General features: G+C 60.5%; 52 protein-coding genes and 2 tRNA genes (2 of these 54 only partly in view). 18 read left to right on the top strand and 36 right to left on the bottom strand.

The features are described 5' to 3' along the window. Positions 1 to 531, bottom strand: partial view of a LysR family transcriptional regulator gene (locus M5G20_RS24510; protein ID WP_075946790.1) — the 5' portion only. 396 nt of this gene lie to the left of the window's left edge; 531 of the gene's 927 nt are visible here — the first part of the coding sequence; the start codon lies at positions 529 to 531; the stop codon falls past the left edge of the window. A 133-nt stretch (positions 532 to 664) separates the two neighbouring features. On the opposite strand from M5G20_RS24510, the gene fpr reads away from it, so the two are divergent. Further along, positions 665 to 1444, top strand: coding sequence for a ferredoxin-NADP reductase (fpr, locus tag M5G20_RS24505; RefSeq protein WP_008054100.1), 780 nt, complete (start codon positions 665 to 667; stop codon positions 1442 to 1444). Positions 1445 to 1535: 91 nt separating this feature from the next. Here the strand turns inward: fpr and tsaA are convergent, their stop codons facing one another. From tsaA to rimO, 6 genes are all read right to left on the bottom strand, one after another. Next, positions 1536 to 2234: a tRNA (N6-threonylcarbamoyladenosine(37)-N6)-methyltransferase TrmO gene (tsaA, locus tag M5G20_RS24500; protein WP_273921273.1), complete on the bottom strand. Its 699-nt coding sequence runs from the start codon at positions 2232 to 2234 to the stop codon at positions 1536 to 1538. Positions 2235 to 2325: 91 nt separating this feature from the next. Further along, on the bottom strand, positions 2326 to 3096 hold the full coding sequence (locus M5G20_RS24495) for an SDR family oxidoreductase (protein ID WP_273921272.1): 771 nt from the start codon (positions 3094 to 3096) through the stop codon (positions 2326 to 2328). A gap of 207 nt (positions 3097 to 3303) precedes the next feature. Then, on the bottom strand, positions 3304 to 3774 hold the full coding sequence (locus M5G20_RS24490; RefSeq protein ID WP_273921271.1) for a DUF1456 family protein: 471 nt from the start codon (positions 3772 to 3774) through the stop codon (positions 3304 to 3306). A 76-nt stretch (positions 3775 to 3850) separates the two neighbouring features. Beyond that, positions 3851 to 4561 (bottom strand): rRNA pseudouridine synthase, encoded by a 711-nt coding sequence (locus M5G20_RS24485; RefSeq protein WP_034146799.1) that lies wholly within the window; start codon positions 4559 to 4561, stop codon positions 3851 to 3853. Between the two features lie 189 nt (positions 4562 to 4750). After that, entirely contained in the window at positions 4751 to 5224 is a 474-nt protein-coding gene (locus M5G20_RS24480) for a GNAT family N-acetyltransferase (RefSeq protein ID WP_273921270.1), read from the bottom strand. A 123-nt stretch (positions 5225 to 5347) separates the two neighbouring features. Beyond that, a complete protein-coding gene (gene rimO / locus M5G20_RS24475) occupies positions 5348 to 6685 on the bottom strand; it encodes a 30S ribosomal protein S12 methylthiotransferase RimO (protein ID WP_024011887.1) in 1338 nt (445 codons plus the stop codon). A 291-nt stretch (positions 6686 to 6976) separates the two neighbouring features. On the opposite strand from rimO, the gene M5G20_RS24470 reads away from it, so the two are divergent. Beyond that, positions 6977 to 8878 carry a potassium transporter Kup gene (locus M5G20_RS24470; protein ID WP_273921268.1) on the top strand — a complete coding sequence of 634 codons (1902 nt, stop codon included), beginning with the start codon at positions 6977 to 6979 and terminating at the stop codon, positions 8876 to 8878. Between the two features lie 222 nt (positions 8879 to 9100). Here the strand turns inward: M5G20_RS24470 and M5G20_RS24465 are convergent, their stop codons facing one another. From M5G20_RS24465 to M5G20_RS24450, 4 genes are all read right to left on the bottom strand, one after another. Next, on the bottom strand, positions 9101 to 10399 hold the full coding sequence (locus tag M5G20_RS24465; RefSeq protein ID WP_273921267.1) for a virulence factor family protein: 1299 nt from the start codon (positions 10397 to 10399) through the stop codon (positions 9101 to 9103). After that, a complete protein-coding gene (gene mprF, locus M5G20_RS24460; RefSeq protein ID WP_273921266.1) occupies positions 10399 to 13041 on the bottom strand; it encodes a bifunctional lysylphosphatidylglycerol flippase/synthetase MprF in 2643 nt (880 codons plus the stop codon). Before mprF ends, M5G20_RS24465 begins: the two co-directional genes overlap by 1 nt. 277 nt (positions 13042 to 13318) lie before the next feature. Beyond that, a tRNA-Met gene (locus M5G20_RS24455) sits at positions 13319 to 13395 on the bottom strand. A 230-nt stretch (positions 13396 to 13625) separates the two neighbouring features. Then, positions 13626 to 13702, bottom strand: a tRNA-Met gene (locus M5G20_RS24450). A gap of 300 nt (positions 13703 to 14002) precedes the next feature. Between M5G20_RS24450 and dinB the strand changes: the two genes are divergently transcribed. Then, on the top strand, positions 14003 to 15064 hold the full coding sequence (gene dinB, locus M5G20_RS24445) for a DNA polymerase IV (RefSeq protein WP_273921265.1): 1062 nt from the start codon (positions 14003 to 14005) through the stop codon (positions 15062 to 15064). A gap of 116 nt (positions 15065 to 15180) precedes the next feature. Here the strand turns inward: dinB and M5G20_RS24440 are convergent, their stop codons facing one another. The 4 genes from M5G20_RS24440 to M5G20_RS24425 form a co-directional block, all read right to left on the bottom strand. Beyond that, positions 15181 to 16134, bottom strand: coding sequence for a hypothetical protein (locus tag M5G20_RS24440; RefSeq protein ID WP_273921264.1), 954 nt, complete (start codon positions 16132 to 16134; stop codon positions 15181 to 15183). A 17-nt stretch (positions 16135 to 16151) separates the two neighbouring features. Further along, positions 16152 to 17867, bottom strand: coding sequence for a proline--tRNA ligase (locus M5G20_RS24435; RefSeq protein ID WP_273921263.1), 1716 nt, complete (start codon positions 17865 to 17867; stop codon positions 16152 to 16154). A gap of 143 nt (positions 17868 to 18010) precedes the next feature. Next, on the bottom strand, positions 18011 to 19570 hold the full coding sequence (locus tag M5G20_RS24430; protein WP_150732132.1) for an AmpG family muropeptide MFS transporter: 1560 nt from the start codon (positions 19568 to 19570) through the stop codon (positions 18011 to 18013). Positions 19571 to 19614: 44 nt separating this feature from the next. Then, positions 19615 to 19989, bottom strand: a complete 375-nt coding sequence (locus tag M5G20_RS24425) for an MGMT family protein (protein ID WP_443218326.1) — start codon at positions 19987 to 19989, stop codon at positions 19615 to 19617. 141 nt (positions 19990 to 20130) lie between these two features. On the opposite strand from M5G20_RS24425, the gene M5G20_RS24420 reads away from it, so the two are divergent. After that, the gene (locus tag M5G20_RS24420; RefSeq protein ID WP_273921262.1) at positions 20131 to 21138 is read left to right on the top strand and encodes a DUF481 domain-containing protein; all 1008 of its coding nucleotides are present in this window, start codon (positions 20131 to 20133) and stop codon (positions 21136 to 21138) included. 153 nt (positions 21139 to 21291) lie between these two features. Here M5G20_RS24420 and M5G20_RS24415 read toward each other — a convergent pair whose 3' ends face one another. Further along, the gene (locus M5G20_RS24415) at positions 21292 to 21501 is read right to left on the bottom strand and encodes a cold-shock protein (protein ID WP_002554837.1); all 210 of its coding nucleotides are present in this window, start codon (positions 21499 to 21501) and stop codon (positions 21292 to 21294) included. Between the two features lie 354 nt (positions 21502 to 21855). On the opposite strand from M5G20_RS24415, the gene dcd reads away from it, so the two are divergent. Then, positions 21856 to 22422, top strand: coding sequence for a dCTP deaminase (dcd, locus tag M5G20_RS24410; protein ID WP_007940589.1), 567 nt, complete (start codon positions 21856 to 21858; stop codon positions 22420 to 22422). Positions 22423 to 22529: 107 nt separating this feature from the next. Continuing rightward, positions 22530 to 22739, top strand: a complete 210-nt coding sequence (locus M5G20_RS24405; RefSeq protein ID WP_056856149.1) for a hypothetical protein — start codon at positions 22530 to 22532, stop codon at positions 22737 to 22739. 46 nt (positions 22740 to 22785) lie between these two features. Here M5G20_RS24405 and pdeM read toward each other — a convergent pair whose 3' ends face one another. From pdeM to M5G20_RS24355, 10 genes are all read right to left on the bottom strand, one after another. Further along, positions 22786 to 23445 (bottom strand): ligase-associated DNA damage response endonuclease PdeM, encoded by a 660-nt coding sequence (pdeM, locus tag M5G20_RS24400; RefSeq protein ID WP_273921259.1) that lies wholly within the window; start codon positions 23443 to 23445, stop codon positions 22786 to 22788. Further along, positions 23442 to 25931 (bottom strand): ligase-associated DNA damage response DEXH box helicase, encoded by a 2490-nt coding sequence (locus M5G20_RS24395; RefSeq protein ID WP_273921258.1) that lies wholly within the window; start codon positions 25929 to 25931, stop codon positions 23442 to 23444. Before M5G20_RS24395 ends, pdeM begins: the two co-directional genes overlap by 4 nt. Positions 25932 to 26106: 175 nt before the next feature. Beyond that, positions 26107 to 26871 carry an ABC transporter ATP-binding protein gene (locus M5G20_RS24390; RefSeq protein ID WP_273921257.1) on the bottom strand — a complete coding sequence of 255 codons (765 nt, stop codon included), beginning with the start codon at positions 26869 to 26871 and terminating at the stop codon, positions 26107 to 26109. A gap of 13 nt (positions 26872 to 26884) precedes the next feature. Further along, on the bottom strand, positions 26885 to 28003 hold the full coding sequence (locus M5G20_RS24385) for a succinylglutamate desuccinylase/aspartoacylase family protein (protein ID WP_273921256.1): 1119 nt from the start codon (positions 28001 to 28003) through the stop codon (positions 26885 to 26887). Between the two features lie 11 nt (positions 28004 to 28014). Continuing rightward, entirely contained in the window at positions 28015 to 28725 is a 711-nt protein-coding gene (locus tag M5G20_RS24380; protein ID WP_150732139.1) for an ABC transporter permease, read from the bottom strand. Beyond that, positions 28722 to 29450, bottom strand: coding sequence for an ABC transporter permease (locus M5G20_RS24375; RefSeq protein ID WP_075946811.1), 729 nt, complete (start codon positions 29448 to 29450; stop codon positions 28722 to 28724). Before M5G20_RS24375 ends, M5G20_RS24380 begins: the two co-directional genes overlap by 4 nt. Positions 29451 to 29506: 56 nt before the next feature. Further along, positions 29507 to 30289, bottom strand: a complete 783-nt coding sequence (locus tag M5G20_RS24370) for a transporter substrate-binding domain-containing protein (protein WP_273921255.1) — start codon at positions 30287 to 30289, stop codon at positions 29507 to 29509. 263 nt (positions 30290 to 30552) lie between these two features. Further along, positions 30553 to 32241, bottom strand: a complete 1689-nt coding sequence (locus M5G20_RS24365) for an ATP-dependent DNA ligase (protein ID WP_273921254.1) — start codon at positions 32239 to 32241, stop codon at positions 30553 to 30555. Continuing rightward, positions 32238 to 33272 carry a ligase-associated DNA damage response exonuclease gene (locus M5G20_RS24360; RefSeq protein ID WP_273921253.1) on the bottom strand — a complete coding sequence of 345 codons (1035 nt, stop codon included), beginning with the start codon at positions 33270 to 33272 and terminating at the stop codon, positions 32238 to 32240. The genes M5G20_RS24365 and M5G20_RS24360 overlap by 4 nt, the downstream gene beginning before the upstream one ends. A 136-nt stretch (positions 33273 to 33408) precedes the next feature. Next, on the bottom strand, positions 33409 to 35859 hold the full coding sequence (locus tag M5G20_RS24355) for a penicillin acylase family protein (RefSeq protein ID WP_273921252.1): 2451 nt from the start codon (positions 35857 to 35859) through the stop codon (positions 33409 to 33411). Between the two features lie 138 nt (positions 35860 to 35997). Here M5G20_RS24355 and M5G20_RS24350 point away from each other — a divergent pair, with 138 nt between their 5' ends. After that, on the top strand, positions 35998 to 36555 hold the full coding sequence (locus M5G20_RS24350) for a cysteine hydrolase family protein (RefSeq protein WP_273921251.1): 558 nt from the start codon (positions 35998 to 36000) through the stop codon (positions 36553 to 36555). 102 nt (positions 36556 to 36657) lie between these two features. On the opposite strand, the gene M5G20_RS24345 is transcribed toward M5G20_RS24350, so the two are convergent. From M5G20_RS24345 to M5G20_RS24330, 4 genes are all read right to left on the bottom strand, one after another. Further along, entirely contained in the window at positions 36658 to 36858 is a 201-nt protein-coding gene (locus tag M5G20_RS24345; RefSeq protein WP_034146774.1) for an SEC-C metal-binding domain-containing protein, read from the bottom strand. Between the two features lie 5 nt (positions 36859 to 36863). After that, positions 36864 to 37349: an LEA type 2 family protein gene (locus M5G20_RS24340; RefSeq protein WP_273921250.1), complete on the bottom strand. Its 486-nt coding sequence runs from the start codon at positions 37347 to 37349 to the stop codon at positions 36864 to 36866. Between the two features lie 119 nt (positions 37350 to 37468). Next, positions 37469 to 37945, bottom strand: coding sequence for a YchJ family protein (locus M5G20_RS24335; protein ID WP_273921249.1), 477 nt, complete (start codon positions 37943 to 37945; stop codon positions 37469 to 37471). 4 nt (positions 37946 to 37949) lie between these two features. Next, complete coding sequence (locus M5G20_RS24330; RefSeq protein WP_273921248.1) at positions 37950 to 38447, bottom strand: DUF6231 family protein; 498 nt, start codon at positions 38445 to 38447, stop codon at positions 37950 to 37952. A gap of 190 nt (positions 38448 to 38637) precedes the next feature. On the opposite strand from M5G20_RS24330, the gene M5G20_RS24325 reads away from it, so the two are divergent. The 4 genes from M5G20_RS24325 (at position 38638) to M5G20_RS24310 (ending at position 41314) form a co-directional block, all read left to right on the top strand. After that, entirely contained in the window at positions 38638 to 39333 is a 696-nt protein-coding gene (locus M5G20_RS24325) for an OmpA family protein (RefSeq protein ID WP_273921247.1), read from the top strand. 90 nt (positions 39334 to 39423) lie between these two features. Beyond that, the gene (locus M5G20_RS24320) at positions 39424 to 40137 is read left to right on the top strand and encodes an OmpA family protein (RefSeq protein ID WP_273921246.1); all 714 of its coding nucleotides are present in this window, start codon (positions 39424 to 39426) and stop codon (positions 40135 to 40137) included. A gap of 147 nt (positions 40138 to 40284) precedes the next feature. Next, the gene (locus M5G20_RS24315; RefSeq protein ID WP_273921245.1) at positions 40285 to 40563 is read left to right on the top strand and encodes a DUF1145 domain-containing protein; all 279 of its coding nucleotides are present in this window, start codon (positions 40285 to 40287) and stop codon (positions 40561 to 40563) included. Next, on the top strand, positions 40556 to 41314 hold the full coding sequence (locus M5G20_RS24310) for a collagen-like triple helix repeat-containing protein (protein ID WP_273921243.1): 759 nt from the start codon (positions 40556 to 40558) through the stop codon (positions 41312 to 41314). The genes M5G20_RS24315 and M5G20_RS24310 overlap by 8 nt, the downstream gene beginning before the upstream one ends. Positions 41315 to 41375: 61 nt before the next feature. Here the strand turns inward: M5G20_RS24310 and M5G20_RS24305 are convergent, their stop codons facing one another. After that, positions 41376 to 41840, bottom strand: coding sequence for a CopD family protein (locus M5G20_RS24305; protein ID WP_273921242.1), 465 nt, complete (start codon positions 41838 to 41840; stop codon positions 41376 to 41378). A gap of 99 nt (positions 41841 to 41939) precedes the next feature. Between M5G20_RS24305 and dinG the strand changes: the two genes are divergently transcribed. The 5 genes from dinG to pdxH all read left to right on the top strand — a co-directional run bounded on the left by dinG (position 41940) and on the right by pdxH (position 49815). Next, positions 41940 to 44084 carry an ATP-dependent DNA helicase DinG gene (dinG, locus tag M5G20_RS24300; protein WP_212625589.1) on the top strand — a complete coding sequence of 715 codons (2145 nt, stop codon included), beginning with the start codon at positions 41940 to 41942 and terminating at the stop codon, positions 44082 to 44084. Positions 44085 to 44180: 96 nt separating this feature from the next. After that, positions 44181 to 46682 carry a beta-galactosidase gene (locus M5G20_RS24295; RefSeq protein WP_273921241.1) on the top strand — a complete coding sequence of 834 codons (2502 nt, stop codon included), beginning with the start codon at positions 44181 to 44183 and terminating at the stop codon, positions 46680 to 46682. 120 nt (positions 46683 to 46802) lie between these two features. After that, a complete protein-coding gene (locus M5G20_RS24290) occupies positions 46803 to 47948 on the top strand; it encodes a serine hydrolase domain-containing protein (protein WP_273921239.1) in 1146 nt (381 codons plus the stop codon). Positions 47949 to 48063: 115 nt separating this feature from the next. After that, positions 48064 to 49143, top strand: coding sequence for an OmpA family protein (locus M5G20_RS24285; RefSeq protein ID WP_273921238.1), 1080 nt, complete (start codon positions 48064 to 48066; stop codon positions 49141 to 49143). 24 nt (positions 49144 to 49167) lie between these two features. Beyond that, entirely contained in the window at positions 49168 to 49815 is a 648-nt protein-coding gene (gene pdxH / locus M5G20_RS24280; RefSeq protein ID WP_273921237.1) for a pyridoxamine 5'-phosphate oxidase, read from the top strand. A gap of 5 nt (positions 49816 to 49820) precedes the next feature. Here the strand turns inward: pdxH and M5G20_RS24275 are convergent, their stop codons facing one another. Further along, positions 49821 to 50057 (bottom strand): hypothetical protein, encoded by a 237-nt coding sequence (locus tag M5G20_RS24275; RefSeq protein WP_273921236.1) that lies wholly within the window; start codon positions 50055 to 50057, stop codon positions 49821 to 49823. A gap of 166 nt (positions 50058 to 50223) precedes the next feature. On the opposite strand from M5G20_RS24275, the gene M5G20_RS24270 reads away from it, so the two are divergent. Continuing rightward, entirely contained in the window at positions 50224 to 50688 is a 465-nt protein-coding gene (locus M5G20_RS24270) for a glycine zipper 2TM domain-containing protein (protein WP_075946830.1), read from the top strand. Between the two features lie 67 nt (positions 50689 to 50755). Here M5G20_RS24270 and M5G20_RS24265 read toward each other — a convergent pair whose 3' ends face one another. The 3 genes from M5G20_RS24265 to nhaA all read right to left on the bottom strand — a co-directional run bounded on the left by M5G20_RS24265 (position 50756) and on the right by nhaA (position 53533). After that, positions 50756 to 51028 carry a pyocin S6 family toxin immunity protein gene (locus tag M5G20_RS24265; protein ID WP_337994303.1) on the bottom strand — a complete coding sequence of 91 codons (273 nt, stop codon included), beginning with the start codon at positions 51026 to 51028 and terminating at the stop codon, positions 50756 to 50758. Continuing rightward, entirely contained in the window at positions 51025 to 52224 is a 1200-nt protein-coding gene (locus tag M5G20_RS24260; protein ID WP_273921372.1) for a colicin E3/pyocin S6 family cytotoxin, read from the bottom strand. Before M5G20_RS24260 ends, M5G20_RS24265 begins: the two co-directional genes overlap by 4 nt. A 121-nt stretch (positions 52225 to 52345) precedes the next feature. Next, positions 52346 to 53533, bottom strand: a complete 1188-nt coding sequence (nhaA, locus tag M5G20_RS24255; RefSeq protein WP_273921235.1) for a Na+/H+ antiporter NhaA — start codon at positions 53531 to 53533, stop codon at positions 52346 to 52348. Between the two features lie 240 nt (positions 53534 to 53773). Here nhaA and M5G20_RS24250 point away from each other — a divergent pair, with 240 nt between their 5' ends. Then, complete coding sequence (locus M5G20_RS24250) at positions 53774 to 54868, top strand: PLP-dependent cysteine synthase family protein (protein ID WP_273921234.1); 1095 nt, start codon at positions 53774 to 53776, stop codon at positions 54866 to 54868. 134 nt (positions 54869 to 55002) lie between these two features. On the opposite strand, the gene M5G20_RS24245 is transcribed toward M5G20_RS24250, so the two are convergent. Continuing rightward, on the bottom strand, positions 55003 to 55743 hold the final stretch of the coding sequence (locus tag M5G20_RS24245; RefSeq protein ID WP_273921233.1) for an NAD(P)/FAD-dependent oxidoreductase. It continues 873 nt past the right edge of the window; 741 of the gene's 1614 nt are visible here — the last part of the coding sequence; the start codon falls outside the window, past its right edge — the gene reads right to left on this strand; it ends in the stop codon at positions 55003 to 55005.

The following is a 55743-nucleotide window of genomic DNA, read 5'->3' as shown; positions in this document are numbered from 1 at the left end:
CTTGGCCAAGGGGTGCTGCGGCGCGCAAAACACCACGAGTTCATCTTCCACCCAGCTCTGCACTTCGATGTCCGGGTGGCTGCAATCGCCTTCAATCAGACCCAGATCAATTTCATAGTGCGCCACTTGTTGCACGATATTGGCAGTGTTCTGCACATGCAGCTTTACCTGGCTTTCCGGGTGGCGCTGCATGAAGCTGCCGATCAGCAGGGTGGCCAGATAGTTGCCGATGGTCAGTGTCGCACCCACCGCCAGTGAGCCGAAACCGGACTTGCCGTTGAGCAGGTCTTCGATTTCCTTGGCCTGGTCAAGCAGCGCCACCGCCTGCGGCAACAGCTGTTTGCCCAAGGCGTTGAGGCTCAGTCGTTTGCCGGCACGGTCGAATAACTGGCAGCTGCACTGGCGCTCCAGTTCGGTGATCGAGGTGCTTGCCGCCGATTGCGAGAGGTTGAGCAGGCCCGCAGCACGGGATACGCTTTCCTGCTGGGCGACGGCGACGAAGACTTGAAGTTGACGGAGAGTAAATCGCATATCGATATAACCGATAACCCTTATCTTAATAATCCAGTTAACAGATATTGTCGTCGCTATTAGAATGCGATGCAATTGCGCACCCCGGCTCTGCAAGAGCAAGCGCAGACCAATCTCCAGGAGTCCCACGTACATGAGCAACATGAACCACGAGCGTGTCCTCAGTGTTCATCACTGGAACGACACTCTGTTCAGCTTCAAGTGCACCCGTGATCCGGGCCTGCGCTTCGAGAACGGTCAGTTCGTGATGATCGGCCTGCAACAGCCCAACGGCCGCCCGCTTATGCGCGCTTACTCGATCGCCAGCCCGAACTGGGAAGAGCATCTCGAGTTCTTCAGCATCAAGGTGCCTGATGGTCCGCTGACTTCCCAGTTGCAGCATTTGAAGGAAGGCGACGAGATCATCATCAGCAAGAAGCCTACCGGCACGCTGGTGCTGGACGACTTGAAGCCTGGTAAGCATTTGTACCTGCTCAGCACCGGTACCGGGCTGGCGCCGTTCATGAGCGTCATCCAGGACCCGGAAACCTACGAGCGTTTCGAAAAAGTGATCCTGTGCCACGGCGTGCGTTACGTCAACGAAGTCGCTTACCGCGAGTTCATCACCGAGCACCTGCCGCAGAACGAATTCTTCGGCGACGCCTTGCGTGACAAGTTGATCTATTACCCGACCGTGACCCGCGAGCCGTTCGAGAACGAAGGTCGCCTGACCGATTTGATGCGCAGCGGCAAGCTGTTCAGCGACATCGGCCTGCCACCGATCAACCCGCAGGACGACCGCGCCATGCTGTGCGGCAGCCCGAGCATGCTCGACGAGACCAGCGAAGTGTTGAACAGCTTCGGCCTGAAAGTTTCGCCGCGGATGCGCGAGCCGGGTGATTACCTGATCGAGCGTGCGTTCGTCGAGAAGTGACCACAGGTCACCTGCAGGAGCTGGCAAGCCAGCTCCTGCAAAAAGCCCGCGCTACCTGAAAAGGTAGCGCGGGCTTTTTTGTTTCCGGCGTCTACTCGCTTGCGGGGATGACTTCCAGGACGCGAATCTGCTCTGGCGTCGGGTAGTGCCAGCGAACGTCCAGATCCCAGAATTGCGCACCGTACTCCCGTTCCGGCGCAGGCGTCTGGTAAGCCGGGCGTGGATCCTGCGCCAGGCATTGCTCGATCAGCTCGACCAAAGGCTCTGCGAGGCGCTGAGCATGGCCATGAGCCTGTTGCAACGCGGCATCCGTCCACTCCACGGCAATCAACGGCGGCGCGGCGCTGGCGATGGTATTGGAGGCATCGTCGATGATGTCGGCGTAGGGCACGTAGGGTTTGATATCGAGGATGGGCGTGCCGTCCAGCAAGTCGATGCCGGATATCCACAGGCGATCGGCTTCAACCTTGTCCAGCTTCACCACGGATTGACCAATGCCGTTGGGGCGGTGGGTTGCGCGGGTCGCAAATACGCCCATGGATTTGTTGCCGCCGAGGCGGGGAGGGCGGACCTTCAGGCGCGGCTTTTCTTCCAGCGCCTGATGGAACAGGAACAGCAGCCAGACATGGCTGACCTGTTCCAGGCCCTGCACGGCATCACCCTGATCGAACGGCGCCACCAGTTCCAGAACGCCGCGTGCGGCCGGCGCCAGTTGCGGTTGGCGCGGGATGGCGAACTTCTCCTTGAAGCAGGAGCGCACGAAGCCGATGGGGGAAACGCTGTAGGTCATGGTTTGAAATCGAGGCGCAAAAGAGGCGGGCATGATAACCCATGCGCATTCTGTGGCGAGGGAGCTTGCTCGCTCGCCACAAAAGCGGGTGTCAGAGGCTGAACCCACCATCCAGCGGAATGATATTCCCGGTCATATACGCCCCGGCGGTACTCGCCAGGCTGATCGCCAGCGCCGCCATCTCCTCCTCACGCCCCCAACGCTTCATTGGAATCAAATCTGTGTCCTTCGCCAGTGCCTGTTCATCGTTGCCGATGTGCTGAGTCATCTTGCTCGGAAAGCGTCCTGGCGCGATCACGTTGACGTTGATGTGCTGGCTGACCAGCTCCCGGGCCAGGATCCGCGACAATTGATGCAGCGCTGCTTTACTGGGGCCGTAGGCGTAAGCCTGTTCGCCGAAGGAGGAAATGCCAGCTACCGAGCCGATGTTGATGATCCGCGCCGGATTTACCTCGGAACCCGCCTTGCGCAGCAGTGGCAGGAACTGCTGGATGCAGTTGAACACCGAGGTCACGTTGAGCTGCATGACCTTTTCCCAGCCCTTGATCGGGTAGCTTTCCAGTGGCGCGCCCCAGGTGGTGCCAGCGTTGTTCACCAGAATATCGAGATGGGTGATCTGCTCGCCCAGGCGCGTAGCCAGTTGTTGCACACCTTCTTCCGTGACCAGGTTGGCGGCCACGGCGTGGCAGCGTCCGAGGGCGCCGAGTTCATCAGCCGTCTGCTGGCAGGCCTCGACGTCGCGGGCGCAGACGTACACGGTCGCGCCGGCCTCGACATAGGCCTTGGCGATCATTTTGCCGATACCGCGGGTGCCGCCGGTCACCAGGGCGGTGCGGCCTTGCAGGGAAAAGTAGTGATGCATGGCTAATCCTGAGAGCTGAAGGTCTTTACACCCTAGTCGTCAGTCGCGGGAAGCGGAGCCACTATTTTTGCGCGGAATGGGGATTCATACAGCCTGGCCTGCGACCCCCCCCTGTAGGAGCCGGCTTGCTGGCGATGGCGTCATTGAAATCGCCATCGTCGGAACAGCGTCCGCAGCAAGCCGGCTCCTACGGAGGGAAATGAACGCTTATTGCGGGCGGACGCGCAGGGTCAGGCCCTTGAGGAAGTTGCGCAGCAACTGGTCGCCGCACGGGCGGTAGTTGGTGTGGCCGAACTTGCGGAACAGCGCGCTCAGCTCAGGCTTGGACACCGGGAACTCGGCAGCCTTGAGGATCGCGTGCATATCGTCTTCCTTCAGTTCGAAGGCCACGCGCAGCTTTTTCAGAATGATGTTATTGGTCACCGGCACTTCGATCGGCAGTGGTGGACGGCTTTCATCCTTGCCGCGCTTGAAGATCACCAGACCGTCGAGGAAGTGCGCCATGACTTCGTCCGGGCAGCGTACGAAGCCTTCTTCGTCTTCTTCTTTTTTATCGAGATAGGTCAGCAAGTCAGGCAGGGTTACGTCCATGCCGCCGAGCTTGATGATCTCGATGACTTTCTTGTCGCTGATGTCGAGCATGTAGCGCACGCTGCGCAGTACGTCATTGTGAATCATGGTGTGCAGTCCTGATATTCAGCAGTGGGTGTCGCATAAAACAGCGGCACCAAAATGTGTGGCGGCGTCAGAAGTCTTAGAACTTCTCTTTGCCGGACAGATAACGCCATTGCCCCACGGGCACTTTGCCGATTGACACGCCGCCGATGCGGATGCGGCGGATGCCCACGACCTTCAGGCCGACGGCCTGGCAGAACAGGGCGATCACGCCCGGTTGCGGGTTCTTCATGGCAAAGCGCAGGCGGTTTTCGTTCTGCCAGCTGGCCTTGACTGCCGGCAATTCCTTGCCCTTGTAGGTCAGGCCGTGCTGCAAGCGGTTAAGACCGTGTTCGACCATGTCGCCTTCGACTTCGACCACGTATTCCTGCTCGATCTTGTTGGAGTCGGCCGTGAGCTTGCGCAGGATCTTCCAGTCCTGGGTGAACACCAGCAGACCGCTGGCGTTGGCTTGCAAGTCGGTGCTGGCGGTCAGGCGCTGGAAGTGGCCCTTGAGCGGACGTTTGCCGTAGCGGTGCTCTTCACTCAGCGTCTCGGCGCTGATGGTCGCCATGGCGGTGTCCGCGTCCATGCCGGCAGGCACGTTGAACAGAATGGTGACCGGTTCCGGCGCAGTGGCCTTGGCCTCTGGGTCGAGCTCGACTTTCTGGGTGCCGACCTTGAACTGCGGCTCGTCGATGACTTCGCCGTCGACGGTGACCCAGCCGCCCTCGATGAACAGCTCAGCCTCCCGACGGGAACAGCCGACGAGTTCGATGAGGCGTTTGGAGAGACGAATCGGGTCAGTCATGTCAGGGCCGTAACAAAAAAGGGGTGGGCATTGTACCTGCCTGGCGCCGGTTAAGCCCGGTCCCATTTCAATGCGCTTGCATTTCCTGTGGGAGCTGGCTCGCCAGCGATTGCATCACCTTGGCGCATCAGGATAGACCGCAGCGTCTGCATCGCTGGCAAGCCAGCTCCCACAGGGTTCAGTGTCAGGTCAGCCGTGCTGTGAAAGTTTGTGATTTTGGCGCATTCGCATATGCAACAGCGGATACGGCTGGCCCATGCCATCGACTTCCGAGCGGCCGATCACTTCGAAACCCTGTTTGAAATAAAACCCCAACGCTTGCGGGTTCTGTTCGTTGACGTCCAGTTCATCGGCGTTGAGGTTTTCCAGGGCATAGCGCAGCAATTTCTTGCCCAGTCCCTGACCACGATGTTTCGGGTCGATAAAGAGCATTTCGATTTTGCCCGCCGCAACCCCGGCGAATCCGGTGATGCGCTGGCTGGCGTCCTTGGTGCAAATCAGCATCACCGCATCCAGGTAGCGGGTCAGCACCAGGTTCTTCAGCAGATTGATGTAGCTGTCCGGCAGAAAATCATGGGTGGCGCGCACCGAGGCCTCCCAGACCCGGGTCAGTTCTTCATAGTCACTCTGTTTCGGTGTGTGGATGACCGAATGTTGGCGCATGCCCGCCTGCTCCTTATCTTTGCAACCGGCTGTAAAAGGTGAGATTCCGTTCTTCACCAAACGATAGCCGTAAAAAAGCCCCGCATCTCGTCAAGAGAGCGGGGCTTTTCATATTTTTTGCGTTTAGATCTGTTCAGCCCACAGGTCGTATTCGTCGGCGTCAGTCACTTTGCACCAGACTTTATCGCCCGGTTTCAGGTTGCTGCCGTTGTCGATGAATACGTTACCGTCGATTTCCGGGGCATCGAAGAAGCAGCGGCCGACCGCGCCTTGCTCGTCGACTTCATCGACCAGCACTTCGATTTCACGGCCAATGCGCATTTGCAGGCGCGCCGAGCTGATGGCCTGCTGGTGCGCCATGAAACGCTCCCAACGATCCTGCTTGACGTCATCCGGCACCACTTCCAGGTCCAGGTCGTTGGCCGGTGCGCCGTCGACCGGCGAGTACTGGAAGCAGCCGACACGGTCGAGCTGGGCTTCGGTCAGCCAGTTCAGCAGGTACTGGAAGTCTTCTTCGGTCTCGCCCGGGAAGCCGACGATGAAGGTCGAGCGGATGATCAGGTCCGGGCAGATTTCGCGCCAGTTCTTGATGCGCGCCAGGGTCTTGTCTTCGAACGCCGGGCGTTTCATCGACTTCAACACTTTCGGGCTGGCGTGCTGGAACGGGATGTCCAGGTACGGCAGGATTTTGCCGGCGGCCATCAGCGGGATGAGTTCGTCAACGTGCGGGTACGGGTAAACGTAGTGCAGGCGCACCCAGACACCGAGGGTGCTGAGGGCTTCGCAGAGTTCGGTCATGCGGGTTTTCACCGGCGCGCCGTTCCAGAAACCGGTGCGGTATTTCACGTCGACGCCGTAGGCGCTGGTGTCCTGAGAGATCACCAACAACTCTTTAACACCGGATTTGACCAGGCGCTGGGCTTCGTCGAGTACGTCGCCCACCGGGCGGCTGACCAGTTTGCCGCGCATCGACGGGATGATGCAGAAACTGCAGCTGTGGTTGCAGCCTTCGGAAATCTTCAGGTACGCGTAGTGGCGCGGGGTCAGTTTGATGCCTTGTGGCGGCACCAGGTCGATCAGCGGGTTGTGATCCTGACGCGGCGGCACGACTTCGTGCACGGCGTTGACCACTTGCTCGTACTGCTGCGGACCGGTCACGGCCAGCACGCTCGGGTGCACGTCGCGGATGTTGCCTTCTTCGACGCCCATGCAGCCGGTGACGATGACCTTGCCGTTTTCCTTGATCGCTTCGCCGATCACTTCCAAAGATTCTGCCTTGGCCGAATCGATGAAGCCGCAGGTGTTGACCACCACGACATCGGCGTCCTGATAGGTGGACACGACGTCATAGCCTTCCATGCGCAGCTGGGTAAGGATGCGCTCGGAGTCGACCAGTGCTTTCGGGCAACCCAGGGATACGAAGCCAACCTTTGGATTGGCCGGCGCAGGAGTGGTGGACATGTCTAACCTCGGTGTTTTGTGACGCCTCCAGCCGTGATCGGCAAGGCGACAGACGGACGCTTTATCGCGCCTCTGATCAAAAAGTGCGCAATTCTAGCGATGGTGGACGCACTTGACCAGCTTTATGCAGGGAAATACGACGAGTGCTGCGCTATGCTTCGCGCCGTTGGGCTTTACCGATTTTTTACTGTCAACAAAACGTCTGTAACGTGAAGTAAAACAGCGCATGCTGCACGGCAAAAGCATAGTGCTTCGTCAAAGAAGCCCGGGTCTGGGTACTAGGAGTGGTGGATGGGGCAGACAAGTAGTCAGGCGGCGGGGGCCGAGCATTCGGCAGCGAAGCCGATCGGCATGCTGGTCGCGGCGGTCGGAGTGGTTTACGGCGATATCGGCACTAGCCCGCTGTACACCCTCAAGGAAGTGTTTTCCGGCGACTATGGTGTGCCGGTCAATCATGACGGCGTATTGGGGATCCTGGCGCTTATCTTCTGGTCGCTGATCTGGGTCGTGTCGATCAAGTACATGATGTTTGTCCTGCGCGCCGACAACCAGGGCGAGGGCGGGATTATGGCTCTGACTGCGCTGGCGCGGCGGGCGGCGGCAGGGCACGCGAAATTGCGCTCGTTACTGGTGGTCTGCGGGTTGATCGGTGCGGCGCTGTTCTATGGCGACAGCATGATCACGCCGGCGATTTCCGTGCTCTCGGCGATTGAAGGCCTGGGGCTGGCATTCGAGGGTATCGACCACTGGGTCGTGCCGCTGTCGCTGGTGGTGTTGGTGGCGCTGTTCCTGATTCAAAGTCACGGCACCGCGCGCATTGGCATTCTGTTTGGGCCGATCATGGTCACCTGGTTTGTGGTGCTCGGTGCGTTGGGAGTCTACGGCATCCTGCAGCACCCTGAAGTGTTGCAAGCGATGAACCCGGCGTGGGGCGTGCGTTTCTTCATCGTGCACCCAGGCATGGGCGTGGCGATCCTTGGCGCGGTCGTGCTGGCGTTGACCGGCGCCGAAGCACTTTACGCCGACATGGGCCACTTCGGTCGTAAGCCGATTGCCCGTGCGTGGTTCATCCTTGTACTGCCAGCGCTGATGCTGAACTACTTTGGTCAAGGTGCGCTGCTGCTCGGCGATCCAGAAACCGCGCGCAACCCGTTCTACCTGCTGGCGCCGAGCTGGGCGTTGATTCCGCTGGTCGGCCTGGCGACGCTGGCCACGGTCATTGCCTCGCAAGCGGTGATCTCCGGTGCGTTCTCGCTGACACGTCAGGCGATCCAGCTCGGATACATTCCGCGCATGCACATTCGACACACGTCCAGCGCTGAGCAGGGCCAGATCTACATTGGTGCAGTGAACTGGGCGCTGATGGTCGGCGTGATTTTGCTGGTGCTGGGTTTCGAATCCTCGGGTGCGCTGGCGTCGGCCTACGGTGTGGCCGTGACCGGGACCATGCTGATGACCACTATTCTGGTGTCGGCGGTGATATTGCTCTTGTGGAAATGGCCTCCGCTCCTCGCCGTGCCGCTGTTGATCGGTTTCCTCCTGGTAGACAGTCTGTACTTCGCCGCCAACGTGCCGAAAATCATTCAGGGTGGGGCTTTTCCGGTCATCGCGGGGCTCGCGCTGTTCGTGCTGATGACCACCTGGAAGCGCGGCAAGCAGCTGCTGGTCGAACGTATCGACGAGGGTGGCCTGCCGCTGGATATTTTCATCAGCAGTATCGCCGTGCAACCGCCGCATCGCGTGCAGGGCACGGCCGTGTTCCTCACCGCGCGACCGGACGCCGTTCCTCACGCGTTGTTGCACAACCTGCTGCATAACCAGGTGCTGCATGAGCAAGTGGTGCTGCTGACAGTGGTGTACGAAGACATCCCGCGGGTGCCGCCGAACCGACGCTTCGAGGTCGAGTCTTACGGCGAAGGTTTCTTCCGGGTGATCCTGCATTTCGGTTTCACCGATGAACCGGACGTACCGCAGGCGCTGAAGCTGTGCCATCTCGACGAACTGGACTTCAGCCCGATGCGCACCACGTATTTCCTCAGCCGCGAAACGGTCATTGCCTCCAAGCTCGAAGGCATGTCCCGCTGGCGCGAGGCGCTGTTCGCCTTCATGTTGCAGAACGCCAACGGCAACCTGCGCTTCTTCAATCTGCCACTGAACCGGGTGATTGAGTTGGGGACGCAGGTGGAGATGTAGGCCCTTCGCGCAATCCCGGGTCCTGCGGATAATACAAGTATCTGTAGGAGCCGGCTTGCCGGCGATGGTGGTGTGTCGGGCGCGGCGATGTCGACTGGAAGGCCGCCATCGCCAGCAAGCCGGCTCCTACCGATAGAGCATGGCTTTGCGAAGTTTCGTGAAGACCAAAAAAACGCCCCGGCTCTCGCGAGTCGGGGCGTTTTTCGTGGGTGAAACTACAGATCACTCCTGAGCTTCAGTTTCCTTGGCTTGCCGCTTCTCGATCACATCCACCAACCGTTGAGCCAGCGCCGGGTAGTTTTCGTCGAAGTGGTGGCCGCCGGGCAGCTTGATGACTTCGCCTACGGCGGTCTTGTCGGTGCAGCCGCTTTCATCGACTTCTTCTTCACCGTAGATGCACACCACTTTGGCGGCGGGCAGCCTGGCCATTTCCGGGCCGGTGGCGGCTTCTTTGCCAGCATTGCCGAGCCAGCCTTCGACTTCGATTTCGAAGCTGCCGGTACGGGCGAAGGCCAGCAGGATGATCGCGTCGACGCGCTGTTGTTCTGCTGGCTCCAGACGGTTGTAGATCGCTGGCAGAACGTCGGCACCGAACGAGTAGCCGGTGAGGATGAAGCGCTTGGTGCCCCATTTCTGCCGGTAGTGCTGCATCAGTTCTGCCAGGTCCAGGGCGCTTTGCTCGGGGCTCTTGTGTTGCCAGTAGTAGCGCAGGGTATCGATGCCAACCACTGGGTAGCCGATCTTGGCCATTTCGCCTGCAACATCGCGATCCAGGTCGCGCCAGCCGCCGTCACCGGAGAGGAACAGGGTGACCGTGTCCCTGGCTTGGCCGGCCGGTACTTCAACCACCGGAATCTGCAGGCCGCCGGCGGCTTTGTCGCCGCCGACGAGTAGCTTGCGCAGCTCGTTGTTCAGCACTTGCGGCAGGTTGATGTCGTAGTCGCTGATGCTGGTTTCGGCGTTGGGTTGGTCGCGCACGAAGCCGGCGCTGGTGTCGTCCGGGTTGTCGTTCCAGGCCACCAGCCAGTGACCGTGGGCGGCGCTTTTCGGCAGCAAGTGCGTGCAGCCATCGGGTTTTTCCAGGGCCAGGCCCACCGACACGGCCTGGGCCTTGTCGTTCTTCTGTTCCGACAACCAGCGCCAGGCCAGCACGGCGCCCGGGCCGATGCCGCTGACCAGCGTGGCCGGGCCTTTCAGCTCGCGCAGGCCGGCTTGCAAGGCGCGGCTTTGCAGCAGGCAGTCCTTGGGCAGAATCACCTGGACGATTTGCGCCGAGGCGCTGCGGCTCAGGGCGGTCAGTTGCTTGTCATTGAGCTTTTGATCGTCAGTGACCGCCACCAGCACCTGGGCTTTCGGCGTGGTGCCGGGGATAACGCGGGTCATGGCTGCGCCATTGGCCGGCGTGAGCTGTTCAAAGGTCGGTTCCGGTGCCGGGCGTTTGAGGTACCAGAAACCGCCGCCGAGAATCGCGGCCAGCACAATCAGTGCGGCCAGGATGTACTTCAGGGAGCGTTGAATCATCAGCGTTTCACCAATCCAGTCAAGCCGCCCGCGATCAGGGCGGCAGTATCGGCCAGGGCAACCAGCGGATCGAGTCCGGCGGGCACGGCCATATAACGGGGTTCCCAGTCAGGCTGGAACTTGTCTTTAAAGCGGCGCAAGCCTTGGAAGTTGTAGAGCTGCTCACCACGGCGGAAAACCATCGAGCCCAGGCGCTGGGTCAGCGGTGCCCCGCGACGGGGTTGCAACCCCGACAACGGCACCATGCCCAGGCTGAAACGCGCGTATCCGTGACTCTTATAATGTTGAATCAGGCCGACCATCATGAATTCCATGGTCAGCTTCGGAGCTTGCGGGTGCGCACGCATCAGGTCGAGGCTGGCCAGGTCATGGCTGTAGGTCTCGAGCAGGTTGGCGAATGCCACCGGGCGTCCTTCGAAACGGATCACCGCAATGCGGAAATGCTTGAGGTAATCATCACTGAAACGGCCGAGGGAGAAGCCTTTCTCGCGCACGTTCTTGCCAGTCAGCCAGGCATCGGAAATCACCTTGAGCTCATCCATCGGCGCCTGGCCCGGCTCATGGATTTCCAGCGACAGGCCATCGCGGGTGCCTCGGTTCCAGGTGTAGCGCAGGTCCTTCATCTCTTTGCCCTTGGCTTCGAGATCAAAGCGCTTGAGATCGACCCGGGCTTCTTCACCGAGCTTGATCGCGGTCAGGCCGATGTCCATGTAGTACGGCAGGTTCTCCGCGCGCACTTGATAGAACACTGGACGGGCGTGGTGGATGTCGCACAGGTCACGGAACTGCCAGATCATTTCCGCGCGTTGCTGGGCTGGGCCGATCGGGTCGTACAGCGCCACGAGGCTGCGGCCACGACGGGCATACATCAGGAACGCCTCGTCGTTGGGGTGAAACAGCAGCGCCTTGTCACCGGTCAGCGCCAGGCCGCCGTCCGGTTGCGCGGATGCCATGAGGATCTTGCTGGCGCGCTCCAGTTCATCGGGCGTCGGCAGGTGAATAACCGGCCGGGCAGTGCGCAGCAGCCAGGTCAGGGACACCACCACCAGCAACACCGCGGCGCCGAGCAGCGAGCGCAAGCCACGAGGGGCATCGGCATCAAGGGTGAACTGCCACCACAATTGATGGCTGTAAGGAACGTCCTGATAGGCGAACAGCAGCAGCCACATCGACGCACCCAGTACGCACAGGCTGGCCACCAGATACAGCGGCGAGAACGGCAGTTCGGTCAAACGGCTCGGGCGATAGAACGAGCGGCGGAAAACCCCCAGCAGGCTCGCGGTCAGCACCATCAGGCTGGCTTCTTCCCAGTCGAAACCCTTGAGCAGCGAGAGCAGGGCGCCGACCAGCAACAGAACGGTGGTCAGCATCCACGCCGCCGACAGTCGTCGACGCAGGCCCTGGGCAAGCAGCAGGCACAACACGCCGATCAGGCTGGCGCCAAAGTGCGAGGCGTCGACCAGCCGATGGGGAATCAGGAAGCCGATGTGTTCCAGGCGGGTGTCGATTTCCGGAGTTGCCCCGGAAAACAACAGCACCACGCCGGACAGGAACACCAGCACAGCAAGGATCGGCGCTGCCAGGCCAGACGCGGCGCGCAGCGTCTGACGGGTCTGGAACAGGCGCTGGCCTTCGTTGATCAACAGCAACAGGCACGCCACCAACATCGGCAGCACCACGTAGATCAGGCGGTAGAGCAGCAGGGCGGCGGCCAGTGGCGCGGCGCCGAGCTTGTCGGAAAAGGCCGCCAGCAAGATTGCTTCGAACACGCCGACGCCACCCGGTACATGGCTGAGTACGCCCGCAGCCAAAGCCAGCAGATACACCAGCAGGAACGCGCCGAAGGGCGGGGCTTGCGGCAGCAGGAGGTAAAGCACGGTCGCGGCGGCGGTTACGTCCAGCGCGGTGATGAACAATTGCAGGAACGTCAGGCGGCGCCCTGGCAGGCGCAGGGTGCGACGACCGATCTTGACCAGCAGGTTATCGGCGTAAGGTTGTTCCGGCAGGCGGCGACGGTATAAGCCGATGGCGAGCACGCTGAACAACAGCAGCACGGCGGCAGCGATGGCACCAAGCAAGGTTTCGGACAGCCCCAGCGCCGCAGAGGCCGCGGGCAGGCTGCTGAGCGTCGCCAGTGCTGCCAGCGGCGGCAGGGCGCAACCGAGCGACAGGCTGGCGAACAGCGTCATGTGCGCGACTTCAGTGGCCCCGAGGCCGTGACGCGCATATAAACGGTAGCGAACCGAACCGCCCGAGAGCATCGAAAGGCCGATGGCATTGCCGATGGCGAAAGCGGTGAAGCCGCCCAGAGCCAGGGTGCGCGGTGCCAGGCTCACGCCGGCGTAGCGACTGGCTGACCATTCGTAACCGAGCAATATGATGAAGCCTGCCACGGTCGCGCCCAGTGCTCCGAGCAAGGCCGGTTTTGGTACGTCGAACATTGAGTCGCGCAGAGCGTCCAGATCAAGTTCGCTCAGCAGGTGACGACAGGCAATCAGCGCGATCGCGAACAACAGCAGCGTGACCGCAAGGCCGATGGGCTGACGGTATTTACTGGCGCGATCAAGCAAGCGCAGTCGCTCGGCCTTGATCGGTTGTGTCGCTGTGACGGTGTCTTGTGGATCAGACGAGTTGGCGCGCATCAATCACCTCTTGGATTGTGCGCGACAGGATGGAGGTATCTAGCCAAGTTACCAATCCCTGTAGAAAAAAATAATTACAAATTTTAACGCTGAGCCCTGGATGATGGGGAGCGCGCGTCATCAGCGTAGAGGGTTCAGTCTGCGATGGAGCATAGTCTGGACTCGGCGCATGGGGGACCCCGAACGGCGTGCTACACAGTGACAGATCATTGTTGCGAAAGGACTTTTTCAACAGATACAAAAAAGGCCACTCTTTCGAGTAGCCTTTTTTGATGTTTGGTTGCGGGAGCCGGATTTGAACCGACGACCTTCGGGTTATGAGCCCGACGAGCTACCAGACTGCTCCATCCCGCGTCTGTGTGGCGGCATTCTATAGAGTATCGGCGAGGTGTCAACCGTTAATCCCCGGAAGGGTCAAATAAACGTAAAAGAGCGGCAAACGGTCGCAGGTGTAGCTTAAGTCACAGAATCGCAACGATTTCTCATTTGCGTCGATTCAGGCTTCAGTATCAGTTCGATGCTCGATCCCATGAAACAGGCACGCACAAAAAAGGCCACTCTTTCGAGTAGCCTTTTTTGATGTTTGGTTGCGGGAGCCGGATTTGAACCGACGACCTTCGGGTTATGAGCCCGACGAGCTACCAGACTGCTCCATCCCGCGTCTGTGTGGCGCATTCTATAGAGAATCGTCGGGGTGTCAACCCGCAGGTTCGAGAAAATCCGTTTTGCTTCAATTGCTTAGCTATCAGACGAGTGCTTTGAAAGGCCTGAGACGCAGGCGTGGCAAGGCTTTCAGCTCTATTGGCGTGAGCTTTCCGATTGAGAAAATAAATTCATCGAGCGTTTTCCTACAGGTACGCAAGAACATTCCCCACTACTGGTGCTATATACAGGTGTCGGTGAGATACTGCGTGTCCTACACCTGATAACGCTAATTCTTCATCATGAACACCGCGTTTATATGACCCAGCGAAAAATCATCCACGTCGATTGTGACTGTTTCTACGCCGCCATCGAGATGCGAGATGACCCGCGCCTGGCCGGCAAGCCCCTGGCGGTAGGGGGCTCCGCGGATCGGCGTGGGGTCATTGCCACCTGCAATTATGAGGCGCGGGCGTATGGGGTGCGTTCGGCCATGTCTTCCGGGCATGCATTGAAGCTGTGTCCGGACCTGACCATCGTCAAGCCGCGTATGGATGCCTATAGAGAAGCATCAAAGGAAATTCATACGATTTTTCGCGATTACACTGACATCATCGAGCCGCTGTCGCTGGATGAGGCTTACCTCGACGTGTCGGACAGCGCTCATTTCGCAGGAAGCGCCACGCGGATCGCCCAGGACATCCGCCGTCGTGTTTCCAATCAGCTGCACATTACGGTGTCGGCGGGTGTGGCACCTAACAAGTTTCTCGCCAAGATCGCCAGTGACTGGAAGAAGCCTAACGGTTTGTTTGTCATCACACCGGATCTGGTCGATGAGTTTGTCAGCGGCTTGCCGGTCAGCAAGCTGCATGGGGTCGGCAAAGTCACTGCCGAGCGTTTGGGCAAGCTCGGCATCGTCGATTGCTCGCACTTGCGCGAGTGGGACAAGTTGGCGCTGGTGCGTGAGTTTGGCAGCTTTGGTGAGCGACTCTGGAGCCTGGCGCGTGGGATCGATGATCGCCAGGTGCATAACGACAGTCGTCGGCAGTCCATCAGTGTCGAAAATACCTACGACGTTGACCTGCCGGATCTGCGCAGCTGCCTCGACAAGCTGCCGGAACTGCTGGATAGCCTCAAAACCCGTATGGAACGAATCGACAGCAGCTATCGGCCGGGCAAGCCGTTCGTCAAAGTGAAGTTCCATGACTTCACCCAGACCACGCTGGAGCAGGCCGGTGCAGGGCGGGACCTGGGCAGTTTTCAGTTGTTGCTGACCCAGGCATTCAATCGCGGCGGTAAACCGGTGCGGTTGCTGGGGGTGGGGGTGCGGCTGGAGGATTTGCGGGGCGGGTTTGAGCAGATGGAGTTGTTTGAACGGTAGGGGCAGAGCGAATACCAACCAAAAGCCAGTTGAGGGCTTCCCCTCAACCATGGAATCTCCCACAGGTACCGTATCGTCCTTGTGGGAGCGGGCTTGCCCGCGATGCTTTTCAGGTGTTAATCCGGTCCAGGATCGGCCACCAACCGCCCGGCATCCTTGGTCAGCGACTTCAAGAACTCAGTCTGCAACTCAGGATCATTGCGAGTCAGTTCAATCAGGCTTTGCTCCAGCTCGCTGGCTTCTTCTTCCAGACCCAGTTCCGACAGACGCTTGACCCGGTGCACCCACTGGCTCACTTCGTCGTCTTCGAGGTCGTCGTAAATCAACCCGTGGGCTTCAAGCAGCTTGCCGCGCAAGGTATGGCTGAGGGCGAGGGACGAGTCGGTATGCACGTCGTCCTTGGCGTCCTCGACATTGATCTGCAGCTTGCTCAGATGATTGAGGTCGTGTTCGGCGAACGGGCTGTCCAACAGGTTCAGGCGCAATACGCCGTTTTTGTCGGTGCTCAGCTCGAAGGTTTCCTTGCCGGCCTTGACCTGTACCGGACGCTCGCTCCACGGCAGGCTCGAGTATTCCGTGCGCTTGTCGAGCTGGACTTCATCGATGCCGGCCAGGTTCTGCTGCGCGCGACCGTTGGATTGCACGTTCATGAACGGGTTAAGCCCGGCAAAGCCGTAGCTGAACCAGTCCTTGGTCATGCTATCCGGAAGGTTGCCGAGGGCGAAAACATTGGCCACGTTCGCGCCGACGCCGCCGACCACCGCCACCGCGCCCAACGGGATCTCGTAGACCTCCCGCCAGGGTTGGTACGGCGTGTAGCGATCGTAATGGCGCGTGACCTCGAACTCGGTGACTTCGAAGGTCTTCTGCTCGTGGATTTTCACCCGGCGTTGCGGCAGCTCAAGCACCTTGGGCTCACCAACATCAATCTGCAGGCTGTGATCGAGCAATTTGCGCTCGACACGTTCCTCGTGCTCGCTGCGTTGTGACATGTGATTGGCACAGCCGCTGACCAGCAGGGTGCCGCACAGGGCGGCACCACCGAGGCCTAAGGTGTTTCGCTTGAACATGATGTCTCTATCTGGTTTCAGCGGCGGATACGGGCCTGAAGGAAAGGCAGTACGTCGGCGACTGGCAGCGCTTGCGGCTTGGCCTCGGTACGGCTCTTGTATTCCAGGTTGCCTTCGGCAAGACCACGGTCGCTGACCACGATCCGGTGAGGAATGCCGATCAGCTCCATGTCCGCGAACTTGATGCCCGGGCTGGTTTTCTTGTCGCGGTCGTCCAACAGCACTTCGAAGCCGGCGGCAGTCAGTTCTGCATACAGCTTGTCGGTGGCTTCGCGAACCAGGTCGGTTTCATAGCGCAACGGCACCAGGGCGATCTGGAAAGGCGCGAGGGCGTCGCTCCAGATGATGCCTTTGTCGTCGTTGTTCTGTTCGATGGCCGCCGCAACCACGCGGGATACACCAATGCCGTAGCAGCCCATTTCCAGGGTCACCGGCTTGCCATTCTCGCCCAGCACTTCGCACTTCATCGCCTTGCTGTACTTGTTGCCCAGCTGGAAGATGTGCCCGACTTCGATGCCGCGCTTGATTTCCAGGGTGCCCTTGCCGTCCGGGCTTGGGTCGCCGCTGACCACGTTACGCAGGTCGGCAACGGTCGGAACCGGCAGATCGCGCTCCCAGTTCACGCCGAAGTAGTGCTTGTCGTCGATGTTGGCACCGATGCCGAAGTCGCTCATCAGTTCGACCGAGCGGTCGATGATGATTGGCAGTGGCAGGTTCAGCGGGCCGAGGGAACCTGCGCCGGCGCCAATGGCGTCACGCAGTTCGGCATCGCTGGCCATGACCAGCGGGCTGGCCACGCCTGGCTGGTTCGCAGCCTTGATTTCGTTGAGTTCGTGATCGCCGCGGATGATCAGGGCAATCAGCTTGCCTTCTTCCTCGGCATGCACGATCAGGGTCTTGATGGTCTTCTCAATCGGCAGATTGAATTTTTCCACCAGTGCGGCAATGGTCTTGGTGTCTGGAGTGTCGACCAGACGCAGCTCTTCGGTCGCTGCAGCACGCGAGGTCTCGCGAGGCACGGCTTCGGCTTTCTCGATGTTCGCCGCGTAGTCGGAACCGTTGCTGAAGACGATGTCGTCTTCGCCGGACTCGGCCAGTACGTGGAACTCGTGGGAACCGGCGCCACCGATGGAACCGTTGTCGGCTTCTACAGGGCGGAACTTCAGGCCCAGGCGGGTAAACACGTTGCAGTACGCCTGGTGCATGCGGTCGTAGGTGACCTGCAGCGAAGGCTGGTCAGCGTGGAACGAATAGGCGTCCTTCATGATGAATTCGCGGCCGCGCATCAAGCCGAAGCGTGGGCGGATTTCGTCACGGAATTTGGTCTGGATCTGGTACAGGTTGATCGGCAGCTGTTTGTAGCTGCTCAGCTCGTTGCGCATCAGATCGGTGATGACTTCTTCGTGGGTCGGGCCCGCGCAGAAATCGCGACCGTGGCGATCCTTGAAGCGCAGCAGCTCAGGGCCGTACTCTTCCCAGCGACCGGATTCCTGCCACAGTTCAGCCGGTTGAGTGCTCGGCATCAACACTTCGAGCGAGCCGGCGGCGTTCATTTCTTCACGAACGACAGCTTCGACCTTGCGCATCACTCGCAAGCCCATCGGCAGCCAGGTGTACAGGCCCGAGGCAAGTTTGCGGATCATGCCGGCGCGCAGCATCAGCTGGTGGCTGATCACGACCGCGTCGGAAGGCGTTTCTTTCTGTGTGGCGAGCAAAAATTGACTGGTGCGCATGGTTGGCCGTTATCGATTGCTGATGACGAGAAATGACGGAGCATTGTACGGGCGAGATCCGCTGTCGTACAGGCGTGCGGTCGGCGGTGTGGCAGGAGGGCGGGAATCGTCGCGCCCTCCGTGTTGTTTCCTGCGGATACTTCCTACGATTCTTCCACGACCTGGGTCGGTACAGGCTCCGGCGTCGGCGTCGGGCCTTCGCGGCGGCTCTCCTGGAACCAGTGCAAGGCGATCAGCACCAGCGTCGGCACACCCAACAGGGCGGTGATCAGGAAGAAATTGTGGTAACCGAATTTCTCCACCATGACCCCGGAGTAGCCGCCGATCAGGCGTGGCAGCAGGAGCATGATCGAGCTGAGCAGGGCGTATTGGGTGGCGGAGAATTTGAGGTTGGTCAGGCTCGACAGGTAGGCCACGAACGCCGAGGTCGCAAGGCCCGAGCTGAAGTTGTCCAGCGAGATGGTCACCACCAGCATGTTCAGGTCGGGGCCCATGTCGGCGAGCATCAGGAACAGGATGTTGGTCCCGGCCGAGGCTACGCCGCCGATGAACAGGATCGGCAGGATGCCGAATCGAACGATCAGCAGGCCGCCCATGCCGGCGCCCACCAGGGTCATGATCAGGCCGAAGATTTTGCTGACGCTGGCGATCTGGTCCTTGGTGAAGCCCTGGTCGATGTAAAACACGTTGGCCATCACGCCCATGACCGTGTCGGACATCCGGTAGGTGGCGATCAGGCCGAGCAACAAAAGCGCTTGCCAGCGATACCGCAGAATGAAGTCGTTGACCGGGGTCAGTACCGGCGCCAGGCCGCGACGACCCATGGCTGACAGGCACAGGGCGGTGAGCGTGGTGTAGAGGATTGCGCGCAGGAAGGCGCGGTCTTGCAGCAGCAGGTCGAGCAGGCTCACGCCTTCGAACAGCACGCTGGCGAAGTCGGTGTTGTAGAGCTGGGTGAACATGGCTGGCACGGAAACCAGTAATACGATCAGCACGAACACCGAAGCCAGTTGATGCACAAAGCTGTAGCGCCCGGCCTGCAGTTGCGTGCGCAGTGGTACCGGCGGTTCGCGCATGAAGAGGGTAGTCAGCAACGCCGGGACCATCAGCGCGCCGAAGAGCAGGTAAGTACCGGCCCAGGCCGAGTGTTTGTAATTGAAGCCGGTGGAGCCGAAGCCTTCAGCGAAGAACAACGCGCCGGCCGTGGCCAGCAGCGCCGCGATTCGATAACCGGACATGTAGCTGGCGGCCAGGGCGGCTTGTCGATTGTCTTCGGCGATTTCCAGGCGATAGGCGTCAACCGCGATATCTTGCGTCGCCGAGGCGAATGCGACGACCACCGCGATGGCGATCAACCAGGACAGATGTTTTTGCGGGTCGCAGAAACCCATGCCAATCAGGCCGAGAATCACCAGGGCTTGGGAAAGCACCAGCCAGGAGCGTCGTCGACCCAGCTTGCCGAGCAACGGCAGGCGCCATTGGTCGAGCAGCGGTGACCAGACCCATTTGAAGGCGTAGGCCAGACCAATCAGGCTGGCGTAACCGATGGTCTCGCGCGCCACACCGGCTTCACGCAGCCAGACTGAAAGCGTCGAAAACACCAGCATGTAGGGCAGGCCGGCGGCGAAACCCAGCAACAACAGTACAAGCGTCGAGGGGCTGGCATAGGCAGCGAGCGCGGCGCGCCAGGTTTTACGGGGCATGGGCTGGAGTCTGCCTCAAGAAATACGGAAACAAAGCGCGCACTCTAACCGCTGTGCTCTACCGGGCGCCACCCATGACGCTGAATATCAACACGATTATTCAGGATACTGATGCCCTCCATACGCAATCGCGCGCGTTGTTCATCCCCCGATGGACTGCCAGCGGGGAGGCTGATGCGCCCGCCGGCGCCGAGTACCCGGTGCCAGGGTAACTTGCTGTCGCCGGGCAGCTGGCTCAGGGTTCGTCCCACCCAGCGCGCCGCCCGCCCCAGACCCGCCAGCTCTGCCAACTGACCATAGCTCACCACCTTGCCTTCGGGCACTTGCGCCAAGGTCAGATAGAGTGCCGTGCGTCGGATTTGTGCCGCGCTTTCGGGTTCAGCGTTTGTTTCGATCACGTGCGCAGTTCCTGAGGAAATTCACAGTACCGCCCGTAGAGTAAATCCTCGATCAGCAGATGAGAAATGAACTCAATAGTCATAGTCGGGTCAGTCCTTGCTAGGGCCTTATTCCTGCGGATAATGCCGACTTTTTTCGCGAACCTGAGCCTTTATTTGCTTATGTTGTCCAGAACCCTGCTGTGCCTCGCTGTCGTCAGCGCCTCCACTCCCTTGCTCGCGGACACCGTCTGGTTGAAGAACGGTGACAAGCTGAGCGGCAAGATCATCCTGTTCGATGGCGGCAAGCTGCTGGTTCAAACCGAGTATGCCGGTGCCGTGCCGATTGAATGGAGCAAGGTGAAAACTCTGGAGAGTGATCAACATCTGTTGGTCAAGCAGGATGCCTACACCGGTGAGGTGGCCAAGTCGCTGCACGCGGCGGAGGACGGCAAAGTCATCCTGGCCAATGGTGATGCACCCAAGACCGTGGAGTTGGCGAGTATCCAGCAGATGCTCAAGCCCAAGCCGGTCGTCGAGGATCTGGTTTGGAAGGGCAACATCGACGCGGCGCTGGATTACCAGCGCGCCGACAAGGACACTGACGATTACGACATCGACTTCAAGACCACTGCGCGTCATGGTCGCTGGCGGCATACGGCGGAAGGTGAATACAACCGCGAATTCCAGGATGACGTGGTGACCACGGACAACTGGCGGGGCGAGTATTCTCTCGACCGCTTCCTGACAGAAAAATGGTTCTGGCAAGGTCGTCTGGTCTACAAGCGCGACAAGGTTGAAGACCTGTCCCGTCAGCGCACGGCCGGTACCGGTCCGGGTTACCAGTTCTGGGATGACGAGCTGGGTGCGTTCTCCCTCGGTTCACTGGTCAACCGCACGGATTACGAGTTCGCCGACGGCAGCAAAGAGAATTTCTATTCCGTGGCCATGAAGTGGGATTACAACCGCTACCTGATTGGCAAGAAGGTCGAGTTCTTCACCAATGGCGAGGTTGGCAAGCCATTGTCCGGCGTGGCGGAGTACGCGCTGGATTCGGAAATCGGCCTGCGCTACAAGGTGACGGACTGGGCTTCGCTCAATCTTAAGGCTGAGCGCAACATCATTGAGGGGACAGACGATGCCGATCTCGACAAGACCCGTTACACGGCAGGGTTTGGCGTAACCTGGTAAGACGCCAAAAGATCGCAGCCTTCGGTGGCTGCCTGCATGACTTGACCTGCAGGCGCCGCCGAAGGCTGCGATCTTTTTTTGCCTGTGAAAAACACACAGGCACAAAAAAACCCCGCTTTTAAGGGCGGGGCTTTTTACTAAAGCAAGTACAAGTTAGATAACTTGAACTTCTTCAGCTTGCATGCCTTTCTGACCGCGGGTAGCGATGAAAGAAACCTGTTGGCCTTCTTTCAGGCTTTTGAAGCCGTCGGATTGGATAGCTTTGAAGTGAACGAACAGGTCGTCACCGGATTGTGGAGTGATGAAGCCGAAGCCTTTTTCATCGTTGAACCACTTAACGGTACCGGTTTGGCGATTAGACATGGTGTAACTCCTTGAACAAAGATAACTGCGACTCAGGAAGAACCCTGGCCGAGACTGAGTGCAAAGAGCAGGAAAAATTCTTGTAGATGGTTGGATCGAAATTCAACATATCGTGTAGAGATTCTCAGTGACACAAGCAGCACAGTGGCGCCACCTTAACCCTTTTTCCGGAACGTGCCAATGCTTCTTGCGAAGGTTTCTCTGTTTTAAGGATCGACGGTGTGACGGTTCGTCGCCAGCACAGGGGAATTCCGGCCTGTTCGGCGAGAATTGCAGCGCGGACTTTGAACCCGGCGGCGCGCCCGGTAAGATGCCGGACAGATTTTTTCCACCTCGCTATTCAGGACACCCGCCATGAGCATCAAATCGGACAAGTGGATTCGCCGCATGGCGCAGGAACACGGCATGATCGAGCCGTTCGTAGAGCGCCAGATGCGTGGCAGCGACGACAGCCGTGTGATCTCCTACGGCGTGTCCAGCTACGGCTACGATGTGCGTTGCACCAATCATTTCAAGGTGTTTACCAACATCAATTCGGCCATCGTCGACCCGAAAAACTTCGATGCCGGCAGCTTTGTCGATATCCACAGCGACGTGTGCATCATCCCGCCAAACTCCTTCGCCCTGGCCAGCACCGTCGAGTACTTCCGCATTCCGCGCAATGTTTTGACCATCTGCTTGGGTAAAAGCACTTACGCGCGCTGCGGCATCATCGTCAACGTCACGCCGCTCGAGCCCGAATGGGAAGGGCACGTAACCCTGGAATTCTCCAACACCACCAATCTGCCGGCGAAGATCTACGCCAACGAAGGCGTGGCGCAGATGCTGTTCCTCGAGTCAGACGAAGAATGTGAAGTGTCGTACAAGGACCGTGGCGGCAAATATCAGGGCCAGCGTGGCGTGACCCTGCCGCGGACCTGAGTCAACCGTCCGACAGAACGGGGGAATTCCTGAGCGAGCGTACACTCTATGGAGTGTACTGCTCCGATCCGCGCAAGGCGGATCGGGCCATCGCTCAGGAGTGCTTTATGAAGATCGACCCGCAAATAAGTGCCGAACTGGCAAGGCTTGAGCCCAATCAGGTTGGCGTTTTAGCCTGGTCCTTGCTGGCACATCCGACTATCAGCATGGCAGGGGGTATTCCCGGCCAGCCTGATCCTGATACGCCCAACGAACAGCCTACCGAGCCCGGTGAGCCGACCCTTCCGGATGAGCCGCCGCCCGCGCCTGTGGCCTGATTCCTTACTGGCTTCTGAACCCTTGTAGAAGCGCGCACGCTCGCTTCTACAAGGTCACCGGCCATATTTCGTTATCGCCGATGACGAAGATCCTGCTGGTGTCGTCCAGACTGACTTGATATCCGCCGGTAAACGCACCAAAGGCCGGAAGAAGACTCACGTCCTCAGCCATCCTGAAACACGCCAGCCGCAAGCGCTGCCGCCCTTTGCCATGCAGCCGATAAACCGGATGCACATGCCCGGCCAGTACGTGGCGTCCCGGGTACGGGATCGGTTCGTGCTGCAAGGCAAAAGGCCCGAGCAGCATGGGTTCAGGCACCACGCAAATATTCAGCGCCGCCGGCGGATCGCCGGCCCGTTTATCGTGGTTGCCACGGATCAGGATCATGTCCATATCTACGTGTCGCGCTCGCCATTGGCTCAATACCGCCAGCGTGGCCGCGGCATGGGAGCCGGGCCCATGGAGAAAATCACCGAGGAAAATCACCTGCCGACAGGGCAGGGCCGACAACAGAGCATCGAGCACTGCAATATTTTGCGTGGTGGTGCCTTGGGGAACCGGTTGGCCAAGGCTTCGATAGGCGGCAGCCTTGCCGAAATGCACATCGGCGATCAGCAGCGCTTGTAGCGCTGGCCAGTAAATGGCTTTCTCCGGCAGCAACCAGAGTTCTTCGCCTGCCAGCCGTACGGGATAGGGCGTGCTCATCGGGATTTTCCGGTGTCGGCGGTTTTTTCCAGATCGCTGATCATGCGTCGGATGCGGTCAGCGAGTTTTTCCGAGCTCATGCTTTCCCGCATGCGTTCCACCAGCAGGGGAAAGCCGAGGGGCGTCGGGCGTTTGATCTGATGCAGGTCCAGTTTCATCCGGTTGATTCGCTCCAGCGTCTGTTCCAGACGACGAATATCCAGTTCCTCCCGCAGCACTTCTTCCCCAGCCTGAGCCAGCAACAGGTTGCCCGCGTCATATTGTTTGAACACTTCGAAGAACAGACCGCTGGAAGCCTGGACTTGTCGCGTGCTTTTCGGCGCGCCGGGGTAGCCGGCAAACACCAGTCCGGCTATGCGGGCGATTTCCCGAAAGCGGCGTAGCGCCAGTTCGCCAGCGTTAAGACTGGCCAGCACGTCCTTTAACAGATCATCGGGACTGAGCAGTGCGGCATCGAGCTGCTCCGCCCACTCGACGGGCGTGGCGCTGAGCAACTCCAGGCCGTAATCGTTGACCGCAATCGAGAAGGTCAGCGGTTGACGCTGACTGGCTCGCCACGCCAGCAGGCTGGCCAGCCCGAGATGCACTTGGCGTCCGGCGAAGGGAAAGAGAAAAAGGTGCCAGCCTTCGCGAGATTTCAGGGCTTCGGCCAGCAAACGGTCTTCGGTCGGTAGGCCTGACCAGTGTTGCTGCACCTGCAGTAAAGGGCGCACCGCCTGCATTTCCGGGCCTTGGTAATGACCCTGCGCCGCCGCACTGAATCGGGCGACCACCGCTTGCGCCAGTTCGTTGGAAAGGGGCATGCGTCCGCCATTCCAGCGCGGTACCGCGGCTTTTTTCACTGCGCTGCGTTTGACGTACGCGGTCATGTTTTCGACCCGCACCAGTTCCAGCAAACGACCGGCAAACAGAAAGCCGTCGCCGGGCTTGAGGCGCGCAATAAACCCTTCCTCGACGCTGCCCAATTGTTTGCCGCCGCCGCCCTTGCTCCAGAATTTCAACTGGACGCTCGCGTCGCTGACGATGGTGCCGATGCTCATGCGATGCCTGCGGGCCAGTCGCGCATCCGGTACGCGCCACACACCGTGTTCATCGGGTTCGACCCGGCGGTAATCCGGATAGGCGGTCAGGGAGAGCCCGCCATGGCGTACGAAAGCCAGCGCCCAGGCCCAGTCGGCCAGGTTCAGGTCCCGATAAGCCCAGGCTCCGCGTACTTCTTCGTACAACTCATCGGGCACAAAGCCGCCCCCCAGTGCGATGCTCACCAGGTGCTGCACCAACACATCCAGTGGCTTGACCGGCGATAGCCGCGGTTCGATGCAACGTGCCGCCACGGCATCTTGCGCCGCTGCGGCCTCTATCAATTCCAGGCTGTGCGTCGGCACCCATGTGAGCCGCGACGCGCGCCCCGGTGCATGGCCGGAGCGCCCGGCGCGTTGCATGAGCCGAGCGACGCCTTTGGCGGAACCGATTTGCAGCACCCGTTCCACAGGCAGGAAATCCACACCCAGATCGAGGCTGGAGGTGCAGACCACCGCCTTGAGTTGGCCGTCCTTGAGGGCGCGTTCGACCCAGTCTCGGGTGTCGCGCGACAACGAGCTGTGGTGCAAAGCGATTAACCCGGCCCAGTCCGGGCGCGCCTCGAGCAAGGCCTGATACCAGATCTCCGATTGCGCTCGGGTGTTGGTGAACACCAGGCTGCTGGCGCTGGATTCGAGCTCGCTCACCACTTGCGGCAGCATCTTCAACCCGATGTGCCCGGCCCAGGGAAAGCGCTCGATCGCCGGCGGTAGCAGCGTGTCAATCCGCAGCTCTTTTTTGCTCTGGTCTTGAACGCTGATCCCGCCGCCCTGTGGGATCAGCACCTGCTCAGCGTGCGACTGATTACCCAAGGTCGCAGAAACGCCCCAGACGATCATTTCGGGATGCCAGCGGCGCAAACGGGCGAGGGCCAGTTGCAACTGCACGCCGCGTTTGTTGCCGAGCAATTCGTGCCATTCATCGACCACTACCATGCGCAAGCTCGACAGTGCTGTTTGCGCGTCGGCACGGGCAAGCATCAGGGTCAGGCTTTCTGGCGTAGTGATCAGCGTGGTCGGTAGTCGTCGACTCTGGCGCGCCCGTTCGCTGCTGCTGGTATCGCCGGTACGCAGGCCGACGCTCCACGGTATGTGCAAGTCCTGCAGCGGCGCTTCAAGGGCGCGGGCGGTGTCGGCGGCCAAGGCGCGCATGGGGGTTATCCACAACACGGTCAGGGGCTCGGCCACGGGTTTGCGTTTGCGGGATGTTTCAACGGGAGCGGAGGAGCGAGCGAAGCGATTGAGTGCGCCGAACCACACCGCGTAGGTTTTGCCGGCGCCGGTGCTGGCATGCAACAGCCCGGATTGTCCTTGTTTCACCGCCGTCCAGACCTGTTTCTGAAAGGCAAACGGCTTCCAGCCGCGAGCGGTGAACCAGCGTTTGGCGAAGTCAGTAGTGGTTCCCATGCCGGCGGGTGCGCTCTGAACGTGTTCTTTCAGTGACCGCGGGGCAATGGGACAAGTTTTACTGCGATGACTTGCAGGAGCAAGCTTGCTCGCGATGACGGTGTGTCAGGCGACGAGGACGTCAGCCGAAAAACCGCTATCGCGAGCAAGCTTGCTCCTGCAAGGGAGAGGTGAATTACTTCAGGTTACCGCTGAGGAATTGCTTCAAGCGCTCACTCTTCGGATTGCCCAGCACGTCTTCCGGCGCGCCTTCTTCCTCCACCAGGCCCTGGTGCAGGAACAATACCTGGCTCGATACCTTGCGGGCGAAGCTCATTTCGTGGGTCACCATGATCATGGTCCGGCCTTCTTCGGCCAGGCCCTGGATCACTTTGAGCACTTCACCTACCAGTTCCGGGTCCAGCGCCGAAGTCGGTTCGTCAAACAGCATGACTTCCGGTTCCATGGCCAATGCGCGGGCAATCGCCACGCGTTGCTGCTGGCCGCCGGAGAGGAATGCCGGGTATTGATCGGCCACCCGCGCCGGTAAACCGACCTTGTCCAGGTAGCGGCGGGCACGGTCTTCGGCTTCCTGCTTGCTGCAACCCAGCACCCGGCGTGGCGCCATGGTGATGTTTTCCAGCACGGTCATGTGGCTCCACAGGTTGAAGTGCTGGAACACCATGGCCAGGCGGGTGCGGATCCGTTGCAGTTCATCGGGATCGGCAACGTGCATGCCGTGGCGATCCTTGACCATGCGGATGGCCTGGCCGTCCAGGCTCATGGCGCCGTCGTTGGGTTGTTCGAGAAAGTTGATGCAGCGCAGGAAAGTACTTTTGCCCGAGCCGCTGGCGCCGATCAGGCTGATGACGTCGCCGGTGTTGGCCTTGAGCGAAACGCCTTTGAGCACCTGGTGATCGCCATAGCTTTTATGCAGGCCTTCGATGGTCAGTTTGTACATGGAACAAGCATCCTCAAGGCGAAAGTAGGTAGCCGCTGCGATAGGCTTCGGTGCCCGCGACATGGGCGATCACCATGCCGGCAGTGGCCATGCGCCGCAGCGAGCGGGCGTACATCAGGCCGGCGGCGGTGCAATGGACTGGAGTGACGCGATCGGTGATCGGGTCAATGATTTCGGCGATCAGTTGCCCGGCTTCCAGGTACTCACCCGGCAGTGCGGTGAACACCAGCAAGCCGCCGATGGGCGTTGCCACCGGTTCCACGCCGGCCAGCGGCGTAGCCGGGTAGGGCAGCTCTGGCATGGGTGCCGGTTCGCCGGCAATTGCACCGAAGTGAATCAGGTAATCGATCACGGCCTGGCTGTCGAGGCTGGCCAGTGGGTGATTCACATCGCCCTGGCCGCGCAGTTCGACGGTGACCGAGAAACTGCCCGGTGGAATATCGAACTGTTCGCCGAAGCGATCCTTCAACTGCCACCAGAGCAGAGTGAAGCATTCATCGAACGACTGCCCGCCGGAATCAGTGGCCAGCAAGCTGGCTTCGGACCCGATGTAGCGCGCCAGCGGCTCGACCTGCGGCCAGGCTTCGGGCGTGGTGTACAGATGCGCGACGGCTTCGAAATCGCAATGCAGGTCCAGCACCATGTCGGCGTCGCACGCCAGCCGTTGCAGGGTCAGGCGTTGCGATTGCAGTTGGGTGGTGGCGGTCTGCCGGGCCAGTGCGTTGCGCAGGCTGTGGCGGATCAGTTCGAGATTGCGTTGCGGGTCGCCGCCGAGCTGGCCTTCGATCTCGTTGCCGACCTCTTCGCTCAAATCGACGAACCAGCGGTTGAAGTTCTGCCCGCTTTCCAGCTCGTAGCGACCCAGCGGCACGTCCATCAGCACTTGTTCCAGGCCGACCGGATTGGCCACGGGAACCAGGACGATTTCACTGCGCAGCCGCCCGGCCGCTTCCAGCTCGGTCAGGCGTTGCTTGAGGTGCCAGGCGACCAGCATGCCGGGCATTTCATCGGCATGCAGGGACGACTGGATGTAGATTTTGCCTTTGGCCGGTTGAGGGCCGAAGTGAAAACTGTGGATCTGTCGTGCTGTCCCCGGCAGCGGGGCCAGCAGGTCATGAATCTGGTGGCGCATTGCGAAAAATCCTAGTGGGTCGGCCCAAGGAAGGCCAGCCATCGGCGTTCGGCGAGACGGAACAGGCCGACCAGTGCAAAGGTGATGGTCAGGTAGATCAGCGCGGCGATGCCGAACGACTGGAAGGTCAGGAAGGTCGCCGAGTTGGCGTCCCGAGCGACTTTCAGGATGTCCGGGATGGTCGCGGTAAACGCCACGGTGGTCGAGTGCAGCATCAGGATCACTTCGTTGCTGTAGTAAGGCAACGAGCGGCGCAGGGCCGAAGGCATGATCACGTAGGCATACAGCTTCCAGCCGGTCAGGCCGTAGGCCTTGGCTGCTTCGACTTCACCGTGGGCCATGCTGCGAATCGCCCCGGCGAAAATCTCCGTGGTGTAGGCGCAGGTGTTCAGGGCGAACGCCAGGATGGTGCAGTTCATCGCATCGCGGAAGAAACTGTCGAGCACCGGTTGCGCCCGCACGGCGGCGAGGCTGTAGATCCCGGTGTAGCAGATCAGCAACTGGATATACAACGGCGTGCCACGGAACAGGTAGGTGTAGAACTGCACCGGCCAGCGAATGTAGAAGTGCGGTGAAACCCGGGCGATGGACAGCGGGATCGAGACGATGAAGCCGATGAAAATCGACGCGCTGAGCAGCCACAGGGTCATGGCCAGGCCGGTGATGTTTTGGCCGTCGGTATAGAGGAAGGCTTTCCAGTATTCCTGCAGGAGTTCGATCATCGTACGGCCTCCCGGGTCCCGGCGGCGTAGCGGCGTTCGAGCCAGCGCAGAATGAAGTTGGAGGCACTGGTGATCAGCAGATAGATCAGCGCCGCGAGCACCAGGAAGTAGAACAGTTGATAGGTGCTTTTACCCGCATCCTGGGCAGCCTTGACCAAGTCTGCCAAACCGATGATCGACACCAGCGCAGTGGCCTTGAGCATCACCATCCAGTTGTTGCCGATACCCGGCAGGGCGTAGCGCATCATCTGCGGGAACACCACGATACGAAACCGCTGGCCGCGCTTGAGGCCGTAGGCGGTGGCTGCTTCGACCTGGCCGCGCGGCACGGCAAGGATGGCGCCGCGGAACGTCTCGGTGAAGTACGCGCCGTAAATGAAGCCCAGGGTCAGGACCCCGGCGCTGAACGGGTTGATCTCGATGTATTCCCATTCCATGTAGTCGGTGAGCGACGTCAGCCAGGTTTGCAGGCTGTAGAAAATCAACAGCATCAGCACCAGGTCCGGCACCCCGCGAATCAGCGTGGTGTAGCACTGGGCAACCAGGCGCAGCAGTTTGACTTTGGACAGTTTGGCACTGGCGCCGAGCAGGCCGAGCAATACGGCCACCAGCAGCGACATCGCCGATAATTTGATGGTCATCCAGGTGCCTTCCATCAGCAAAGGACCGAAGCCCTTCAGGCTGAAGGCTGAGAGCCCCAGAGTTTGCAGGAGGTTTTCGAACATAAATCAGCAACCTGATCGGATAAAAAAAGCGCCCATCGCGAGATGGGCGCCGGGCATTATTTGCCGCTGTACAGATTCAGATCGCCAAAGTGTTTCTTCTGAATGGTGGCGTAGGTGCCATCATCGTGTAACGCTTTGATACCTTTATCCAAAAGTGCTTTCAGCTCGGTGTTACCTTTCTTAATACCGACTGCTGTCTTGGCTGGCAGCAGTTCGCTGTCGACCGGCTTGCTGACTTCGTAGCCATCGCCTTTTGGCGACTTCAGAAAGCCCAGTTCGGCTTGCAGCATGTCCTGGATCGCAGCGTCGAGACGGCCGGAAGTCAGGTCCGAATAGACCTGGTCCTGGTTCTGATAGGCCTGGGTCTTCACGCCTGCCTTGTCCAGAACGGCTTTGGCGTAGGCTTCCTGGATGGTGCCTTGTTCGTAGCCGACGGTTTTGCCCTTCAGCGAAGCGACGTCTTCGGTCAGGCCGGAACCTTTCTTGAACACGTAGGCGGTCGGGCCGGAGAACAGCTCGCTGGAGAAGTCGATGACTTTTTCACGGGCCGGGGTGACGGTCATCGAAGAGATCACGCCGTCGAACTTATTGGCCTTGAGGCCAGGAATCATCCCGTCGAAATCGCTTTCGACCCATCTGCATTTGACCTTCAGCTCGGCGCAGATTGCGTTGCCCAGATCGATGTCGAAGCCCACCAGGCTGCCGTCGGCCGCTTTCGACTCGAACGGTGCGTAGGAAGGATCAACGCCAAAACGCAATTCTTTGTATTCCTTTGCCATGGCGGAGCCAGCGGCCATGCACAACGCCAGTGCAGAAAGGGTCAGCAATGCTTTTTTCATTATTTAATCCCTAAAACCAATATGAGCGCTTGTGGCGCAGAATTATTGTTACTGGTAAGCGTAAGACCTAATGAAAGTAGCAATTTCCGAACCAGAGTGCCGAACAAGCGTTTAAAAGGCGCGCGGGAAATTGCCGGAGGGGATTAGTGCACGAAAACGGGCGGTGTGAAAAGCCTGCACTGTTTTTGATCGCGATCATTTTGGCAGGGCCTGGAAATATCGGATTTGAGTAGGCGCCGGCTTGCTCCTGATGATGAGTGCTTTCAGGCAAGCAGGTCCTGCAAGGTGCCGAGATGGTCGGCTTCGTCGACGGTTTTATCCTGGCGCCAGCGCAGCATCCGCGGAAAGCGCACCGCGATTCCGCTTTTGTGCCGCTTGGACAGGGCAATCCCCTCGAAGCCCAACTCAAACACCAGGCTCGGTTTGACACTGATCACCGGACCGAACTTTTCCACGGTGGTTTTGCGCACGATGCTGTCGACCTGCCGCATTTCTGCATCGGTCAGCCCTGAATAGGCCTTGGCAAAGGGCACCAGCGTACGTTCGCTGGCGTCGGGCGGACCGTCCCAGACGGCGAAGGTGTAGTCGCTGAAAAGACTGGCCCGGCGGCCATGACCGCGTTGCGCGTAAATCAGGACGGCATCGACGCTGAACGGGTCGACTTTCCATTTCCACCAGACGCCCACGTCCTTGGTTCGCCCCACGCCATAGCGTGCGTCGCGAGCCTTGAGCATCATGCCTTCGACCCCGAGCCGGCGAGAGGCCTCGCGCTGGCGGGCGAGGTCGAACCAGTCATCGCCGGTCAGCAGCGGCGACGCCAGCAACGCCGGGTGATTGCATCGGGCAATCACCTGCTCCAGTTGCGCACGCCGCTGCGCCTGTGGGTGATTGCGCCAGTCTTCGCCTGCCCATTCCAGCAAGTCGTACGCGAGAATGACCACGGGGATGTCGTTGAGCATTTTCTTGCTGAGGGTTTTGCGACCGATCCGCTGTTGCAGCAGTGCGAAAGGTTGCACGGCGGGGACGCTCGGTGAGTGTAGGTTAAAGGCGTCGTCGGTATCCGCTTGAGCGCTCTTCCAGACTACGATCTCACCGTCGATCACCGTGCCGTCAGGCAGGCCGTGAAGCAGGTTTCCCAGTTCGGGAAAGCGCTCGGTGACCAGCTCTTCACCCCGCGACCAGACCCACAACTGCCCGGCACGCTTGACCACTTGGGCGCGGATGCCATCCCACTTCCATTCCACCTGCCAATCGCTGGCGGGGCCAAGTAATGCGTCGAATTGTTCGACCGGTTGCGACAGGGCGTGGGCGAGAAAAAACGGATAAGGCTGACCGCCTCTCTGGGCATGTTCATCGGCCGATTCGGCGGCGATCAGTTTCAAGTAACTGGCGGCGCTCGGGCGATTCGACAGATCGGTGTAGCCCACCAGTCGTTGCGCCACGCGTTTGCTGTCCAGTTGCGCCATGGACGCGAGCGCGCGGGTGACCAGTAATTTGGAGACCCCCACGCGAAAGCTGCCGGTGATCAGTTTGATGCAGACCATCAAACTGGTGCGGTCCAGTTGCGACCAGAGTTCGGGCAGCTGCCGGGTCAGCACATCAGGCGATTCGCCGCGCAATGGCAGGAGTTTGTTTTCGATCCACATGGCCAGCCCGTCGGTGGACACGTGGGGTGCCTCGGGCAGGATCAGCGAAATGGTTTCCGCCAGATCGCCCACGGCCTGATAACTCTCTTCGAACAACCACGGCGACAGCCCCGAATGCGTCACGGCCAGCTCATGCAGAAGACGCACCGGCACCAGTTGCCGGGGCCGTCCACCAGACAGGAAGTACACCGCCCACGCGGCATCTTCCGGTGCGGCTTGCGCAAAGTAGCGTTGCATCGCCGCCAGTTTCGCGTTGCTTGAGGTCGTCGAATCAAGCTCGGCGTACAACTCGGCGAACGCTCTCATGGGCGTGCCTCGACGAGCGCGGGCTCGGCGGCCAGCGGTTCTTCTTCATCGTCGCCGTATTCGGTATCGAAGGCCTGGGCGTCGAGGCCCTGTTCGCACAGGTGCCGCACCAGCACCGCGACAGAGCCGTGAGTGACCATCACCCGTTGCGCGCCACTCTGCTCAATCGCCCAGAGCAAGCCGGGCCAGTCTGCGTGATCGGAGAGCACGAAGCCGCGATCCACCCCACGTCGCCGACGGGTGCCACGCAGGCGCATCCAGCCGCTGGCGAAGCCATCGCTGAAATCGCCAAAGCGGCGCATCCAGGTGCTGCCACCTGCTGACGGCGGGGCGATGACCAGCGCTTTGCGCAGCACAGGATCGTTTTTCTCGATGTCGCCGGCGTAGATCGTGGGGGGCAGATGAACCCCCGCTTCCCGGTAAACCCGATTCAGTGGCTCAACCGCGCCATGGGCCACTATGGGGCCGAGGCTGGCATCGATACCGTGGAGAATGCGCTGGGCTTTGCCGAAGGCGTAGCACAGCAGCACGCTGGTTTTGTCTTCGGCCGCGTTGGCTTGCCACCACTGATTGATTTCGTCGAAGACTTGCGCCTGGGGCTGCCAGCGATAAATCGGCAGGCCGAATGTCGACTCGGTGATAAAGGTGTGACAGCGCACCGGTTCGAACGGGGCGCAGGTGCCGTCGGGTTCGATTTTGTATTCACCGGAAGCGACCCAGACTTCGCCGCGGTATTCCAGGCGAACCTGTGCCGAGCCGAGCACATGGCCGGCGGGGTGAAAACTCAGGGTGACGCCGTGATGCAGCAGGCGTTCGCCATAGGCCAGCGTTTGCAGGTTGATGTCCTGCCCCAGGCGTGTGCGCAGAATTCCTTCACCGGGCGCCGCTGCCAGGTAATGCTGGTTGCCCGTATGCGCATGATCGCCATGGGCGTGGGTGATGACTGAACGCTCGACCGGCCGCCAGGGATCGATATAGAAATCGCCGACGGGACAGTACAAGCCTTCGGGACGCGCGATGACAAGATCCATGACATTGCCGGGGTGGGTGGACTTGTTAGCTATGAGGCTGGCGCGAGGAAAGAAGTTCTATCGGGATTTAATGGGTGAGTGACATTCCAGATGCGGGAGCGAGCCTGCTCGCTCCCGCATTGTTGCGGGGGTGACCTTACTTGCCCGGTGTCAGTGTCAAGCGCTTGGTCCCGTACACCCTGTCAAAGTTCTGCGGTTGCATCGGCAGGCTCTGATACTGACCCTTGAGCCACGGATCGATGTTGTTCAGGTAGCTCGGGCTGGCGGGGTTGCCGGACTGGCCCGTGGCGTTCTGGCCCATCAGCGGTTCGGCCTGGCCGAAGTCGACGATGAAGCGCATGGCCGGTGCCAGCGTAGTGTTGAAGTCCTGGCCCCAGGCGAACGCAGCGGTATTGAGCGTGGTGTGATCGCCGCCGGCCGGCACGGGGCCGCGCACGGTCTGGCCGCTGGCGTTCTTCCATTCGTAGCGGTGCAGTTTGCCCCACTGCCAGGCCTTGTGATCGCCGCCCAACTGGCTGTCGCCGGCGGTAATGGCCGCGGCGAGGCTGCGGGCGAGAATCGCCGGTTTGTCTTCTTTCTGCGCGGTGCGCGCATCATCCCAGAACGGACTGTCTTCGCGGCCCAGCAAGTGATCGGCCTGGGCGGAATAGGACAATTTGCCGTTGGCGACGAAGGCTTTCCAGGCCGGGCTGTTTTGCGGCCCCAATTCATCGAGGAAGATCTGTTTCATGCTTTCCTGCAGAAACAGCGCGTAGATCGCCGCGTCGGAGGACGTCGGGGCCAGTTTGCCGTCGAAGGCCATCAAGCGGGCCAACGCCTCGCGCGCCTTGCCGCGATCCGCCACCGGCAGGCCCTCGATCGCCTGTTTGAGCGGCTGGGCCATGCCCGGCGCTTCAAACATTTTCTTCAGTTTGGCGGCGAAGGTAGTGGTCTGATCGTATTGCATGGCGATCAGGCTGCGGGTGTCATGTTTGCCCACGCCAGCCAGTTCCGCCAGGCGCTCGCCACGCTCCGGTGCCGACCAGGAATTGGACAGCTGCATGCCATAGCCATGGGGAATGACGCGCTGGTTGGCGGTGCCGAGCCAGCCTTGCGCCGGGTCCTGATCGTAGGGGTGCAGCATCGGGTCGGCGTAACCGTCCCAATCGTAACGATCCTCCCAGCCCGGCGAGGGCAGCAGGCCTTCGCCTTCGCGGCGGTTCGGGTAACGGCCGGTGACTTGCCAGCCAATGTTGCTGGCATCGGCAAACACCAGGTTCAAGGCGATGGCGCGGATCTCGCGGCTGGCGTCGGAAGCCTTCTCGACCGTCTGCGCGCGGGACAGGTCGAAAAACGCGTCCAGGGATTTGTCGTCGGTGAAGTTCGGCGTCTGCAAGGCCAGGCCGAAGCCGTTGCCTTGCGCCAGGCCTTGTGCGCTGTTGAGCAGCGGGCCGTGGCGTGTTTCGTACACTGCTTCGCGAATCGGCCGCTGGCCTTTGACGAAGTAGGTTTCGTTGCGCACGATTGCCGGTTGCCATTTGCCGTTGGATTCGTAGGCAAGACCATTACCCTGGCGGCGGATTTTTTCCAGGAACAGATCCTGGTTGTCACCCATGACGGTGGTTGTGCTCCACGCCACTTTGCCGTTGAAGCCACCCAGCACCATGGGCAAGCCGGCGATGGTCACGCCGGACGCCTGATACTTCGGGGCGCGAATCTGCACGTAGCTATAGAGCGACGGCACGCCCATCGGGCCATGGCTGTCGCTGGCCAGCAGGCTTTTGCCGCTGCGGCTGCGCGATGGGGCAATCGCCCAGTTGTTCGAGGAAATCGCGCCCAGCAGGTTCAGGTCGGACAGCTGGCCCGCGGCTTTGCTGATGTCGGCCAACCCCGGAATTTGTCCGTTGAGCTTGATGCCTTGCAGCTTGTCGCTTTCAGCCGATGGCAGTTTTTCGTCGGGAGCGGACGGCGTCAGCCACGGCAGTTTGTCGGTGGTGACGGTTTGCGCGAGGACCAGCGCGGAAATTTCTTCCGGCAGGTTGGCGGACTGACTGAAGTTCAACAGGCAGAAAATCAGCGCTGAATCTTCCGGCTTCCAGTATTCAGGCTTGTAGCCGCTGGCAACCAGGTCGGCCGGCAGCTTGTCGCGGAATCGGAACAGGTAGGCGTTGACCCCGCGGGCATAGACTTCAAAGAAGCGTTTAAGGCGCGGCGAAGAGGCTTTGTACAGTTCATCGGCGCTTTTCTTCAGATTGACGGCGCGCATGTAGCGGTCGGCGTCGAGCAAGTCCGCACCGTGCATTTGCGCCAGTCGGCCCTGAGCCAGCAAGCGCAGGGTGACCATTTGCGTGATGCGGTCGCTGGCGTGCACATAACCGAGGGTAAACAGCGCGTCGTGGAATGTGCTGCTTTCGATCAACGGCATGCCCATCGCGTTGCGACGCACCGAAACGTTCTGCGCCAAACCCTTCAGCGGCTGTACGCCGGTGGTTGGCGGGAGGGTGTCCTGGGCATTGAAGCTCTGACAGCCGGTCAGGCTCAAAACCCCCGCGACTGCTGCGGCAACGCCGAACCGGGGTAGAAAATGTATGAGGGCTGGCGAGGCCATGGCAAAGCTCCTGCGGGGGGTAGCGTCAGTAAAGCCGCTACGTTAGTGAGCGGGAGGTGGCCGCGCAAGCGGGCTACAGGGTTATTTGAGGATTTGTCTGATAAGTTCAGCGACCAATGGTCAGGGAGATACGTCGGTATGGCGCTAATGGCAAACGCGGCATTGATCATCATCGATCAGCAGAAGGGCATCCTGCACCCCAGGCTCGGCCCTCGGAACAATCCTCAGGCCGAGGAGCGCATGCTCGAATTATTGGGGCATTGGCGTCGCAGCGCGCGGCCGATCATTCATGTCCAGCACTTGTCCCGCTCGGAAGACTCGGTGTTCTGGCCGCAGCAATCGGGTGTGGAGTTTCAGGAGCGATTTCAGCCGTTGCCTGGTGAGCATTTGATTCAGAAACAGGTGCCTGATGCGTTTTGTTCGACGGGGCTCGAAGCACTGTTGCGCGAGGCGGGGATCGGGCAGTTGATCATCGTCGGTGTGGCGACCCACAACTCGGTGGAGTCCACGGCGCGCACGGCAGGCAATCTGGGGTTTGACACCTGGGTGGCGCACGACGCGTGCTTTACCTTCGACAAGGCCGATTTTTTCGGTCATGCCCGTTCCGCAGAAGAAGTGCACGGCATGTCGCTGGGGAATTTGCATGGGGAGTATGCGACGGTGGTCGATACCGCGCAGATTCTTACGGCTGACTGAAAACCTGTGGGAGCTGGCTTGCCAGCGAAGCGGTGTGTCGGGCAAACCGCGTTGCGTGGATCGCCAGCAAGCCGGCTCCTGCAGGGGGATGGGGTTAACCCATCAAGCGCCGTGGCACTTCTTGAATTTCTTGCCGTTGCCGCATGGGCAAGGGTCGTTGCGGCCAACGTCTTTCAAGGCATTGCGCACCGGTTCCTGGTGGGCGTGGCCGCAGTTCGGGCCGTGGACATGGCCATGGTCGTGATCATGGTGGTCATGATCGTGGTTGCAGTCAGGGCCATGGACATGGGGTTGCTGGGTCATCAGGGTTACTCCGGAATTAGATCGGCGGGGATTATCACGCCATTACGCGTCAGGTGCACGTAGTGGGCGATGAATAAACCGGTTTCCATTTCACCTTCGAGACGATAAGGAATGCCTTGCTCGGCGTTTTTCAGCTGTTTGACCAGGTCTCTGACCTTGGGCCACAGGTTGGTGCGGATCGGCACCTTGTACGAACGGCTGGCCTTGGGCCCGATGGTGATCCAGTGTTCATGTTCGCCATCGGCCAGCAGGATGTCGCCCAGGTGAATACGATATTCCAGGCCGCGCACGGTCAGTTCGCTTTCGCTGCGGTTGTCGATGCGAAAGTGCAACACGAAACGCTGCTCCAGCAGTTTGGCGCGCACCACTTCCACCCGGGTCAGGTGCACTTCGGGGTCCGGCTCATCGCTGCTGAACCAGGACGCACAACCGCCGAGCCCGAGAATCAGGGCTGCCGTCAGCAGATAAAGTGCGATTCGCCGGGTGATCATGGTCGTGGTTCTCCTTGAACCACAGTCTAGCCGTTAAAAGATCGCAGCCTTCGGCAGCGCCTGCAGGCATACGCAATCCCCGCAGGCGCTGCCGAAAGCTGCGATCTTTTGACCTTGGATCAGCTACCGAAATACCCCGCGCAACACTTCTTGAACTTCTGCCCACTCGCGCAAGGACAGGCATCGTTGCGTCCGATGTCGAGTGCCACGGTGGGGTCGATGAAGTACCAGTGGCCGGCGTTCTGCACGAACGACGAGCGTTCGCGGTGGCTGTGTTCGCCGGTGCCGTCGTGCCAGCGCGCGGTAAAGGTCACGAACGCGTGTTCCGGCTGGCCGCCGAGCACTTCCGAGCTTTCCACCTCAAGGCCCAGCCAGGTGCTTTGGGCGCTCCAGTCGCTGATCGATTGCCGATCGAGCCCTGATTGCTGGGCGGGCAGGGTGGTTGCCACCAGATAATCGATCAGGCCCAGCACATAGGCGCTGTAGCGCGAGCGCATGAGGGCTTCGGCGCATGGCGCCGGGTGACCGGCATGGTAATGGCCGCAGCAGGCGTCGAGCAGGGTGCCGCTGCCGCAAGGGCAAATGGATGTACTCATTGCGTTACCACCAATATTTCCCGAAGTTTTCCGGATTGGCCCAGAAACGCGAATTGAGCCAGTCGGGGACTTGTTTGTAGTCAAGCAGATCGTAGGTGAACAGGGTCAGCACCTGCTCGTCGCGCTGGAAGCGCTCACTGGCTTGCAGGGCCAGGGAGAAAAAATCGGTCTCCTGCCAGCCGCTGGCCGGTAAATCGGCCAGAACAGCGATGCGGCTGGCATTGAGGTTACGGATGCCGCCGAGCAGGTTCAGGCCATCGCGCTTGGGCAAGTGTTCGAGGCAATCGACCACCAGCGCCAGATCAAACCGGCGCGCCGCCAGCTCGGCTGGCAACGACCCGGGTGCTGCATGCGCCACGCAGCTGTCGGGGTGTGCGAGCTTGAAGGCTTCAAGCGCCGGGAATTCGCTGGCGCCAATCAGCAACAGACGCGCCGGGGCGTAACGATCCAGCAAAGCGGCCAGCGCCTGTTGCGGCGTGCGCGAAGAAATAGCTGCAATCATCGAAGTTCCTCAATCAGATGTGCCAAGACTAGCCTGCCCGCAAGTTCGAGCCTAGAGCGGCTTTTACCGAAAAGTGACGATCTGCCGTGAACACGGGAGAAAACTGCAATGGCCTATTGCTGGCGGAGAATTAAACTCGGGTCTTTACTCCCTGAATCGGTTCTAAGCCGATCCTTAAGGAGAAAACTAGATGAGCATAGTTCGGACAGCATTACCCCTGGTTCTGCTAACCAGTGTGTTGACTGGTTGTGCAGGTTTGCAGAAAACCGACTGGCCGACATGTGCGGCCGTCGGTGGTGTCGTAGGTGCGGGTCTCGGCGCGACCGAAAGCTCGTCGTGGGCTGGCTGGGGCGCCTTGGTGGTGGGTGGTACGGCGGCAGCCTATTGCTGGGTTCACGGTGATGGCGACGAAGACGGCGATGGCGTGCTGGATAGCCGCGACAAGTGCCCGGGCACGCCTAAAGGCGTTCAGGTCGATGCCGATGGTTGCCCACCACCAGCACCTGCTCCAGTGGTTGAAGAAGCGGTGGTGGTCAAGGAAGAAACCATTGTTATTCGTGATGTCCACTTCCAGTTCGACAAAGCCACGCTGACCCAGTCTGACAAAGCAGTGCTCGACAAGATTGCCACTCGCTTGAAAGGGGAAGCACCAAACGCCCAACTGACGGTAACCGGTCACACCGACAGCGTGGGCAGCGATGCTTACAACCAGAAACTCTCGGATAGACGCGCCCGCTCGGTGGTTGAATACCTCATCCAGGAAGGCGTACCACGCGGCAGCTTCGTGTCTGTATCCGGTGCCGGTGAAAGCCAGCCGGTTGCCGAAAACAAAACGGCTGATGGCCGCGCGATGAACCGTCGCACGGAAATCAAAATCAACCGCTAGCTCCCTCGCATCCGCGGCTTGTGCAGTCGCGGATGCAGGTCTTTACTCCTGTGTAACCGGCATCGGCCGGTGACACAGGAGCTTCCAAAAATGAGCAATCTCACACGGACCGTCTTACCGGTTCTGCTGCTGGGCAGCCTGTTGACCGGTTGCGCTACTCACAGCGATGGCACTGCCCCCCTCAATCAACGTACCTGGCCAATCTGTAGCCTCCTTGGCGGACTGGTCGGCGGAGGCCTGGGCGCTATCGAAAGTAGCGGTTGGGCGGCCGGTGGAGCGGCGCTCGGTATTTTGACCGGTGGTTTGATCTGTTACGCCCAGGACGGTGACGAAGACGACGATGGCGTGTTTGACCGCCGCGATCGCTGCCCCGACACCCCGGCCAACACCCCTGTGGAACATCACGGTTGCCCGCTGCCGCAATACCCGGCCAGCGTGAAACCGGCCGAACCTGTGGCGCCTGAAGTCATCACGTTGAGCAATGACGTGTTCTTTGGTTTCGATCAGTCGGACCTGACCCCGACCGCGAAAAGCGAACTCGACGCGATCATGGGCAAACTGCAGGACGCCGACGTGGTGAGCATCAAGGTGATCGGTCATACCGACAGCGTTGGCTCGGACAGCTATAACCAAGGCCTTTCGGAACGTCGCGCGAGCAGCGTGGCGGAATACGTGCTGAGCCAGGGCGTAGCGCCGAACAAGCTCACCAGCGAGGGCAAGGGTGAAAGCCAGCCAGTGGCCGATAACGAAACCGAAGAAGGGCGCGCGAAAAACCGTCGCGTGGAATTGCACATCAATCGCTGAATCGCGGATTAGAGCTGTCGAGCGCGGATTGCCCGCGTTTCGACGGCCATTCGGCGATCTTCATGAAGAATTTTCGCTCACCCTCTGGCTTATCCCGCGTGGAAGCCGTTACTGTGCGCGCAAACAATAATTCTCATCGAGGGGCGTATGAAGGTGATCTGGGGGCTGGGGAAGCTGTTGACCCTGCTGTTCTGGCTGGTGGTGCTGGTCAATCAGCTCATGCCGTTTGTCCATCCGCTGCACCTGCTGGTCGCCCTGTCCGGCGGTGTTCTGGCAATCCTCCATCTGCTTGAAGCGCTATTTTGCAACCACAGCCTCAAAGGCCGCGCCCACCCTTGGCGTGATCGTCTGAAGATTGTCATTTTCGGCGTTTTCCACTTGCAAACCATCCCCGCTCCCACCGCATCTAAGGCTTCCCATGCGTAAACTCTGTCTGCTCGCCGCACTCATCAGCCCACTGGCCTGCGCTCAGGTGGTGAGCGTCGAAACCAACTCGCTGATGCGCCTGCCCAACACCACCAGCATCTTGCAGCTGGAACGCCTGGAAGTGGCGGACTATGGCACCTTGTTGATTCCCTCGAACGTGACCGAAGTGACCGTCGGCGAAGTGCACCTGGGGCGTGATGCGCGGATCGCGATCGTGCCCAGCGAACAGGTCCTGGAACTGAAATTCAGCCGTGCCGAGTTGTCCGAGGGCAGCCAGATTACCGCGCGCGGCGCGCCGGGCACTTATCAGAAAGCCGCTCGCTCCGGGCGCAACCTGAATCTGCAGATCAAAACACTTAATGCCCCGCAATTGTTTGTCGATGCGCGCGGTGGTGCGGGGGCGCCGGGCTTCGTCGGCCTCGACGGCGCCAATGGTCAGGCCCCAGGGTGCACCTGGGGGCAGGCTGGCCGAGGTGCCGATGGCAGCGACGGCAGTGACGGTCAGCCCGGCGCACCGGGAGCGCTGGTGAAGCTGGCAGTGCCGCGTGATTACCCGGCAGAACAGATCAAGGTTGAGGTTGCCGGTGGTGCAGGTGGCCTGGCCGGGCCGGGTGGAAAACCGGGGGCAGGCGGCAAGGCCAAAGGTTGCCTGATCTATAAAGCCGATGGCGGCAAGAGCGGCAAGCCGGGTGCGGACGGGCAACCGGGAGTTGCCGGAGCGGCGGGGGCTGTGACAGTACAGCGCTTGTAAGAACCACCAACAACCTGTGTGGCGAGGGAACAAGCTCCCTCGCCACGAGTGCCATGTCAGCTCAAAAGGTTGGCCTGAGCGCCGCAATCACGACCACCACCAGCCCCACCAGCAAATTGATCCCCACCAACCGGCGAATCCGCCCCAGCACCGCCGCTCCTGCCGGCCAATCCTGTGCTTCCACAGCCGTGCGCAGTTCCGGCAGCATCAACGCCTGAATCCGGATAAACAGCGCCGTCATCACCACAAACAAGCCCATCATCACCTGCACGTAGCGCGGCGCGTGTTCAAAACCGTTGAAATTCATATTCAGCATGACCACACCGCTGACGGGCAACAGCACCACCGCGCCCCAGACCCAGCGGAAAAAACCTTGAAACACTTCGACCCACAGCTTCAAGCGGGCAGGCCCCTCAAGTGCCGTGATCGCCGCGGGGCGCAAGACCATCCAGGCGAAAAACATGCCGCCCACCCACACCAGTGCGGCGAGGACATGCAGGCTGTAAACGAGGCTAAAAGCGGTCATTCGGGTACTCCGTTCTGCGCGGGATTCATTAGCGGGGTATGATAGCCGCCGAACCGAACCACTGAAAATTTATCCAGCGTTTTTTGCGCCCGACAATTCATGATCAGCACCGAACTCAAAACCACGATCCAGGGCGCCTACTCGCGTTTTCTCGAAGCCAAGAGCCTCAAGCCGCGCTACGGCCAACGCCTGATGATCGCCGAAATTGCCAAGGTCCTCGGTGACATCGACACCGACGACGAAGGCCGGCGCAGTGGCGACCCCGCGATTGTTGCGGTGGAAGCTGGCACCGGTACCGGCAAGACCGTGGCCTACAGCCTGGCGGCGATCCCGACGGCGAAGGCCGCGGGCAAGCGCCTGGTGATCGCCACGGCCACCGTCGCCCTGCAAGAGCAAATCGTCTACAAGGATTTGCCCGACCTGATGCGCAACAGCGGGCTGAACTTCAGCTTCGCCCTGGCCAAGGGCCGCGGGCGCTACATGTGCCTGTCCAAGCTCGACATGTTGCTCCAGGAAGGTCACGCACAAACCGCCACGGCGCAGTTGTTCGAAGAAGAAGGCTTCAAGATCGAAGTCGATGAGGCCAGCCAGAAGCTGTTCACCAGCATGATCGAGAAGCTCGCCGGCAATAAATGGGACGGCGACCGCGACAGTTGGTCCACCGCGCTCGAAGACGCCGACTGGGCACGCCTGACCACCGATCACAGCCAATGCACCAACCGCCATTGCCCTAACTTCGGCCAGTGCGCCTTCTACAAGGCCCGCGAAGGCATGGGCAAGGTCGACGTCATCGTCACCAACCACGACATGGTGCTGGCTGACCTGGCCTTGGGCGGCGGCGCCGTGCTGCCGGACCCGCGCGATACCATCTACGTGTTCGACGAAGGCCACCACCTGCCGGACAAGGCCATCGGCCATTTCGCTCATTACACGCGCCTGCGCTCCACCGCCGACTGGCTGGAAACCACCGCGAAAAACCTCACCAAGCTGCTGGCCCAGCACCCGTTGCCGGGCGACCTGGGCAAGCTCATCGAGCAAGTGCCCGAGCTGGCGCGGGAGATCAAGACCCAGCAGCAGTTCATGTTCACCGCCTGCGAACAGGTTGCCGATTTCAAGCCCGGCGAAGACGTCGAAGGCCGCGAACGCCCGCGTCATCGGTTCGTCGGCGGGGTGATTCCCGAACACATGCGCGAGATGGGCACCGAATTGAAGAAAGGCTTTGCCCGCCTGACTGACCTGTTCACACGCCTGACCGAATTGCTCAAGGAAGGCATGGATGGCGAGGTCAACATCGGCATCGCCAGCAACCAGGCCGAAGAGTGGTATCCGCTGTTCGGCAGCCTGTTGTCGCGTTCTTCGGGCAACTGGGAGTTGTGGGTCGCGTTCACCGCTGAAGACCCGGAAGACAACCCGCCCATGGCCCGTTGGTTGACCCTGGCCGAAAGCGGCTCGTTATTCGACATCGAGGTCAACGCCAGCCCGATCCTCGCGGCAGAGATGCTGCGACGCAACCTGTGGAACGTGGCCTACGGCGCGCTGGTGACCTCCGCGACCCTGACGGCCCTCGGCACCTTCGACCGCTTCCGCATGCGCGCCGGGCTGCCGAAAAAAGCTGTCACCGCCGTAGTGCCGAGCCCGTTCCATCACGCTGACGCCGGTGTGTTGCGGGTGCCGAACCTCAACGCCGATCCCCGTGATGCGGCCGCGCACACCGCCGCGATCATCCGTGATCTGCCGGATCTGGTCGAAGGCTCGCGCGGTACGCTGGTGCTGTTCTCGTCCCGCAAGCAAATGCAGGACGTGTTCGACGGCCTCGACCGCGACTGGCGCAAACAGGTGTTCATACAAGGCAACCTGTCGAAACAGGAAACCCTGAACAAACACAAGGCGCGGGTTGATGGCGGTGATTCCAGCGTGTTGTTCGGCCTGGCAAGCTTTGCCGAAGGGGTCGACTTGCCCGGCGCCTATTGCGAGCACGTGGTCATCGCCAAGATTCCGTTCTCGGTGCCGGATGACCCGGTCGAAGCGGCACTGGCCGAATGGATCGAAGCCCGAGGCGGCAATCCGTTCATGGAAATCTCGGTGCCGGACGCCTCGTTGAAGCTGGTTCAGGCCTGCGGTCGCTTGCTGCGGACCGAAGAAGACCGCGGCACCATCACTTTGCTCGACCGGCGTCTGGTGACCCAGCGCTACGGCAAAGCGATCCTCAATGCGTTGCCTCCTTTCCGACGTGAAATTTCCTGAAACACCGGTGGGCAGTTTTGCCCGCCGCGTTGTCTATCTTTCAGCCATCGCTTTTCCACTGGCCCATTGAAGGTCGTTAGGGAGAATTTCGTTCTCATGATTCGCCGTTCGTTGCCTGCCGTTTTTGCCCTGTTGTTCGCAACGCCCTTGCTGGCCGCGCCCACCGGGCAGCAGACGCTGTTCAACTTTGTACGCCCCGCCGACGTGGTCCAGGTGGCGACTCAGGACGCCAGCCTGCCGCAATCCAACGCCGAGCAAACCCCCGAGGGCGAAGTGTTGCGCCGGGTGACGTTCAACCCGGTCGCCAGGCCGACCCTGCGCCTGACCCCGCAGACCGGCGCTTGGGACTGGTCGCAGTCGGGCATGATGAGCCTGCGCATGCAGAGCGCGATGAACTGGGCCGTGACCCTGTACGTGACCATCCAGAGCAACGATGGCAAGACACTGGTCAGCCGTGTCGATCTGCCGGCCGGTCCGGCGCAAACCCTGCTGGTGCCGCTGCAGCCGACGTCGCCGCTGAGCCTGGGCATGAAAGCCGGTCCGCCGATGCCGATGACCGTCGACGGTCAGCGCATTCTGTTGGCCAGCAGCGCTGGTGAGCTGGATCGCCGCCAGGTGGTGTCGGTGAGCGTGTCGATGGATCAACCGAAAGTTGCCCAGAGCATCTTGCTGGAGCGCTTTGGCGTGCAGGATGGCGAGGCCGTCACCCAAGCCGTGTATGGCGGTCTGGTGGATGCTTACGGCCAATCGACCCGGGCCAAATGGCCTGAGAAAGTCAGTAACGATGAACAACTGAAAAGCGCCGCCGCCAAGGAGCAGCAACAGCTGAAAACCTGGCTGGCCGAGCGCAATAAGTCTTCGCTGGACAAGTTCGGCGGCTGGACCAAAGGCCCGGCATTCAAGGCCAGCGGTTTTTTCCGGACCGAGAAGCGTGACGGCCGCTGGTACCTGGTGACACCGCAAGGGCATCCGTTTTATTCGCTGGGGGTCAACACGGTTGCAGCAGACGTCAACCAGACGTACATCGCCGGCCGCGAGTGGATGTTCGAATCCTTGCCCAAGGCTGAGGAGCCTTTGGCCAGCCATTTCGGCGAAGGGGATAACCGCGGCGGCAACGGTGCCGATCAGGGGCGTGGCTTCAGCTTCGGTCGCTGGTATGACTTTTACGGGGCCAACTTGCAGCGCCTGTACGGCGACCCCTGCGCACTGGGCAGCGACACCAAGGCCGGTGTTGCCGCAGCCGCCAAGGCTGACGCGGTAGAGGCAACGACAGAAAAAGCCGCCGAGCAACCGGTGGTGCCTTCGAGTGCCGAATCGGGTGTTGCCGAGGCGGCCAGAACCGATGCCAGCGACGCGAGCGCCGCTAAAACCGTCGAGCCAGCGCCTGTCGAACCCTGCAAAGTGGCCTTTGACGAAAAACGCTGGACCGGTCACACCCTCGACCGTCTGCAAGCCTGGGGCTTCAACACCGTGGGCAACTGGAGCGCGCCGGCACTGGCCAATGCTGACCGAGTGCCCTACACGTTACCGCTGTCGATTGTCGGCGATTACGCCAGCATCAGCACCGGCAGCGACTGGTGGGGCGGCATGCCTGACCCGTTCGATCCGCGTTTCGCCATGGCCACCGAGCGCGCCGTGGCCATCGCCGCCCGTGATCATCGCGACGATCCATGGCTGATCGGTTACTACGCCGACAACGAACTGGCCTGGGCCGGTCCCGGCGATGACCCGAAAGCCCGTTATGCCTTGGCGTATGGCACCTTGAAAATGACCACAGACGTGCCGGCCAAGCGTGCGTTCCTCAAGCAGTTGCGCGACAAGTACCGCAATCAGGCGGGCCTTTCCAAGGCCTGGGGCATTGATCTGCCAGCGTGGGAGTTGATGGAAGACCCAGGTTTCGTGCCACCGCTGCCGAGCGCCGAGCACCCGGAAATCGAGGCTGACTTCAAATACTTCCAGAAGGTTTTCGCCGACACCTACTTCAAGACCATTTCCGATTCGCTCAAGTGGCACGCGCCGAACCAGTTGCTGCTCGGCGGCCGTTTTGCCATCAGCACCCCGGAAGCCGTCGAGTCCTGCGCCCACTATTGCGATGTGTTGAGCTTCAACATGTACACCCTGCAGCCGCAGGACGGTTACGACTTCGCCAAACTGCGCAGCCTGGATAAACCGGTGTTGATTACCGAGTTCAACTTCGGCTCGACCGATCGCGGCCCATTCTGGGGCGGCGTGACGCAACTGGCTAAGGAGGAAGATCGAGGCACCGCTTATGCGAACTTCCTCAAACAGGCGTTGAACGAGCCGTCTGTCGTCGGGGTGCACTGGTTCCAATACCTCGATCAACCCGTGACCGGGCGACTGCTGGATGGCGAAAATGGGCATTTTGGTCTGGTGGGGATTACCGATCTGCCGTTCCAGGGCTTTGTCGATAGCGTGCGCAAGAGCAATCTCGCGGCCATTGATCAGTTGGCCAAGGACGCCGAGAAGGCTGCAGCCGAGGCGAACAAACCCAGCCATGACGCTGAGGGTGGCCGAGAGGCCGATGCCGGCAAAGGCCCGGGGAAGGGCGCGGGTGGGCATTCTGGCAAAGGCCACTAAAGCGGTTGCCGCAGGCTGCCTTCAGTTGACCTGACCGCCCGGCCCGACCCTGTTCCCAAAACCCTCAAGGGCTGGAACAATGCGGCCCACTTTACAGAACGTTTTTCCGGGGAGTTGCGGGTGCAGATTCAGGGTCATTACGAGCTTCAATTCGAGGCAGTGCGTGAAGCGTTCGCGGCGCTGTTCGACGATCCCCAGGAACGTGGCGCGGCGTTGTGCATCAAAATCGGCGGTGAAACCGTGCTCGACCTGTGGTCCGGCACCGCTGACAAGGATGGCGCCGAAGCCTGGCACAGCGACACCATTGCTAACCTGTTCTCCTGCACCAAGACCTTCACCGCCGTCACCGCCTTGCAATTAGTGGCCGAAGGCAAGCTGCAACTGGATGCTCCGGTTGCCCGCTACTGGCCTGAGTTTGCCGACGCTGGCAAAGAATCCGTGACCCTGCGTCAATTGCTCTGCCATCAGGCCGGCCTGCCGGCATTGCGCGAGTTGCTGGCGCCCGAAGCGCTTTACGACTGGCAAACCATGGTTGACGCCCTGGCCGCCGAAGCACCGTGGTGGACACCGGGCGAAGGCCACGGTTATGCGGCCATCACCTACGGTTGGCTGGTTGGCGAATTGCTGCGCCGGGCCGACGGGCGCGGTCCGGGTGAGTCAATTGTGGCGCGGGTCGCCAAGCCGTTGGGCCTGGATTTCCACGTCGGTCTGGCCGATGAAGAGTTTCACCGCGTGGCGCACATCGCCCGTGGCAAGGGCAACGTCGGCGATGCGGCGGCTCAGCGCCTGCTGCAAGTGACCATGCGTGAACCGACGGCCATGACTACCCGCGCGTTCACCAATCCACCTTCGGTGCTGACCAGCACCAACAAGCCGGAATGGCGGCGCATGCAGCAACCGGCGGCCAACGGCCACGGCAATGCGCGCAGCCTGGCCGGGTTCTACGCCGGTTTGCTCGATGGCAGCTTGCTGGAAAGCGAAATGCTCGACGAACTGACCCGCGAGCACAGCCTCGGCGAGGATAAGACGCTGCTGACCCGTACCCGTTTCGGCCTGGGTTGCATGCTCGATCAACCGGATGTCCCCAACGCGACATTCGGCCTGGGCCCGCGCGCGTTCGGGCATCCGGGCGCCGGTGGTTCCATCGGCTTTGCTGACCCGGAGCACGATGTGGCGTTCGGTTTTGTGACAAATACACTGGGCCCGTACGTCTTGATGGATCCGCGCGCACAAAAGCTTGTGCGGGTACTGGCCACTTGTCTGTAAAACCTGCTGAGGGTTCCGGGAGCTGGAACCCAAAAGACTTTTCAGTTTCAAAGCGTCTGTTTATGCGGGCCAATCCGGCCTGATTTTTTTATGACTTCATTTTTGTGGATATCCAATGTCAACCAAACCCACTCTCGCTTTGGCACTGTGCTTCGCTATTACCGGTTGCGCACAGAATCCTAAAAATGATGCAGACGGCGGCAGTTGGTGGCCGTTCGGCTCTTCCGACAAAGTTGCCGCGAAAGATCCTGCGCCGGCCCCGTTGAAACCTGCCGCCAGCGCTCCGGTGGCCAAGACTGAAAGCACCAGCCCCTGGTACTGGCCGTTCGGCTCCGATGACGACGCGAGCAAGGCGGCTGCCAAAGCGGAAGCCAAACCTGCCGCTGTCGCCAAGGCCGATGCCGAAGCCGGTGGCAAGTGGTGGTGGCCGTTCGGTGGCAAAGAGCAGAGCACCGCCAAAGTGGTGCCGATGCCTGATCCCAAAGTCACCCAGGCCTGGCTCGACGATTACGAGCCGCGCCTGCGTACCGCGATCAAGGACAGCAACCTGCAACTCGAACGCCGTGAAAACGTACTGGTGGTGACGGCGCCGGTCGAAGGCTCGTTCAACCCGGATCGCCCGTCCATGTTGTTGCCGGTAACCCTGGGGCCGTTCACCCGGGTCGCGAAAATCCTCGAAGTCGACCCCAAGACAGCCGTGCTGGTGCTGGGCCACAGCGATACCTCGGGCGCCGCCCCAGCCAACGTCAAGTTGAGCCAGGAACGTGCACAGGCGGTTGCGGCGATTTTCCGTCTCAGCGGCCTGCAACGTGATCGCCTGATGCTGCGCGGCATGGGCAGTGAAGCGCCGCGTGCGGCCAACGACAGCGTTGAAGGGCGGGCCTTGAACCGTCGCGTGGAACTGCTGGTGACCCCGCAAAACACCATGGTCGCCTTGCTGAGCAAGTACAACATGCCGGCACCGGCGCCGGTCACCCTGGTGGCCGCCCAAGACATCAAACCGGTCGCCAAGCCTGTGACCCCGGCCCCGGCCGCGAAGAAGGCTGCAGTGCCTGCCGTGAAAAAAGCACCGGCCAAGAAAGCCGCGGCCAAGAAGACCCCGGCTAAAACCGCGACTCCGGCGAAAAAGACTGCACCGGCCAAAGCCGCTGCCGACACCAAGAAAGTCGCGGCCGCCGATACCACAAAGAAGTGATTCATTAACCAAAAGGAATGCGCCATGACCAAGGCCCTGGCTGATATGCGTCGCGACTACACCCGTGATGGCCTGACCGAGGCGCAAGCCCCGGTTGAGCCGTTTGCGCTGTTCCACCAGTGGTTCGCCGATGCGGTGAAAACCGAACAGGCACCGGTGGAAGCGAACGCCATGACCTTGGCCACGGTCGACCCGGACGGTCGGCCGCATTGCCGTATCCTGCTGCTCAAGGGCCTGGACGAAAAAGGCTTCACCTTCTTCACCAACTACGACAGCGCCAAGGGCCAGCACCTGGCGACGAATCCGTTCGGGGCCATGACGTTTTTCTGGCCGACCCTGGAACGCCAGGTCCGGATTGAAGGACGGGTGGTGAAGGTCACGCCTGCAGAGTCCGATGCCTATTATCAGGTTCGTCCGCTAGGCAGCCGCCTGGGCGCCTGGGCATCACCGCAAAGCCGGGTGATCGCTGATCGTGGGGAACTGGAAAAACTGCTCAAGGATACCGAGCAACGTTTCAGCGACACCCAGCCGCACTGCCCTGAACACTGGGGGGGGTACCGCCTGCTGCCGGAGCGCATCGAGTTCTGGCAGGGCCGTTCGAGCCGCCTTCACGACCGCCTCAACTACCGCCTGCAGGGCGCCGACTGGATTCTTGAACGTCTGGCACCCTGAGCAGTCTACCGCTCGAGATAACCTGCCGCAGCGGCCTCCAGCCATTGCGGCAGCTCTCGACGCCTGATCTTCTGCGTCTGGGCAATGGCCAGCTGCTGGAGCATGAACGCTTTTTTCCGTTCGTCATTCCCCGCCAGCGCTAGCGCCAGATCGCGGTCCATCCAGCGTCTGATGCGTATGTACAACCACCCGTGGAAGTACAGACCAGCGACGGTAGTGACGACAATGATAAAGTAATCCATGAAAATCCTCGGCCAGCGGCGCAGATTGCCGAAATTGCCGCTACTGTGTGGTGAATTCGCGCCGGCCCTGTACTGGAACTGAATGAAATCATTTTTATCCGGGCGATGCCGTGACAGGCGTCAAGCTGCGGAGTTTAATGAATACCTGTCCTTTGGAGTTGATGCTATGCGTAAGTCTGTCCTGCTGGTTGCTTCTTTTTCCACGATGGCGATGTTGCTCACTGGTTGCCAATCGAGCCTGACCGGTGACTCGTACTCCCGTGACGAAGCGCGTCGCGTGCAGACGATTCGCATGGGTACCATCGAAGCGCTGCGCCCGGTGAAAATCGAAGGCACCAAAACCCCGATCGGCGGGCTCGCCGGTGCAGCCGTTGGCGGCGTAGGCGGTAGTGCCATTGGTGGCGGTAAAGGCAGCATCGTTGCTGCGGTCATCGGCGCCGTCGCCGGCGGCCTGATCGGCTCGGCCACCGAAGAAGGCCTGACCCGCACCCAGGGCGTGGAAATCACCGTTCGCGAAGACGACGGCAGCATGCGCGCCTACGTGCAACAGGTTCAGGAAAACGAAGTGTTCCGTGTTGGCGAACGTGTGCGTATTGCCACGGTTGATGGCACCAGCCGCGTTTCGCACTAAGCGCAAACGAGTAGTAAACAAAAAACCCGATCAGGTAGCTGGTCGGGGTTTTTTTGTGCAGAGTTACTTAGGTGCTAGCGCGCGTACCAATGAAGTATTCCAGTCCAGCCGGGAAATCGGTTTTGAGTAAATCTGCGATCTGTTGGACCTGATATTGAGTAAGTTCCAGTTCCCCGGGTTCCAGGTCTTCAAGGGGCTTTGATTCGGTCAATTGAGCCAGAGCCTGGTTTACTTTGTAGTCTTTGATAGCTAGTTCGAACTGCAATGTGTCGTCCTGCTTCTCATCTGGGTAAAAACCGGTAATGGAAAGGTAGCGCATGCGGTTTATCTCTTTGGTCACTTTGGAGTCCTTCTTCCCGGCTTAGCGTCCTTTGTTCGCTCTCCCGTCAAATGATTGAATTCGCCTAGATGTATTCCTAATTTATCGTACATCTCGACTGCGCCACTTTTGGAGTCCCACTCATATATCCGTCCTTTGCGGTCGACCCAGCGAGCTCGTCTTTTACCTCCGCCCTGAACTGAAGCTTTCGATTTCACTCGGGTGACGTCAGGGAAAGCTGGAAGTGTTTCCGGGTCATCGTAGTACTTATGATCCCCCGGCATGCTCATTACGATGTAAACCGGCTTCACCAACGACCCCACCGGAAACACAAGAATGAAATCCTTGTACTCAGGCGGATAAACCGGATTCACAATGATGCTGTCAGCCTGTTTCGTCGGCGGATAAACCCAGATGTGCGGCGCCTGCGGAGCAGCTTCCAGTTTGGGAATGCCGAGAATGTCCGAGCCATCGACGGCCGGGGTCCAGATCAGTTCGATGCCGTCGCCAAGATCGGCGACGTATTGGGTGTCGCGCAAAGCGATCTGCACCACATCGACCATTTCCCAATCGCGGTTTTTACCGGTGTAGAAGGCGTAGCCCTTGAGACTGCCGTCAGCCTGTTGTTCGATTTGCAGGCGCATTCGAGTGCGGGCCTGCTTGAGGGCACGTAGTTGGTCTTCGGTATAGAGGGCGCTGTCGCCGAGACTGGGCGTCCAGAACACGGCGACCAGGCCGACCAATACAGCCGTAGTAGCTGCACCTGCTACTACTACAGCGCCTATCGCCGGAGCAACGAGGGTGGGAGCGCGAAGTGCTAGTTGGCCAATGCCAAGTGAAAGGGTAGAGCCGCTGATCGTCTGCAGATTCAGCAGACCACCATTGTCCACCTCCCGAGCGCCGAGCCAGGCGATCTCACCATAGTCCTGCAGGCTGTCGGTGGGCACCATCCCCGAAGGATTGGAGTAGTTGATAACCGCGTCCGGCAACTTGCAGGACTTGGCGAAGACGCATCCGACGTGAACCGGTTTCTGTTCAACCTCGACAACCTGACGCTTGCGCAGGTATTCGTCTTGCCTGGCGATCATGGCCTCGTAGGCGTTTTGCCGAGCCTCGCGCTGGGCCAGTTCGCTGGGCGTCATGAAACGATAGGTGACGTGATGCCCGTCACCTGACGGCGGGTTTCTAACCCGGGGAATGTCCTTGTTGCCAGCCACTGATTGTCCTTGTGTGTTCATCCATCGGCAGCCCTCTGCAAGGGCTGCACGACGTTAACGAACGGGACAAAGCGTGGCTGTAGGACGGGTCTTGAAAGTCGTTAGGAGTTGTCCCTGTTTCTCAGGAGGGCAGGGCAGTGTGCTTACGACTCGCCATCGCCGTCACCGCATAACCCATCAACGCCGCCAGTATCGAACCGGTCAGAATCCCCATCCGGTCCATCCCCGCGTAGTCGCTGACACCCGGCTCAAAGGCCAGGGAACCGACAAACAGGCTCATGGTGAAGCCGATGCCGCAGAGAATCGCGACGCCCACTACCTGACCCCAATTGGCGCCTTGGGGCAGGGCGGCGATGCCGATTTTTACTGCCAGCCAGGTCAGGCCGAACACGCCGACGGTCTTGCCCACCAGCAGACCGACCGCGATGCCCATCGGTACGTCGTGGGTGAAGCTGTCGACGGTGACGCCGCTCAGGGACAGGCCGGCGTTGGCAAAGGCGAACAGCGGCAGGATGCCGTAGGCCACCCATGGATGCAGAGCGTGTTCAAGCGACAGCAACGGCGACGGCTCGGCGTTTTTCGTGCGCAGCGGGATGCAGAAGGCCAGGGTCACACCGGCCAGCGTGGCGTGCACGCCGCTCTTGAGCACGCAGACCCAGAGGATCAGACCAATGATCATGTAAGGCCCGAGCTTGACCACCCCGAGCCGGTTCATGCCGATCAGTGCCGCGATGCAGGCTGCCGCCAGCGCGAGGGACACGGTGGACAATGCGCCGGAATAGAAAATCGCAATGATGATGATTGCGCCCAGGTCGTCGATGATCGCCAGGGTCATCAAGAACAGTTTCAGTGACATCGGAACCCGTTTGCCCAGCAGCGCCAGTACACCCAGCGCAAACGCGATGTCGGTGGCGGTCGGAATTGCCCAGCCGCTCAGGGCCGGCGGGTTGTCGCGGTTGAGGAACCAGTAGATCAGCGCTGGCACGACCATGCCGCCCATTGCCGCCACGCCGGGCAGGACAATCTGTGACGGCCGGGACAGCTGGCCGTCGAGGACTTCGCGCTTCACTTCCAGGCCAATCAGCAGGAAGAACAAGGCCATCAGGCCGTCGTTGATCCACAGCAGCAGCGGCTTGGCGATTTTCAGCGCACCGATCTGGGCCACCACGGGGGTGTCCAGCAGGCCGTTGTAGAGCCACGACAGCGGCGAGTTATTGATGATTAAAGCCAGAACGGCTGCGGCGATCAGTAACAGACCGCTGGCAGCTTCCAACTGAAAGAAACGCGTGAAAGTGCTACGCAGAGGCAAGGGTCGCTCTCCATCGTTGAATTCAAAAGGTGGCACACCCTAACCTGTACCGTTAGTTGTTAAAACAAAAGTTATATTCTTTTTTGTTATATGACGCGATCTGGTACCAAGGACCAGAGCCCAGTTGCCGGATATATTGGAACGCATCTGTATCTGTGCTGAATGCAGGTTTTTTCCTAAGCTTGTTGGCTGAGCCCTGTTTCAAGGCCGACTCCTGCCCGATTCAATGAGAACAACACCATGAGCGACAACCGACAGTGGGCCCGCGAAGCCATCCGGATCATCGAGGCCGACTTCCAGCGCAGCGCCGACACCCACCTGATTCCGTTGCCACTTCCGGGTTTTCCGGGCATTGACTTGTATTTCAAGGACGAGTCCAGCCACCCCACCGGCAGCCTCAAGCACCGACTGGCGCGCTCGCTGTTCCTGTATGCGTTGTGTAATGGCTGGCTCAAGCCCGGGGCGCCGGTCATCGAAGCCTCCAGCGGTTCGACGGCCATTTCCGAGGCGTACTTTGCGCGGATGTTGGGTTTGCCGTTCATTGCCGTGATGCCCGCGACCACCTCTAAAGAGAAGATCGCGCAGATCGCTTTCTACGGTGGCCAAAGCCATTTGGTCGATGATCCGACCCAGATCTATGCCGAGTCCGAGCGCTTGGCGCGGGAGCACGGCGGGCATTTCATTGACCAGTTCACCTACGCCGAGCGCGCGACCGACTGGCGGGCGAACAACAACATCGCCGAATCGATTTTTCATCAGATGCGTTTTGAACAGCACCCGGAGCCGAGCTGGCTGATTTCCAGCCCTGGCACCGGCGGTACCACCGCCACTCTGGGCCGCTATGTTCGCTATCGCCAACATGGCACCCGGGTGCTGTGCGCCGATGCCGAGCGCTCGGTGTTTTTTGATTACTACCAGACCGGCGATGCCAACCTGCGCCTTGACCACGGCTCGCGGATCGAAGGCATTGGCCGGCCACGGGTAGAAGCATCGTTCCTGCCCAAGGTGATCGATGCCATGGTCAAAGTCCCGGACGCACTGTCGCTGGCGGCGATGCATTACCTGGCTGAGCGGTTGGGACGGCATGTGGGCGGGTCGAGCGGCACTAACCTGATCGGCGCGCTGATGGCTGCGCAGCCTATGAAAGCGGCAGGGGAGACGGGGTCGATGGTGGCGATTTTGTGTGACGGCGGCGAGCGTTATGCCACGACCTATTACGATCAGGCCTGGCTCAAGGCGCAAGGGTATGAGTTGAGTGGGTTGATGGAGGCGGTTGCGGCGAGTGTCGAGCGCGGTGAGCCGCTGCCGAACACCGTGCTGCGAGCCAATATCTGACACGCAGAAGACAAGGTGGGAGCGAGCCTGCTCGCGAAAGCGGTAGACCAGTCAACATCTGTGTTGACTGTCACTCCGTCTTCGCGAGCAGGCTCGCTCCCACAGGGCTTTGCATTTAATCCAGGAGATGCAGGTCAGGCTTCGAGGCCCAGGATATCGCGGGCCACCGCTTCCGCAATGCGAATCCCGTCGACACCCGCCGACAGAATCCCGCCCGCGTAGCCCGCGCCTTCACCCGCCGGGAACAAGCCCTTGACGTTCAGGCTCTGCATCGACTCGTTACGGGTGATCCGCAGTGGCGACGAAGTGCGGGTCTCGATCCCGGTCAACACTGCGTCATGCAGCGAGTAACCGCGAATCTGCTTCTCGAAGGCCGGCAGTGCTTCGCGGATCGCTTCGATGGCGAAGGCTGGCAAAGCCAGGGCCAAGTCGCCCAAGGCAACGCCTGGTTTATAGGACGGTTCAACGCTGCCCAGCTCAGTGGACGGCTTGCCCGCAATGAAGTCGCCGACCAGTTGCGCCGGGGCTTCGTAGTTGCTGCCACCGAGCACGAAGGCGTGGGATTCGAGGCGCTCCTGCAGCTCGATACCGGCCAGCGGGCCACCCGGATAATCGACTTCCGGGGTAATGCCGACAACAATCCCGGAGTTGGCGTTGCGTTCGTTACGCGAGTACTGGCTCATGCCGTTGGTGACCACGCGATTCGGCTCGGAGGTCGCGGCTACCACGGTACCGCCCGGGCACATGCAGAAGCTGTAGACCGAACGGCCGTTCTTGGCGTGGTGCACCAGTTTGTAGTCGGCGGCACCGAGTTTCGGGTGGCCGGCGTACTTGCCCAGGCGTGCGCGGTCGATCAGCGACTGCGGGTGCTCGAT

The sequence above is a fragment of the Pseudomonas sp. TNT2022 ID1044 genome, from assembly GCF_028656895.1.
Taxonomy (GTDB): Bacteria; Pseudomonadota; Gammaproteobacteria; order Pseudomonadales; family Pseudomonadaceae; genus Aquipseudomonas; species Aquipseudomonas reinekei.
Note: the sequence above shows the minus strand (reverse complement) of the source record. Positions and strands in the feature narration are given on the sequence as shown.

Coding starts and splice junctions, on each gene's coding strand:
- M5G20_RS24470 (WP_273921268.1), top strand. CDS start 6,977: ATGGGGCAGACAAGTAGTCAGGCGGCGGGGGCCGAGCATTCGGCAGCG.
- tsaA (WP_273921273.1), bottom strand. CDS start 2,234: ATGACCTACAGCGTTTCCCCCATCGGCTTCGTGCGCTCCTGCTTCAAG.
- M5G20_RS24295 (WP_273921241.1), top strand. CDS start 44,181: ATGATTCGCCGTTCGTTGCCTGCCGTTTTTGCCCTGTTGTTCGCAACG.
- M5G20_RS24310 (WP_273921243.1), top strand. CDS start 40,556: ATGCGTAAACTCTGTCTGCTCGCCGCACTCATCAGCCCACTGGCCTGC.
- M5G20_RS24275 (WP_273921236.1), bottom strand. CDS start 50,057: ATGGATTACTTTATCATTGTCGTCACTACCGTCGCTGGTCTGTACTTC.
- M5G20_RS24405 (WP_056856149.1), top strand. CDS start 22,530: ATGAAGATCGACCCGCAAATAAGTGCCGAACTGGCAAGGCTTGAGCCC.
- M5G20_RS24465 (WP_273921267.1), bottom strand. CDS start 10,399: ATGATTCAACGCTCCCTGAAGTACATCCTGGCCGCACTGATTGTGCTG.
- M5G20_RS24340 (WP_273921250.1), bottom strand. CDS start 37,349: ATGATCACCCGGCGAATCGCACTTTATCTGCTGACGGCAGCCCTGATT.
- M5G20_RS24325 (WP_273921247.1), top strand. CDS start 38,638: ATGAGCATAGTTCGGACAGCATTACCCCTGGTTCTGCTAACCAGTGTG.
- M5G20_RS24335 (WP_273921249.1), bottom strand. CDS start 37,945: ATGAGTACATCCATTTGCCCTTGCGGCAGCGGCACCCTGCTCGACGCC.
- M5G20_RS24490 (WP_273921271.1), bottom strand. CDS start 3,774: ATGATTCACAATGACGTACTGCGCAGCGTGCGCTACATGCTCGACATC.
- M5G20_RS24250 (WP_273921234.1), top strand. CDS start 53,774: ATGAGCGACAACCGACAGTGGGCCCGCGAAGCCATCCGGATCATCGAG.
- dinG (WP_212625589.1), top strand. CDS start 41,940: ATGATCAGCACCGAACTCAAAACCACGATCCAGGGCGCCTACTCGCGT.
- M5G20_RS24480 (WP_273921270.1), bottom strand. CDS start 5,224: ATGCGCCAACATTCGGTCATCCACACACCGAAACAGAGTGACTATGAA.
- M5G20_RS24485 (WP_034146799.1), bottom strand. CDS start 4,561: ATGACTGACCCGATTCGTCTCTCCAAACGCCTCATCGAACTCGTCGGC.
- M5G20_RS24330 (WP_273921248.1), bottom strand. CDS start 38,447: ATGATTGCAGCTATTTCTTCGCGCACGCCGCAACAGGCGCTGGCCGCT.
- dinB (WP_273921265.1), top strand. CDS start 14,003: ATGACCCAGCGAAAAATCATCCACGTCGATTGTGACTGTTTCTACGCC.
- M5G20_RS24435 (WP_273921263.1), bottom strand. CDS start 17,867: ATGCGCACCAGTCAATTTTTGCTCGCCACACAGAAAGAAACGCCTTCC.
- M5G20_RS24390 (WP_273921257.1), bottom strand. CDS start 26,871: ATGTACAAACTGACCATCGAAGGCCTGCATAAAAGCTATGGCGATCAC.
- M5G20_RS24285 (WP_273921238.1), top strand. CDS start 48,064: ATGTCAACCAAACCCACTCTCGCTTTGGCACTGTGCTTCGCTATTACC.
- fpr (WP_008054100.1), top strand. CDS start 665: ATGAGCAACATGAACCACGAGCGTGTCCTCAGTGTTCATCACTGGAAC.
- M5G20_RS24395 (WP_273921258.1), bottom strand. CDS start 25,931: ATGGGAACCACTACTGACTTCGCCAAACGCTGGTTCACCGCTCGCGGC.
- M5G20_RS24430 (WP_150732132.1), bottom strand. CDS start 19,570: ATGCCCCGTAAAACCTGGCGCGCCGCGCTCGCTGCCTATGCCAGCCCC.
- M5G20_RS24270 (WP_075946830.1), top strand. CDS start 50,224: ATGCGTAAGTCTGTCCTGCTGGTTGCTTCTTTTTCCACGATGGCGATG.
- M5G20_RS24365 (WP_273921254.1), bottom strand. CDS start 32,241: ATGAGAGCGTTCGCCGAGTTGTACGCCGAGCTTGATTCGACGACCTCA.
- M5G20_RS24350 (WP_273921251.1), top strand. CDS start 35,998: ATGGCGCTAATGGCAAACGCGGCATTGATCATCATCGATCAGCAGAAG.
- M5G20_RS24355 (WP_273921252.1), bottom strand. CDS start 35,859: ATGGCCTCGCCAGCCCTCATACATTTTCTACCCCGGTTCGGCGTTGCC.
- M5G20_RS24375 (WP_075946811.1), bottom strand. CDS start 29,450: ATGTTCGAAAACCTCCTGCAAACTCTGGGGCTCTCAGCCTTCAGCCTG.
- dcd (WP_007940589.1), top strand. CDS start 21,856: ATGAGCATCAAATCGGACAAGTGGATTCGCCGCATGGCGCAGGAACAC.
- M5G20_RS24370 (WP_273921255.1), bottom strand. CDS start 30,289: ATGAAAAAAGCATTGCTGACCCTTTCTGCACTGGCGTTGTGCATGGCC.
- M5G20_RS24380 (WP_150732139.1), bottom strand. CDS start 28,725: ATGATCGAACTCCTGCAGGAATACTGGAAAGCCTTCCTCTATACCGAC.
- M5G20_RS24415 (WP_002554837.1), bottom strand. CDS start 21,501: ATGTCTAATCGCCAAACCGGTACCGTTAAGTGGTTCAACGATGAAAAA.
- M5G20_RS24345 (WP_034146774.1), bottom strand. CDS start 36,858: ATGACCCAGCAACCCCATGTCCATGGCCCTGACTGCAACCACGATCAT.
- M5G20_RS24420 (WP_273921262.1), top strand. CDS start 20,131: ATGTTGTCCAGAACCCTGCTGTGCCTCGCTGTCGTCAGCGCCTCCACT.
- M5G20_RS24385 (WP_273921256.1), bottom strand. CDS start 28,003: ATGCGCCACCAGATTCATGACCTGCTGGCCCCGCTGCCGGGGACAGCA.
- M5G20_RS24440 (WP_273921264.1), bottom strand. CDS start 16,134: ATGTTCAAGCGAAACACCTTAGGCCTCGGTGGTGCCGCCCTGTGCGGC.
- M5G20_RS24320 (WP_273921246.1), top strand. CDS start 39,424: ATGAGCAATCTCACACGGACCGTCTTACCGGTTCTGCTGCTGGGCAGC.
- mprF (WP_273921266.1), bottom strand. CDS start 13,041: ATGCGCGCCAACTCGTCTGATCCACAAGACACCGTCACAGCGACACAA.
- M5G20_RS24305 (WP_273921242.1), bottom strand. CDS start 41,840: ATGACCGCTTTTAGCCTCGTTTACAGCCTGCATGTCCTCGCCGCACTG.
- rimO (WP_024011887.1), bottom strand. CDS start 6,685: ATGTCCACCACTCCTGCGCCGGCCAATCCAAAGGTTGGCTTCGTATCC.
- M5G20_RS24315 (WP_273921245.1), top strand. CDS start 40,285: ATGAAGGTGATCTGGGGGCTGGGGAAGCTGTTGACCCTGCTGTTCTGG.
- M5G20_RS24495 (WP_273921272.1), bottom strand. CDS start 3,096: ATGCATCACTACTTTTCCCTGCAAGGCCGCACCGCCCTGGTGACCGGC.
- M5G20_RS24360 (WP_273921253.1), bottom strand. CDS start 33,272: ATGGATCTTGTCATCGCGCGTCCCGAAGGCTTGTACTGTCCCGTCGGC.
- pdeM (WP_273921259.1), bottom strand. CDS start 23,445: ATGAGCACGCCCTATCCCGTACGGCTGGCAGGCGAAGAACTCTGGTTG.
- pdxH (WP_273921237.1), top strand. CDS start 49,168: ATGACCAAGGCCCTGGCTGATATGCGTCGCGACTACACCCGTGATGGC.